Origin of the sequence: Sphaerisporangium sp. NPDC005288 (assembly GCF_040607475.1) — a bacterium.
Classification (GTDB): domain Bacteria; phylum Actinomycetota; class Actinomycetes; order Streptosporangiales; family Streptosporangiaceae; genus Sphaerisporangium; species Sphaerisporangium rhizosphaerae.
Map to the genome: position 1 here is coordinate 173,257 of NZ_JBEXGT010000009.1, position 41,672 is coordinate 214,928.

At 70.3% G+C, this 41,672-nt stretch carries 36 protein-coding genes and 2 pseudogenes; 20 read left to right on the forward strand and 18 right to left on the reverse strand.

The window, feature by feature from the left end:
• Positions 1 to 271 precede the first annotated feature (271 nt).
• Entirely contained in the window at positions 272 to 598 is a 327-nt protein-coding gene (locus tag ABZU32_RS11645; RefSeq protein ID WP_354920514.1) for a hypothetical protein, read from the forward strand.
• Here the strand turns inward: ABZU32_RS11645 and ABZU32_RS11650 are convergent.
• From ABZU32_RS11650 to ABZU32_RS11660, 3 genes are all read right to left on the reverse strand, one after another.
• The gene (locus tag ABZU32_RS11650; RefSeq protein WP_354920517.1) at positions 588 to 2,591 is read right to left on the reverse strand and encodes a hypothetical protein; all 2,004 of its coding nucleotides are present in this window, start codon (positions 2,589 to 2,591) and stop codon (positions 588 to 590) included. The genes ABZU32_RS11645 and ABZU32_RS11650 overlap by 11 nt on opposite strands.
• A gap of 160 nt (positions 2,592 to 2,751) precedes the next feature.
• Positions 2,752 to 4,842, reverse strand: coding sequence for an ABC transporter ATP-binding protein (locus tag ABZU32_RS11655; protein ID WP_354834351.1), 2,091 nt, complete (start codon positions 4,840 to 4,842; stop codon positions 2,752 to 2,754).
• 32 nt (positions 4,843 to 4,874) lie between these two features.
• Positions 4,875 to 6,608, reverse strand: coding sequence for an ABC transporter ATP-binding protein (locus tag ABZU32_RS11660; RefSeq protein WP_354834354.1), 1,734 nt, complete (start codon positions 6,606 to 6,608; stop codon positions 4,875 to 4,877).
• A 453-nt stretch (positions 6,609 to 7,061) separates the two neighbouring features.
• Here ABZU32_RS11660 and ABZU32_RS11665 point away from each other — a divergent pair, with 453 nt between their 5' ends.
• Positions 7,062 to 8,285 (forward strand): cellulose binding domain-containing protein, encoded by a 1,224-nt coding sequence (locus ABZU32_RS11665; protein ID WP_354920520.1) that lies wholly within the window; start codon positions 7,062 to 7,064, stop codon positions 8,283 to 8,285.
• Positions 8,286 to 8,548: 263 nt separating this feature from the next.
• Positions 8,549 to 9,751 (forward strand): cellulose binding domain-containing protein, encoded by a 1,203-nt coding sequence (locus ABZU32_RS11670; RefSeq protein WP_354920523.1) that lies wholly within the window; start codon positions 8,549 to 8,551, stop codon positions 9,749 to 9,751.
• 54 nt (positions 9,752 to 9,805) lie between these two features.
• Here ABZU32_RS11670 and ABZU32_RS11675 read toward each other — a convergent pair whose 3' ends face one another.
• Complete coding sequence (locus ABZU32_RS11675; protein ID WP_354920526.1) at positions 9,806 to 10,546, reverse strand: SDR family oxidoreductase; 741 nt, start codon at positions 10,544 to 10,546, stop codon at positions 9,806 to 9,808.
• A 101-nt stretch (positions 10,547 to 10,647) separates the two neighbouring features.
• Here ABZU32_RS11675 and ABZU32_RS11680 point away from each other — a divergent pair, with 101 nt between their 5' ends.
• Positions 10,648 to 11,286: a TetR/AcrR family transcriptional regulator gene (locus ABZU32_RS11680; RefSeq protein ID WP_354920529.1), complete on the forward strand. Its 639-nt coding sequence runs from the start codon at positions 10,648 to 10,650 to the stop codon at positions 11,284 to 11,286.
• 90 nt (positions 11,287 to 11,376) lie between these two features.
• Here the strand turns inward: ABZU32_RS11680 and ABZU32_RS11685 are convergent, their stop codons facing one another.
• Positions 11,377 to 12,495 carry a serine hydrolase domain-containing protein gene (locus tag ABZU32_RS11685; RefSeq protein WP_354920532.1) on the reverse strand — a complete coding sequence of 373 codons (1,119 nt, stop codon included), beginning with the start codon at positions 12,493 to 12,495 and terminating at the stop codon, positions 11,377 to 11,379.
• 71 nt (positions 12,496 to 12,566) lie between these two features.
• Between ABZU32_RS11685 and ABZU32_RS11690 the strand changes: the two genes are divergently transcribed.
• Positions 12,567 to 13,244 (forward strand): TetR/AcrR family transcriptional regulator, encoded by a 678-nt coding sequence (locus ABZU32_RS11690; protein WP_354920535.1) that lies wholly within the window; start codon positions 12,567 to 12,569, stop codon positions 13,242 to 13,244.
• A gap of 171 nt (positions 13,245 to 13,415) precedes the next feature.
• Here ABZU32_RS11690 and ABZU32_RS11695 read toward each other — a convergent pair whose 3' ends face one another.
• A complete protein-coding gene (locus tag ABZU32_RS11695) occupies positions 13,416 to 14,369 on the reverse strand; it encodes a helix-turn-helix domain-containing protein (RefSeq protein WP_354920538.1) in 954 nt (317 codons plus the stop codon).
• A 187-nt stretch (positions 14,370 to 14,556) separates the two neighbouring features.
• On the opposite strand from ABZU32_RS11695, the gene ABZU32_RS11700 reads away from it, so the two are divergent.
• Both ABZU32_RS11700 and ABZU32_RS11705 read left to right on the forward strand, forming a co-directional pair.
• Complete coding sequence (locus ABZU32_RS11700; RefSeq protein WP_354920541.1) at positions 14,557 to 14,877, forward strand: hypothetical protein; 321 nt, start codon at positions 14,557 to 14,559, stop codon at positions 14,875 to 14,877.
• Between the two features lie 499 nt (positions 14,878 to 15,376).
• Complete coding sequence (locus tag ABZU32_RS11705; RefSeq protein ID WP_354920544.1) at positions 15,377 to 15,895, forward strand: CGNR zinc finger domain-containing protein; 519 nt, start codon at positions 15,377 to 15,379, stop codon at positions 15,893 to 15,895.
• 18 nt (positions 15,896 to 15,913) lie between these two features.
• Here the strand turns inward: ABZU32_RS11705 and ABZU32_RS11710 are convergent, their stop codons facing one another.
• The gene (locus tag ABZU32_RS11710; RefSeq protein WP_354920547.1) at positions 15,914 to 18,094 is read right to left on the reverse strand and encodes a hypothetical protein; all 2,181 of its coding nucleotides are present in this window, start codon (positions 18,092 to 18,094) and stop codon (positions 15,914 to 15,916) included.
• Positions 18,095 to 18,565: 471 nt separating this feature from the next.
• Positions 18,566 to 19,186 (reverse strand): VOC family protein, encoded by a 621-nt coding sequence (locus ABZU32_RS11715; RefSeq protein WP_354920550.1) that lies wholly within the window; start codon positions 19,184 to 19,186, stop codon positions 18,566 to 18,568.
• A gap of 368 nt (positions 19,187 to 19,554) precedes the next feature.
• Between ABZU32_RS11715 and ABZU32_RS11720 the strand changes: the two genes are divergently transcribed.
• A complete protein-coding gene (locus tag ABZU32_RS11720; protein ID WP_354920553.1) occupies positions 19,555 to 19,890 on the forward strand; it encodes an antibiotic biosynthesis monooxygenase family protein in 336 nt (111 codons plus the stop codon).
• Positions 19,887 to 20,381, forward strand: a complete 495-nt coding sequence (locus tag ABZU32_RS11725) for a group II truncated hemoglobin (RefSeq protein ID WP_354920556.1) — start codon at positions 19,887 to 19,889, stop codon at positions 20,379 to 20,381. The genes ABZU32_RS11720 and ABZU32_RS11725 overlap by 4 nt, the downstream gene beginning before the upstream one ends.
• 318 nt (positions 20,382 to 20,699) lie before the next feature.
• Here the strand turns inward: ABZU32_RS11725 and ABZU32_RS11730 are convergent, their stop codons facing one another.
• On the reverse strand, positions 20,700 to 21,410 hold the full coding sequence (locus ABZU32_RS11730) for an N-acyl homoserine lactonase family protein (protein ID WP_354920558.1): 711 nt from the start codon (positions 21,408 to 21,410) through the stop codon (positions 20,700 to 20,702).
• A 179-nt stretch (positions 21,411 to 21,589) separates the two neighbouring features.
• Positions 21,590 to 22,501, reverse strand: a complete 912-nt coding sequence (locus tag ABZU32_RS11735; protein ID WP_354920561.1) for a phosphorothioated DNA-binding restriction endonuclease — start codon at positions 22,499 to 22,501, stop codon at positions 21,590 to 21,592.
• 283 nt (positions 22,502 to 22,784) lie between these two features.
• On the opposite strand from ABZU32_RS11735, the pseudogene ABZU32_RS11740 reads away from it, so the two are divergent.
• Positions 22,785 to 22,989: pseudogene (locus ABZU32_RS11740) on the forward strand (transposase family protein); the annotation flags it as partial.
• Between the two features lie 167 nt (positions 22,990 to 23,156).
• On the opposite strand, the gene ABZU32_RS11745 reads toward ABZU32_RS11740, so the two are convergent.
• Positions 23,157 to 23,606 (reverse strand): hypothetical protein, encoded by a 450-nt coding sequence (locus ABZU32_RS11745; RefSeq protein ID WP_354920564.1) that lies wholly within the window; start codon positions 23,604 to 23,606, stop codon positions 23,157 to 23,159.
• Positions 23,607 to 23,845: 239 nt separating this feature from the next.
• On the opposite strand from ABZU32_RS11745, the gene ABZU32_RS11750 reads away from it, so the two are divergent.
• Positions 23,846 to 24,028, forward strand: a complete 183-nt coding sequence (locus ABZU32_RS11750) for a hypothetical protein (protein WP_354920567.1) — start codon at positions 23,846 to 23,848, stop codon at positions 24,026 to 24,028.
• A 531-nt stretch (positions 24,029 to 24,559) separates the two neighbouring features.
• On the opposite strand, the pseudogene ABZU32_RS11755 reads toward ABZU32_RS11750, so the two are convergent.
• From ABZU32_RS11755 to ABZU32_RS11765, 3 genes and pseudogenes are all read right to left on the reverse strand, one after another.
• A pseudogene (locus ABZU32_RS11755) lies at positions 24,560 to 24,959 on the reverse strand (transposase family protein); the annotation flags it as partial.
• 357 nt (positions 24,960 to 25,316) lie between these two features.
• Positions 25,317 to 26,180, reverse strand: coding sequence for a haloalkane dehalogenase (locus ABZU32_RS11760; protein ID WP_354920570.1), 864 nt, complete (start codon positions 26,178 to 26,180; stop codon positions 25,317 to 25,319).
• 188 nt (positions 26,181 to 26,368) lie between these two features.
• Positions 26,369 to 27,193, reverse strand: a complete 825-nt coding sequence (locus ABZU32_RS11765) for an NAD(P)H-binding protein (protein WP_354920573.1) — start codon at positions 27,191 to 27,193, stop codon at positions 26,369 to 26,371.
• A gap of 84 nt (positions 27,194 to 27,277) precedes the next feature.
• Between ABZU32_RS11765 and ABZU32_RS11770 the strand changes: the two genes are divergently transcribed.
• The 9 genes from ABZU32_RS11770 to ABZU32_RS11810 all read left to right on the forward strand — a co-directional run bounded on the left by ABZU32_RS11770 (position 27,278) and on the right by ABZU32_RS11810 (position 36,299).
• Positions 27,278 to 27,856: a TetR/AcrR family transcriptional regulator gene (locus tag ABZU32_RS11770; protein ID WP_354920576.1), complete on the forward strand. Its 579-nt coding sequence runs from the start codon at positions 27,278 to 27,280 to the stop codon at positions 27,854 to 27,856.
• Positions 27,857 to 27,967: 111 nt separating this feature from the next.
• On the forward strand, positions 27,968 to 28,546 hold the full coding sequence (locus tag ABZU32_RS11775) for a hypothetical protein (RefSeq protein ID WP_354920578.1): 579 nt from the start codon (positions 27,968 to 27,970) through the stop codon (positions 28,544 to 28,546).
• 324 nt (positions 28,547 to 28,870) lie between these two features.
• Positions 28,871 to 29,581 carry an alpha/beta hydrolase family protein gene (locus ABZU32_RS11780; RefSeq protein ID WP_354920581.1) on the forward strand — a complete coding sequence of 237 codons (711 nt, stop codon included), beginning with the start codon at positions 28,871 to 28,873 and terminating at the stop codon, positions 29,579 to 29,581.
• 230 nt (positions 29,582 to 29,811) lie between these two features.
• A complete protein-coding gene (locus tag ABZU32_RS11785) occupies positions 29,812 to 32,256 on the forward strand; it encodes a molybdopterin oxidoreductase family protein (protein ID WP_354920584.1) in 2,445 nt (814 codons plus the stop codon).
• A gap of 11 nt (positions 32,257 to 32,267) precedes the next feature.
• The gene (gene nirB, locus ABZU32_RS11790; RefSeq protein ID WP_354920587.1) at positions 32,268 to 34,721 is read left to right on the forward strand and encodes a nitrite reductase large subunit NirB; all 2,454 of its coding nucleotides are present in this window, start codon (positions 32,268 to 32,270) and stop codon (positions 34,719 to 34,721) included.
• The gene (locus tag ABZU32_RS11795; RefSeq protein ID WP_354920590.1) at positions 34,718 to 35,041 is read left to right on the forward strand and encodes a Rieske (2Fe-2S) protein; all 324 of its coding nucleotides are present in this window, start codon (positions 34,718 to 34,720) and stop codon (positions 35,039 to 35,041) included. The genes nirB and ABZU32_RS11795 overlap by 4 nt, the downstream gene beginning before the upstream one ends.
• A 286-nt stretch (positions 35,042 to 35,327) precedes the next feature.
• Positions 35,328 to 35,531, forward strand: a complete 204-nt coding sequence (locus ABZU32_RS11800) for a cold-shock protein (protein WP_350929493.1) — start codon at positions 35,328 to 35,330, stop codon at positions 35,529 to 35,531.
• A 175-nt stretch (positions 35,532 to 35,706) separates the two neighbouring features.
• The gene (locus ABZU32_RS11805; protein ID WP_354920593.1) at positions 35,707 to 35,991 is read left to right on the forward strand and encodes a hypothetical protein; all 285 of its coding nucleotides are present in this window, start codon (positions 35,707 to 35,709) and stop codon (positions 35,989 to 35,991) included.
• Positions 35,988 to 36,299: a hypothetical protein gene (locus ABZU32_RS11810; RefSeq protein ID WP_354920595.1), complete on the forward strand. Its 312-nt coding sequence runs from the start codon at positions 35,988 to 35,990 to the stop codon at positions 36,297 to 36,299. The genes ABZU32_RS11805 and ABZU32_RS11810 overlap by 4 nt, the downstream gene beginning before the upstream one ends.
• 36 nt (positions 36,300 to 36,335) lie before the next feature.
• Here the strand turns inward: ABZU32_RS11810 and ABZU32_RS11815 are convergent, their stop codons facing one another.
• The 4 genes from ABZU32_RS11815 to ABZU32_RS11830 all read right to left on the reverse strand — a co-directional run bounded on the left by ABZU32_RS11815 (position 36,336) and on the right by ABZU32_RS11830 (position 41,490).
• Positions 36,336 to 37,154 carry a carbohydrate ABC transporter permease gene (locus ABZU32_RS11815; protein ID WP_354920598.1) on the reverse strand — a complete coding sequence of 273 codons (819 nt, stop codon included), beginning with the start codon at positions 37,152 to 37,154 and terminating at the stop codon, positions 36,336 to 36,338.
• Entirely contained in the window at positions 37,151 to 38,134 is a 984-nt protein-coding gene (locus ABZU32_RS11820) for a sugar ABC transporter permease (RefSeq protein ID WP_354920601.1), read from the reverse strand. The genes ABZU32_RS11815 and ABZU32_RS11820 overlap by 4 nt, the downstream gene beginning before the upstream one ends.
• A gap of 268 nt (positions 38,135 to 38,402) precedes the next feature.
• The gene (locus tag ABZU32_RS11825; RefSeq protein ID WP_354920604.1) at positions 38,403 to 39,677 is read right to left on the reverse strand and encodes a sugar ABC transporter substrate-binding protein; all 1,275 of its coding nucleotides are present in this window, start codon (positions 39,675 to 39,677) and stop codon (positions 38,403 to 38,405) included.
• A gap of 91 nt (positions 39,678 to 39,768) precedes the next feature.
• A complete protein-coding gene (locus tag ABZU32_RS11830; protein WP_354920607.1) occupies positions 39,769 to 41,490 on the reverse strand; it encodes a CBM35 domain-containing protein in 1,722 nt (573 codons plus the stop codon).
• Between the last annotated feature and the right edge of the window lie 182 nt (positions 41,491 to 41,672).

The following is a 41,672-nucleotide window of genomic DNA, read 5'->3' on the forward strand; positions in this document are numbered from 1 at the left end:
CACCGACAGCGGCTCCCCACTCCCGCCATGTGCTGGACGTGATGGGCGCCGGGTCGGCGGGTCGTGGTACGGCGATGCCGGCGCCTGCTACGGCGCCCGAGCCGGTGCACGTTCGTGGAAGCGCATCAGGGCGGCTCAGTCATGCGATCACGACGCCGAGCACAGCTTGACCGATGCCCGGCGAGGGCGGCGGGGGCTTGAGACGGTTGTGAGACTTCACCGCCGGCACGGGCTGTTAGGTTCCGGGCACAAGCCCACGAAGGAGGTCATCATGTCCATCGTCCGAGGGTTCAGCAACGGGGCGGCCGCCGCCCTGATCGGCGCCGCGGCCGTCGTCGCGACCACGGCCGCACCGGCGGCTGCCGCCGTCGACCCGGCGAGCTGCGTCTACGGCTACAACCTCTCCATCCCGCAGATCTCGGCCACCTGCAACAACCCGACCCCGACCGGCTGGTATCTGCGGGTCGCGTGCGAGACGCCCCGCGGCACCGTCGTGTACGTCAACGGCACCATGGCCTACGGCCCGGGGCGCGACACGTCGCTGGCGCGGTGCCCGCACAACACCGAGCTCGGCCCCTCCACGCTGGTCAACGCGTAGCGGCGCGCAGGGCCTCGGTCAGGCGGCGGACGCCGTGGTCCAGGCGGCGGAAGTAGGTCGCCCTGCTCAGGTGCAGGCGGTGGGCGGCCGCCTCGTGCGCGATGCCGCCACGAAGGTAGTACAGGCTGAGCACACGCCCGGCCTCCTGGTCCACGGGTGAGCCGGAGTTCGCCAGCGCCTCCACCTGCCGTCGGACGAAGGCCGCGATCGCCTCGGGCGACCCCAGCGCGGGCATCGCGGCCGGCGGGCCCTCGGCCGGCCGGCGCGGGTCGCCCAGCCGGGCGAGGGCGGCGCGCACCGCCTCCGCCAGCGCGTCGTCCTCGGCGGGGACGGCGCCCCGTTCGAGCTGCCGCAGCCAGCCGGGCAGGTTGCGCGGGGTGAACGTGCGCGCGAAGACGCCGCTCCTGCGTCCGCAGCGGAACAGGTCGTCGCGGGTCTCCCCCATCCGGACCAGGCCCATGCGCTCTGACAGCCGCTGGTACGGCGCCCACGGCGTGGAGACGACCACCCTGCCGCTCGCCATGGCGGTGGCCAGGATGTGCCGCAGCATGACGGCGCGCGCCGCCGGGCGGCGGGGCGCGGTGACCAGCATCCCCAGGACGACGCCGGCGGAGCCGTCGCCGCCGGGCGAGGGGGCCGGCGGCGGCGCGTGCTGCTGGAGCAGCGCCTCCAGCAGCGGCGCGGCCCCGGCGCCGATGCCCGTCATGTTCGTCATGCCCAAGGGCCGGTCGTCGCCGTCGACGACCAGGTCGAACAGGCTGCCGGGGGTGGTCATCCACAGCTCCAGCATCCGGTCGGCGCGGCGCGGGTCGAGCGCCTCCATGCCGGCCCACTGGCGGGTCAGCCGGACGATGTCGTCCTCGTCCGCCGCCTCCGCCGCCCTGACGCGCAGCGGCCCCGGCACGGGCGGGAAGAAGATCGGGCGGACCTGGGGATGGGCGGACATGTGCAGCACCTGGTCGGCCAGTTTGGCGCGCACGCCCGGGTCACCGGTGCGGGTGATCTGACGCCGCCGGTGCGCGGAGCCCTTGTCCAGAAGCGTGCGGGCCGTGACCGGGTGCCGCCACCGGTAGGCCAGCTCGAAGATCGTGCGGAAGGGCTCGACCACGACCAGCCCGTGCGCCTCCGGCCGTACGACGCTCAAGGCTCTGAGCCGGTCGAAGTCGGCGGGTGTCCCCTGCACGAGCGCGGCCAGCAGGTCGGCGTCCGCACCGCCCACGGTGGCCACGACCGGCAGCGCGCCGGGCGGAGGGCCCGCGGTCTCGACGGCGAGCCGCCGCAGCAGCTCCCCCGCCACGACGTCCGCCAGACCTCCCAGAACGTCCGCCGGACCTCCCAGAACGTCAGCGTGCCCGCCCCCGGCGAGCGCGCACAGGAGCCGGTCGGCGATGAGCGGGATGCCGCCGGACAGGTCGGCGACCAGGTCGAGCCGGGCCGGGTCGCGCACACCGCGCGAGCGCGCGAACCTGCGCACGGCCGTCCGGCTCCACGGGGACAGCGGCACCGTCTCGACCGGCAGGCCGGACCAGCCGGGCCGGGACACCAGCGGCCTGCGCCCGACGACCAGCACGCACGTGCCCGGCGCCACGCCGGCGAGCAGTTCGCGGACGGCCTCGGCGTGCGCGTCGTGGTCGACCCCGTCGACCACGAGCGGACCGGCGGCGCCGCCATCGGCCACCAGCGGCACGGCGCCGGTCCGCGCGTCCACCAGCGGCACGGCGCCGGTCCGTATGTCCACCAGCGGCACGGTGCCCGTCCGATCGGCCGGCAGCGGCAGGCCACCCGTCCGATCGGCCACCAGAGGGGCGGTGGCCGTCCGGGGGGCCGGCATCGGCCCGGCCGCCGGAGTCAGCACCGTACCGCCCAGCGCCGCGGCCAGCCGGCTCTTGCCCACGCCGACCGGCCCGCAGAGGTTGACGACGACCGGTCCGCCGGGCCGGGCGCCCCGTACCAGGGCGCTCAGCCGCCGGCGCGCGTCGGTGTAGGCGACCACCGGTAAACGGTAGCAATCACGGCGTCACCGAGGAATCGGTGAAGTCCGCGACAGACCTGCGACCGATGGCCCATCGCCGCCCGGTGGCTCACCCGCCAAGCGCGGCCCACCGCCGACCCGGTGGCCCACCGCCGAGCGTGGTCCACCGCTGGAGGTGGAATCACCCGGCCATGTCGCCATCGGCCGCCACCAGGGCGCCGCTGAACTGCGCCGAGTACAGGCGGTGGTAGGCGCCGCGGGCGGTGAGCAGCTCGTCGTGGGTGCCGTGCTCGACGATGCTCCCGGCCTCCATCACCAGGATCAGGTCGGCGTCGCGGATCGTGGACAGCCGGTGGGCGATGACGAAGCTGGTGCGGTCGCTGCGCAGCGCGGCCATCGCGTGCTGCACCAGCACCTCGGTGCGGGTGTCCACCGAGCTGGTCGCCTCGTCCAGGATGAGCAGGGACGGGTCGGCCAGGAACGCCCGCGCGATGGTGAGCAGCTGCTTCTCGCCGGCGCTGACGTTGCTCCCCTCCTCGTCGATCACGGTGTCGTAGCCGTCGGGCAGCGTGCGGACGAACCGGTCGACGTAGGTCGCCCGCGCCGCGGCCTGGATCTGCTCCTCGGTGGCCCGCGGGTTGCCGTAGGCGATGTTGTCGCGGATGGTGCCGCCGAACAGCCAGGTGTCCTGGAGCACCATGCCGATCTGGGAGCGCAGGTCGTCGCGGCGCATCGCGGTGATGTCGACACCGTCCAGGGTGATGCGGCCCGCGTCCAGCTCGTAGAAGCGCATGATGAGGTTGACCAGGGTGGTCTTCCCCGCGCCGGTCGGGCCGACGATCGCGATGGTGTGACCGGGCTCTGCCACCAGCGAGAGGTCCTCGATGAGCGGCTGGTCGGCGTTGTAGCGGAACGACACGTGCTCGAACTCGACCCGGCCGCGCCGGTCGGCGGGCGGCGCCGCGTCGGCGGGGTCGGGGGCCTGCTCCTCGGCGTCCAGCAGCTCGAAGACCCGCTCCGCCGAGGCCACCCCCGACTGCAGCAGGTTGGCCATCGAGGCGACCTGCGTCAGCGGCTGGGTGAACTGCCGGGAGTACTGGATGAACGCCTGGACGTCGCCGAGGCTCATCGCCCCGGTGGCGACGCGCAGGGCCCCGACGACGGCGATGGCGACGTAGTTCAGGTTCCCGATGAACATCATGACCGGCATGATGATCCCGGAGATGAACTGGGCGCCGAAGCTCGCCTTGTACAGGTCCTCGTTGCGCTCGCGGAACACCTCCTCGACCTCCGGGCCGCGCCCGAACACCTTGACCAGCTCGTGGCCGGTGAACGCCTCCTCGATGTGGGCGTTGAGGGTGCCGGTGTGCGCCCACTGGGCGACGAAGAGCTTCTGCGAGCGCTTGGCCACCTGGCCGGTGACGACCATCGACACCGGGATGGTGACCAGGGCGATGACCGCGAGCAGCGGCGAGATCACGAACATCATCACCAGCACGCCGATGACGGTCAGCAGCGAGGTGAGAAGCTGGCTCAACGTCTGCTGGAGGGTCTGCGACACGTTGTCGATGTCGTTGGTGACCCGGCTGAGCAGCTCGCCGCGCGGCTGGCCGTCGAAGAACTTCAGCGGCAGCCGGTTGATCTTGTCTTCGACGTCGGACCGCAGCCGGAAGATGGTGCGCTGGGTCGCGTCGTTGAGCAGGTAGTTCTGCAGCCAGCTGAAGACCGAGGCCGCGACGTACAGCACCAGGGCCCAGGTCAGCACCGTGGCGAGCGCGCCGAAGTCGATGCCGTGGCCGGGCACCAGGTCCATGCGCGCGAGCATGTCGGCGAGGTTGCCGTTGCCCGAGGCACGGACGCCCTGGACGGCCTGCTCCTTGGTCGTCCCCGCGGGAAGATGCCGGCCGACCACGCCGCTGAAGATGATGTCGGTGGCGCGGCCGAGGATCTTCGGCCCGATGACGGCGAACGCGACGCTGACCACGGCCAGCGCGATGACGGCCAGGATGCGGGGGCGTTCGGGGTCCAGCCGCCGGATCAGCCGGCGGGCGGAGGGGCCGAAGTTCATCGACTTCTCCGCGGGCATCCCTCCCCCGCCGAAGGGCCCCCTGCCGAACGGTCCACCTCCGGCGGGCGGGCGCACCGGAGCCGCGAGCGGCCTGCCCCCCGCCGCGGCACCCGGTCCACCCCCGGCCTGCGTCCCCTGGCCGTCCTGGGCCGGTCCCCCGGCGGGCGTGGCCTGGTCTGCCGGTGCGGTGGGACGCTCGCTCACGCCGCCCTCCTGACGGTCGGCCGGAACCCGGCTCATACTGCGCTCCCCGCGGTCACCTGGGACTCCACGATCTCGACATAGGTCGGACAGGAGGCCAGCAGTTCGTCATGGGTCCCGATGCCGGCGATCACGCCGTCGTCCAGGACGATGATCTGGTCGGCGTCGGCGATGGTGGAGACCCGCTGGCCGACGATGACGACGGCGGCCTCGGCGGTGCGCGGACGCAACGCGGCGCGCAGGCGCGCGTCGGTGGCCAGGTCCAGAGCCGAGAACGAGTCGTCGAACAGGTAGATCTCGGGCTTGCTGACCAGCGCCCGCGCGATCGAGAGCCGCTGCCGCTGCCCGCCGGACACGTTCGTGCCGCCCTGCGTGATCGGCGCCTGGAGCCCCTCGGGCATCGCCTCGACGAAGTCGCGCGCCTGGGCGACCTCCAGGGCCTCCCACAGCTCCTCGTCGGTGGCGTTCGGGTTGCCGTACCGCAGGTTGCTCGCGACGGTGCCGGTGAACAGGTACGGCTTCTGCGGCACCAGGCCGATGCGCGTCCACAGCAGCTGCGGGTCCAGGTCGCGGACGTCGACGCCGTCGACCGACACGGTGCCGGAGGTGGCGTCGAACAGCCGCGGCACCAGCGACACCAGGGTCGTCTTGCCCGACCCGGTGCTGCCGATGACCGCGGTGGTCTGCCCCGCGACGGCGCGGAAGGAGATCCCCGACAGCACGGGCGCCGCCGCGCCCGGGTAGCGGAACTCCACGTCCCGCATCACCAGCTCGGCCCGCCTGCCCGCGTCGCGCACCGGCTCGTCCGGCGGGCGCACCGACGACTCGGTGTCCAGCACCTCGCCGATGCGCTCGGCGCAGACGGCGGCCCGCGGGATCATGATCGAGATGAAGGTGGCCATCATCACCGACATCAGGATCTGCATCAGGTACATGAGGAAGGCGGTCAGCGCGCCGACCTGGATCTCGCCGCTGTCCACCCGCGCCGCGCCGAACCACAGCACCGCCACGCTGGAGGCGTTGAGGATGAGCATGACGACGGGGAAGATCAGCGCGGTCAGCCGGCCGACGCGCAGCGCGGTGTCGGTCAGCGCCTGGTTGGCGTCGGCGAACCGGCGCGTCTCCTCGCGCTCCCTGACGAAGGCCCGCACCACGCGGATGCCCGACAGCTGCTCCCTGAGCACCCGGTTGACCTCGTCGATGCGGGTCTGCATCGCGCGGAACTGCGGCACCATGCGGAAGACGATCAGGCCGATCGAGACGAGCAGCGCTGGGACGCAGACCAGCATCAACCAGGACAGGCCGATGTCCTGCCGCAGCGCCATGATGATGCCGCCGACGCACATGATCGGCGCGGCGACCAGCATGGTGCACGTCATCACGACGAGCATCTGCACCTGCTGCACGTCGTTGGTGCTGCGCGTGATCAGCGAAGGCGCCCCGAACTGGGTGACCTCGCGGGTGGAGAACCCCACCACGCGGTGGAAGACCGCGCCCCGTACGTCGCGCCCGAACCCGGCCGCGACCTTGGCCCCGTAGTACACCGCCGCGATCGAGCAGGCGATCTGCACCAGCGACACCGTCAGCATCCAGCCACCGGTGCCGAGGATGTAGCCGGTGTCCCCGGTGGCGACCCCCTTGTCGATGATGTCGGCGTTCAGGCTCGGCAGGTACAGAGACGCGATGGTCCCCACGAGCTGCAACGCGACCACCGCTACCAGTGCCGTCGAATAGGGCCGCAGATGGACCCGCAACAACCGGCTCAACATGTCCGCGCCCCGGTCAGCGCGGCAGAACCCACCGTGGTAATCACTTGGGTCACGCTATAGGAGGAGTTGACCCATTCTCCCCTGTTTTTCGCCTGGCGAAACCGCCCGCGAAGACCGGGCATGTCCTGCGCGTCCGGCTGAAACTTTCAGCTCCGCGTGACCGCCGCCCCGCCTGTGACCTGTCATGGGAGACCGCCGGTCACGACGAGGGGTGGACCGGGTCTCGCCCGCGGCGCACGATCGAGGATGGACGGCGCGTGTCGCCGTCCCGCTCGGGGGAGCCGATGCGACGAACCGGTCGCGAGCGCGTCTGACGGGGGGCGCTCCAGATCTGAGGGCCGGTGGCATGCAGGCGTCGCCCGCGCGTCCGTGCAGCACCAGCACCAGCTCTGACCCTGCACCCAGCGGGCGGGCCCGTCCGGAGGTCTGTCCGCTCGACGAGAGAGGCTTCTCATGCCCTTTCCACGTTCACGGGGGACCGCGTCGCGTGGCCTTCTGATCGCGGGTTGTACGGCCACCGTCACGGCCGCCGTCACGGCCGTCATGCTCGGCGGCGGCCTGATGCCCGCCTCCGGCGCCGTCGCGGGCCCGGCTTCCGTCGCGCGGCAGGTGCCCGCCGTGGGCGCCGTCGGCGCCGCCTACGACGCGGCCCAGACCGCCGCCGACACCACCCCGCCCAGCGAACCCACCGGGCTCACCCCGCGCACCGTCTACCGCAACGGGGTGGCCGGCCTCACCTGGACGCAGTCGACCGATGACGTCGGGGTCACCGGGTACGACATCTACGCCTGGTCCTACGGTTCAGAAATATCATTCAGCCGCGTTCAGGCGGACTTCACCCACACGGCCACCACGGTGAACGCCGACGTGTTCTACCTCACGCCCGATCGCTCCTACGTGTTCTACGTCGTGGCGATCGACGCCGCGGGAAACCGGAGCGTGCCGAGCCTTCTGGCGATGAACAGGGCCATGTCGGAGCCGCCGACCGCGTCGTCCCCCGGCCCGTCGACGCTGCCCCAGCCCTGGGACCTGCGCGTGTACGCCGGGCCCGAACCCGGCTACGTGGCAGCGCAGTGGTCGACCAGCGGTGACACGCCAGAGACGCACTGGCCGGTGTTCGTCCGCTCCTCCGCCCAATGGTGGCGCGGGGACGACAGCCCGCTTCCGCGCACCCTGGTGGTGCCGATCGGCGGCGAGGCGTCCTACACCTTCCAGGTGGTGGCGCGGGACAACGCAGGCAATCTGAGCAACCCGTCCAACGCCGTCACCTACATCAACCCCTATCCGTCGCCCTCCCCCACCCCGCCCACGACCCCGACGCCGCCCACGACCCCCTCGGCGACCCCTTCCGCGCCCCGCACGTGCGCGGTCACCTACGTGGCCAAGAGCTGGGCGACCGGCTTCACCTCCGACGTCACGATCAAGAACACCGGCGCCACCCCGATCTCGGGATGGCGGCTGGCGTTCGCCTTCCCCCTCACCACCCAGCACCTGACCTCGGGCTGGTCGGCCACCTGGACCCAGACGGGCACGGCCGTCTCCGCGGTCAACACCGCCTGGAACAAGACCATCAGACCCGGCCAGTCCCTGAAGATCGGCTTCAACGGCACCTCCTCCGGCGCCAACCCCTCCCCCACCGCCTTCACCCTCAACGACGCCCCCTGCACCTCGGGCTGACCTTCCACCGCCGGACCCACGTCCGGCGGCACCCCACATCTGCCCCGCACCCCGCACCTGACCGGCGCGCTCGTACCCGACCGGCACCCTCACACTCGACCCGCACCCCACACCCGACCGGCGCGCTCGTACCCGACCGGCACCCTCACACCTGACCGGCACCCTCACACATGACCGGCACGCCGCGGCCGCAGGCCCGCCCGGGGTCTCGTCCGCCCGTCGAGAGGCTCCCCATGCCCTTCACCCGTCCCCGTGGAGCCGCCTTGCGTGGCCTCCTGCTCGGATGCTGCGCGGCCACCGCCACCGCGGCCGTTCTCGCCGCCGGCCCGCTGCCCGCCTCAGGCGCCTCCCTCGGCGCGGGTCCGCGGGCCGCGTCGGGCGCCGTCCTCGGCTCCGGCCGGCTCCCCGCCTCGGAGGCCGTCCTCGGCTCGGCGCGGACCGGCGCGGTCGCCGCCGACACGACACCGCCCAGCGAGCCCGGCGCGCCCTCCCCCCGTAACGTGTACCTGAACGGGGTGGCGGGCCTGACCTGGGCGCCGTCGAGCGACGACGTCGGGGTCACCGGGTACCAGGTGTACGCCTGGGCGTACGGCACCCCCGCGAACGTCCCCTTCACCCTGGCCCATGCGCGCATCACCACCGCCTCCTCGACCACTCCGGTCTACGCCGAGGTGTCCGACCTCATCCCGGGCCGGGACTACCTGTTCTACGTGGTCGCCGTGGACGCCGCCGGCAACAGGAGCGTGCCGAGCCTGCTGACCAAGGCCACGGCCATGGTCGAGCCGCCGACCCCCGGCCCGTCCCCCGCGCCGGCGATCCCGCACGCGCCCACGAACCTGCGCATCGGGTCCGGGCTCGGCACGGGCAACGTCTCGCTGTCGTGGTCCACCGAGGACGCCGGCAACTCGGTGGTCTTCATCGCCTTCCGCCGCTCCTCCGCCGAGTGGAGCTACTCCATCGACAGCTCGATTCCGCGAACCCTGGCGAGCATCGGCGCCGAGCCCTCGTACACCTTCCAGGTGATCGCCCGCAACACGGCCGGCACCCTGCTGAGCCCTCCGTCCGACCCGGCCACCTACACCGCCCCCTCACCCACACCGTCCGCGACCCCCACCGTGACGCCGACCGCGACACCGACGCCCTCCGTGGCGTGCGCGGTCACCTACGACGCCACAACGTGGGCGACCGGCTTCCTCGCCGTGGTCAACGTCAAGAACACCGGCAGCACGCCGATCGACGGATGGCGGCTGGCGTTCGACTTCCCCCTCACCACCCAGCGCCTGACCTCGGGCTGGTCCGCCGTCTGGGCCCAGTCCGGCACGACCGTCTCCGCGACCGACCAGTCCTGGAGCAAGATCATTCAACCCGGCCAGGTCTTGTGGCTCGGCTTCAACGGCGTCTACTCCGGCAGCAACCCCTCCCCCACCGCCTTCACCCTGAACGGCGCCACCTGCGCCTCAGGCTGACCGTCCGGGGGCGGCCGCGCGTCCGGGCGGCGGACTCGGGGACGGAGCCCCGGGTCAGGCGGCGAAGCCTCCGTCGACGCTGATGGCGGACCCGGTGATGTAGCGGCCTCCCTCGCCGGCCAGGTGCGCGACGGTGGAGGCGATGTCGTCGACGGCGCCGTAGCGGCCCAGCGCGGTCGCGCCGCTGAATCCGGCCGCCTGCGGCCCGCCGGCCGGATTCGCGTGGGTGTCGATCGGGCCGGGATGGACCAGGACGGCGGTGATGCCCCGCGGACCGAGATCGCGGGCCAGCCCCTTGGTGAGGCCCGCGAGCGCGGACTTGCTCATCGCGAACAGGGTCATTCCCGGCCCCGGGACGCGTTCGGTCACACAGGTGCCGACGTTGATGAGGCGGCCGTCCGCGCCCATGTGCCGGGCCGCCGCCTGGCAGGCCAGGAAGACCGACCGCACGTTCACCGCCAGGACTCGGTCGACCTCCTGAGGCGTGATCTGTCCCAGCTCCGCGGCGACGAACGCCGCCGCGTTGTTGACCAGGACGTCGATCCGGCCCCACTCCTTCGCGGTCCGCTCGACCGCCGCGACGGCCGCGTCCGGGTCGGCGAAGTCCGCCTCGATCACCAGTGCCCGGCCGCCGCCGGTCTCGATGCGCCGGGCCACCGCCTCGGCCTCCTCGGCGGCGTGGGCGTAGGTGATGGCCACGTCCATCCCGTCCTGCGCCAGTCGCAGGGCGATCGCCGCGCCGATGCCGCGGCCGCCCCCCGTCACCAACGCCACCTTGCCGGTCAGTTCGGTCACGTCTCCCCATTTCTTTGTCGATCAGCAAAGAAATAGGTACCAGGATGCGCGCGAGCCGGTCAAGGGATATATTTGTCAATCGACAAAGAAAGGTGGCGGGCGTGGCGGAACGCGGCAGACCGCGTGGCTTCGATCGAGACCTGGCGCTCCGCCAGGCGATGCTGACGTTCTGGGAGCACGGGTACGAGAGCACCTCGATGGCCGACCTCACCGCCGCCATGGGCATCGCCTCCGCCAGCATCTATGCCTGCTTCGGGTCGAAGGAGCACCTGTTCCGGGAGGCCGTCGAGCTGTACGGGGCGACACAGGGCGCCGAGCCGCTGCGGTGCCTGGAGGCCTCGGCGACCGCCCGGGAGGGCATCGCGCGCGCCCTTCGGGTCAACGCCGACAGGTTCGCCGATCCGGCCACGCCGCCGGGCTGCATGGTGGTGCTGTCGGCTCTGACCGGCACGACCGCGAACGCCGGGCTGCGCGACTTCCTCGCCGAACGCCGCGCGCTCGTGCCGTGGTCCTTCCGGCGGCGGCTGGAACGGGGAATCGAGGAGGGCGACGTCACCCCCGGCACGGACATCGACGCCGTCGCCGCCTTCTACGCCACCGTCCTGCAAGGCATGGCCGTCCAATCCCGCGACGGAGCCGGCCGGACACGCCTGGAGACGATCATCGACTGCGCGCTGGCCGCGTGGACCACCCTCACCTCCCCCCGAACCGCCTCGTCGGCGACCGCGCCGCAGGAGTAGGTGACGGTGAAGTCCCTCCGGAGTGCGTCGAAGCCTCACGTTGCGGACGGGGCGCCGGTCGGCCAGGAGGGACACACCACGCACATGTGATCACCAGGACATCGCCACCCGGTAGAACCCCGCGAGCGCGCCGTCGATGGGATGGGGCCGCGGCTTCCCCGAGGAGTCGAGTTCGTTCCACCTCTGCAGGTTGACCGCGACCGACATCCGCCGCCCGCCGTCGGCACGGGTCATGGACATCGCTCCGCCGCCCCAGACCGTGCCGCCATGGCCCCAGAAGGTGCCGCCGCCGGGGACCTCCATCGGGTGCAGGCCGAGGCCGTAGTCGATCACCTTCCCCTCCTGGGAGACGACCGGGACGGTGCGGCGCATCTGCGCCAGTGACGACCGATCCACGATCTCCCCGGCGAGCAGCATGCCGAAGAAGCGGTTGAGATCCGCGACGGTCGAGATCAGCGAGGCCGCCGGCCCGACCCACGACATGTCGTACACGCTGTAGTCGCGCGGCGGTTCGATCATGCCGAACCACGCCTCGTACATGCGCGAGTGCGGCCCGTCGACCTGCGGTCCGGCCGGAAAACCGGTGCCGGTGAGCCCGGCGCGCTCGATGACATCCTGGGTGACGCACCTCTCCGCCGTGGTGCCGCTCACCTGTTCCAGCAGCCTGCCGAGGAGCAGGTAGTTGGTGTTGGAGTACACCCCCGGAGTGCCGCCCGGCGCACCGAGGGCGGGCGCCCCGACTCCCATCGCGATGAGATCGGCCGGGTCGAACCGCGTGAGCCGGTTGTCGTCCAGGCTGTCGGGCCTGGTGTCGGCCACGGAGGGGAACGCCTTGAGGGACGGGTAGGCGTGAGGGAGGTACTCGGCGAGGCCGCTGGTGTGGTTGAGCAGCATCCGGACGGTGATGGCGTCACCGCGGTCTCCAGGGACCAGGCGCGGCAGGTAGTGGCCGATCGACGTGTCGAGCCCGATCCGACCGCTCTCCACCTGCCGCATCACCGCGGCGGCGGTGAAGGTCTTGGTGATGCTGCCGACGCGGTGCCGCATCCCGGCCGTGACGGGACGGCCGGTGGCGACATCGGCGACCCCGGCGGCGCCACGCCAGACGTGGCCGCCGTCGCACACCTCGGCGAACACTCCGGGCACCCCTGCGCGGTGGACCTTCTCCATGGCGGCTTCGAGCGCCGCGACATCCAGTGGGTTCTCCATGCCTCCATTATGCACGCGGTGCGTGCAACAGTGAGTGCATAGATAGGGTTGGATCTGGCGAGAGGGGTGACATGGCAGGCCGCAGGCGTTGGTCGACCGAGGAGATACTGGACACGGCGGAGCGGCTGCTGCGCACGAGCGACGCCGACTCCTTCAGCGTGCGCCGGCTGGCCGCGGCGCTCGGCACCGACTCCTCCAGCCTCTACCGGCACTTCCGGAACAAGACCGAGCTGTTGCGCGCGGTCACCGACCGCATCCTCATCGCCGCCATGGACGGCTACCGTCCCGAGGGCGACTGGAAACAGTGCATCACCACCGTCGCCATGCGGGTGAAAGAGGCCTTCGGCCGGCATCCCCAGGTCGCGGCGATCTGGGGACGCTACGCGTCAGGCGGCGCCGGCTCCCGGCTGGTCATAGAGGAGGTGCTGCGGGCCCTACGGGCATCGGGACTGCCCGACGAGGAGATCCCGGCGCACTACCACCGGCTCGCGATCCTCTTCGCCGCGTTGATCTCCTCCGAGGGGGCGGCGGAGAGCGCCACTCCCGAAGAGCGCGAACAGGGCCTGGAGTCGTTCCGCGTCGCGGTGCTGGGCGCCGACCCCGAACGCTTCCCCGCGCTGGCCCACTTCGGCCGCGACATCCGCCCTCTGCACGAGAACCGCCACGCCGTGTTCGAAGCGATCCTCGCCGCCCAGCTCACCCAGATCGAGGCCCGGATCCCCCGGCCCGCCCCTCTGGCGGGCGACTGAAGTCGCCAAAGGGCGGACCGGTCCACCGGTACGACTCGGCGCGACCAGCCGAGCACGCCGGGACGCCTTCCGCGCAGGGCATGGCCGGGCGCGGACCAAGCGGTCGGCGGCACAGGTCCGACCAGCGGCACAGGTGCGACCGGCGGCACAGGTTCAACCGGCGGCACAGGTTCAACCGGCGGAGTCGCCGGTGAGCAGGGCCGCGCCCAGCGGGGTCAAGGTGTGCAGGACGGCGCTGCCCATCCGGGTGGTCGAGAGCAGGCCCGCGTCGCGCAGCACGGTGGCGTGTTCACTGGCGGAGGCCCGCGAGATCGCGAGCCGGTCGGCGAGCGCACTGGTCGTGGCCGGGTGCCGCAACGCGGCCAGCACGGCGGCCCGGGTGCGGCCGAGCAGCGGGCCGAGCGCGTCCGCCGCGGCGGCCGGCCGGCCCCCGGCGTGCATCGGGTACACCAGCACGGTGGCACGGCCGGGCCGGTACATCATCATCGGGCCGGAGGCGAAGTACGACGGGACCAGCAGCAGGCCGTTCCCGCCCAACTGGACGTCGTACTCGCCCGCGACCTGGACGTGTAGCACCGGTGGCTCCCACCGGCAGCGGACGCTCAACGTCGCGAGCAGGGCGTCGGTGCCGCCGCGCAGCAGCGTCTCGGCGCGCAGCGCGCGGTCCGCGGCGGCCGTGTCGCGGATCCTCGGCCACAAGGGCGCCAGCGAGGAGGAGAAGTAGTCGTACAGGTCGCCGGTGAGCGTCCGCCACGCGACGGTGTCGCCTTCGGCCAGTTCGCGCCGCCACGACCCGCCCACGGCCGGGGGAAGCTGGCTCAGGTCGGCCATGACCTGCTCCGTCGGAGTGTTCTTCGCCAGTTCCACCGCCGCGGCCAGGTCGTCGGCCTCCGGCTGGAGCAGCAGGTCCGGCATGAAGCTCTGTTCGGGCACCATGTCCGCCAGCACTCCCGCGCGGTCGATCGAACCGTCGCCCACCGAGCGGCGCCACTCCCTGACCTCGGGGCGCGACCAGGTGGCGCAGGATGGCCGGCGGACGCTCAGAGCGCTCTCCAGCAGCGCGTTCGGGGCCGGCGCGAAGGTGATGAGACGAAGGTCGGCGGCGGTGAAGTGCAGACGCATCATTCGCACGATCTTCCCGCACCTGCGATCTTCACTCGACCGGCCCCCCGTAAGGGCACGGCGGGAACGGTGTTTCGGCGAGGACCGAAAGGCTTTGTGGATTCCTCCGAGCCTCGACAGGCTCGTGACCAAGGTCGACTTCGGTCGTCCGGAACCACGGTCCGGTCATCGCAACCACAGGAGGAATGCCATGCGCACCGCTACTCGCCGACGGCTCACGGGAGCGGCCGCCGCCGCGGCGGCTCTCACGGCCACCGCTCTGTTCGTCGCGCCCACGCCGGTGTCGGCCTCCACCGCGTCGGCGGCGCGGACGAGCTCGGCGGCCCGGATCCTGGCCAACTCGTGCAACCTGCCGACCTCCGCCCGGCCGAACAGCACCTTCATTCAATCCTTCTGGGACTGCAACGACTGCAAAAAGACCGCGGCGTACGACCACAACACGTTCGGCGGCACCTTCTACTGCACCTACAACCCCAGTAACCGCGCGACCGACGAGCACCGCCAGTACTGACCTTCCCTTCGCGCCCAGCCCGGCTCCCACTGATGGGAGCCGGGCCCGGCCACGCTCTTCTCCACTGGCGGGAGCCGGGCTCGGCCCCGCTCTTCCAGGCCATCGCGGCCGTCTGTGGAAAGCGCCGTGTGTCCGGTGCGCCGGGTGTGCTACTCCGGCAACACACTGGGCTCACCGCCGTTGGCGACGATGACGATGCCGTTGATGTAGCCGCTCGCGGCATCGATGAGGAACAGCACGACCGAGGCGATCTCAGCCGGCGTTCCGGCGCCCCTACATGCCGTTTCGACGTTCTGACGTGCTGTTCCGCCGTTCCTGATGGAAGACTGGCCACCCAGCCGCCTCCGTCAGGGGTGGTGATGGCCTGGCGACGACGCGCCACAGCCCGCAGTGGCAGAACTGGTAGTACACCGAGCCTTCGCTGGTGTGGTGATGAGAACGGGTCCGCCAAGTGTGCTCGCCATGGTCGTTCATGGGACCAGCGTGATGTAATGGCATTGTGCATCTCAACCCTTACGGGCAGGACGCCGTGTGCCTCATGGCCGACCTGGCCAACCTCCCGCCCGGCTCCCTCGACGAACTGGTCGAACGGTGCCTGGAGGCCGGACTCGTAGTGGACATGCCGACGGACGAGAAAGACCTCACCCGCACGCTGGACCTCATCGAGGGGTGGACGGAGATCGTCGACGCCGTCGACGACCGGCGGCGAGCGCAGCTGGTGAACCGCCTGCTCGCGACGGCGACCGCGCACCCCCGCCTGACCGACCACGGCGGGAGCGGCTGGCACCTGCACTACCGCGACAACGGCCTGCCGCTCGGAGAAGTGCTCCAAGCCCTGGTCGCCGTGGGGACCGCCCTCCACCTGACCGGCCGGGGAATGTCCAGGCTCGGCCGCTGCGCCCGGGAAGGCTGCGACCGGGTGTACGTGGACGTGTCCAGAGGCGGCGCTCAGCGTTACTGCTCACCCCGCTGCTCCAACCGCGACGCCGTCCGCTGCCACCGAGCCCGCCGATCCTGAGACGGACGCCGCGATCGGTCACAGGCCGCAGCGCGGGCGATCGCAGGTGAGGATGTCGTACTCGCCCGCCGCGCCCCAGACGATGCGCGGCAGCCGGTCGGGCCCGATCGCGAGTTCCAGCGAGCCAGGCTTCGCTGCCCGCAGGAACGAAGCCTCGCGTCTGTCGTCACATGTCTCGTCCGCGCACGCGAGAAGGGTGACCCGGTCGTCGCCGCGGGAGTAGCCGGCGATCAGCGGCCGGTCGCGGTCGTCCAGCGCGAACCCGAACCCCCGCAGCGGCGCCAGGCGGCGCAGTTCCGTGACCTGCGGCGTCCCGGCACAGGTCACCGTCACGCAGGTGAGTATCCGCGCCGCGCCGGTCCCCGGGTCGTTGTAGGCGAGCACCGGCCGGCCGTCACGCCTGACGGCGAGAGCCAGCCGGACGAAGTCGCTTGAACCGGCCCAATCGCCGGGCAGCGGCCCGAGCGTCCGGACCGTGTGACTCTCGCAGGACACCGACTCGCAGGCCGCCACGGTGATCAGCCGGCGTTCCCTGTCGAGATGAGCGACCACGGCCGAGCCGGTGTTTCCCACCGCCACGGCAAGCGGACGGTCCTGGTAGACGATGTCGGGGCCCGCCCGGAACATGCCGACCGTTCGCGGGGAAGCGCATGCCGGGCTCTCACACAAGGTGAGCTGCACCGCCGACGAGCGGTCCTTGGGCACGACGCGTGACAGAAATATGTCGTCGCGGCTCCCGTCGTCCGAGGGGACACGTTCGTCCAGAGTCGCGCCGAGGGACGGCCGTGGAGCGGCCCGTCGCGCACCGCGAGCCCGGTCACCGCTCCGGGACGGGGACGGGGACGCGGACGGGGACGGGGACGGGGACTCGGCCGGGAACGGGGAGCTGAGCGCCTTGAACAACTTCTCAATATCGCGCAACTGGTCCCCTGCCGCCCCGGACCGGACCACTGACGCGATCACCGGCGCGGGAGCACCGGCGGCCACGGCGCTGTAGGCGGACAGACCTTCATACGACGCCGAGGCCAGGCGCCGGCCCTTGAGAAGATCGTCGCAACGGTGGCGAGGGCAGGAGACCAGCCGGAGGCTCATCTCCGCGCCTTCGCCCACCCACGGGAGGATGCGGATGGTGCCGTCGTTCCCCGGCACCACGTTGGTGCCGCGCAGGTCCACGAGCCGCAGCGGCTCGTCGATCTCGACCGTACGCCAGGCCGCGCATCGCACGTCCTCACAGGCCAGCGGCTCGACACCGGCGATGATCGGGGCGCCATGCGCGCCGAAGACGACGTGCGGCGGCACCGTCTCCCCCCGCCCGGCCGGCGCGGCGACGAGTGTGGCCGTCGGGAGGCCCAGTGGATCGCCGAACAGGAGGGCACCGTAGATCGCGCCCAGCACCAGCGCCCCCAGCGCCGTCACGGCGGCGACCGGCCTGCCGAGCCGGCGCGGCGGCGCCTGCTCGGGCACCGGCGCCTGCAACGCTTCCTGACCGGCACGCCGGCACAGGTGGGTGTAGCAGCCCGCGAGCAACGCCGTCTGCACGGGTGCCAGCAGCATTCCGAGGACGACGGCCGCCACGTTGCCCGCGATCACCGCCGGACCACCGGCGAACAGCGATCGGGCCGTCCAGGACGGCAGCCACGCCGGCGCCGACACCACCGCCACCATCCCCAGATGCAGGACCGTCGCGAGGTGATCTCCGCGGGCCAGCCGCACCGCCCGCACCGTGGCCGCCACCGCCCCGACCGGGCGCGCCCCGAGGACGGGGATCGCGAGCAGCACCCGGCACACCAGCAGGAACGGCCCGATCGCCACCAGCACACCTACGGCGGTACCGGCGTACCCCCCTGTCACCGCGAAAGGGACCACGACGACCGCCATCGCCACGAACAGGATCGCCGACAGAAGCAGCAGCGCGCCGGCCCGGCGGACCACCCCGCGCAGTGCCCACGCGGCCGACACCGGTTGCCCTTCGAGCCCCGCCACCACCAGGCGACAGCCCGCGATCATGGACGCCACCCCGGCGACCATCGTCCCGACGACGGCCGACCCCAGCAGCACCCGCGTCGCGACCGAGCCACCGCCGGGGACGGGCACCCCGTTGACCACCGATCCGCCCGGCACGGTGACCCACGCCAGCACGGCCATGTCCACGAGCCCGGCCAGGCCCACGGTGACCACCGAGACGAACAGCAAAGGCACGTACAACCGCCCCGCCATCCGGCACGCCCGCCACACGCCGCCCCCCACCCCCGGCGGCACTCCGGCGGGCTGACCTTCCCCACTCTCGGACGCGGACGGCACGCCCGTCTCACCTCATCTCCGGACCTCTGGGTCGATCACCCGCCGAATGGCATCATGCGACCGCCCACGCTCTCAGCGACCCGCCGCCGATTCTCGCGGAAGCCACGCCCCCCGGCGCCCCTTACCGGGCGACCGGTGCACTCGCCTTACCGTGTCGCCCCGTACCTGACCTCTGTGGTCAGTACAGTCAGCCGGTGCACTCCCCTCACCGGTGGGCCGGCGCACTCCTATTACCGGTGGACCGGTGTACTCCCCGAACCGTACGGTCCGTGACCGGGGCGCCCTGCGTCCGGCGACCGGCGCGAACAGAACCGTGATGCCGTGAACGGACGAGTGGCGGCACGGCGAGCCGCCCGCCGATCGACCCGGTCAGTGCAGAGCGAAGGCTCGATCGTCCGCACCGATCTCTGCCAGCAGCGCCGGACGCTCGCCTGCCCGAATGGTGACGGCCGCCCCCAGTGCGGTCAGCGTCGGCCGGATCGTCTCTGGTGCGGGATGGATGATCGCCAGCGACCTCAGCGGCACGACAGGCAGACCGACGGAGGGATGGGCGGTGGTCCCCCAATCGATGAGGAAGGGCAACGGCCCGCTCCGCAGCGGGATGAGCCGCCAGGCGAGCAGGGTGCCGTCCGGCCTGCACCGCGACATGGCGGCAGGCTCGCCCGGGTCGTACCCCGCCCGCCTCGCCTTCGCCACCCGCTCGTCCAGTCCCCCGGGCTCGACCGCGAGGGCCCACCCGGCCAGCGCCGGTGCGGTCAACTCGTCGATCCCGAACGGCCGAGGCCCTTCGGGAGCCGGCCGGTCGGGATCGGGACCGATGATCTCCAGGTAGGCCCGGCCGCCGAGCCCGAGCAGGAAGTTGCGCGTGCCGAGTCCCGGATGCGGCCCACCCTCGACCGGCCGCACCCCCGTCACCTCCGCGACCCGCGCCACCGCCGCCGCGAGATCCGGACCCGCATAAACAAGATGATCCAGAGCCGGATCAATCATCACGGATTCTCCCCACCCACCCTGAGCCACCCGCTACCCGACACGACGGGTCCTCGGCACGACTTCCGTGGAGACTGGAGATACGTGTCGTCCCCCACTCTCAGCGACCACCACGCCGGTGTCACCCCCTTGATCACCCACTGCCCGCCGATCCACCTGTATCAGTCGACGGTCCGGGCCAAGCCATTCTCCGGTTCACCACTTACCCGCAGGAAGCTTGCGAAGACTCTTGCTTACATGATTACATCGCGGTGCCCCTCGCCCTGCGAGAGGTACGAGCCCGCCGGTCTCACGAGCGGTCACCCCGATGACTATCGGCAGGCGGACAAGCGTCTCCGCCCTTCCGGGAGCCCAGGGAGAGTGCCAGCATGACCACGACCGTGGAGTACATCCGGTACCGCATCCCCTCAGACGGCCGGAAGGATTTCGAGGACGCCTACCGCCGGGCCGCCGAATCGCTGGCCGCGGCGCCCGAGTGCATCGACTACGAACTGGCGCACTGCCAGGAGGAACCCGACCGGTACATCCTGCGGATCCGCTGGACGTCGGTCGAGGACCACCTGGAGGGCTTCGGCCGCGGCGAGCACTTCCCCGCCTTCCTCAGCGCGATCCGCCCGTACGTGAAGGCGATCGAGGAGATGCAGCACTACGTCCTCACCGACGTCGCCGGCCCCGGCAAGGCCGCGGGACAGGAGCAGCCGTGACCGAGCAGCACGTGAACGAGCCCGCGCCCGGCGTGCCCACCATCTACCAATGGATGGGCGGCGAGGAGGCCCTGAACCGCCTCACCGAGGTCTTCTACGGCCACGTCATGAAGGACCCGCTCCTCGCCCCCGTCTTCGCCGGCATGGACGAGCGCCACCCGCGGCACGTCGCCATGTGGCTCGCCGAGGTCTTCGGCGGCCCCTCGACCTACTCCGCCGAGCGCGGCGGCCACCCGCACATGGCGCGCATGCACCTGGGCCGCGGCATCACCGAGGCACAGCGCCGCCGCTGGGTCGACCTCCTGCAGGACTCCGCCGACGAGGTCGGCCTGCCGACCGACCCGGAGTTCCGCGCGGTGTTCACCTACTACATCGAGTGGGGCACGCGCATGGCACTGATCTATTCAGGCGACAACCCGCCTCCCGTGAACGCGGCCGACGTACCCCGCTGGCACTGGGGCCAGACCCCACCCTGGCAACCGAACAACTGAACCCCCGCCTGCCAAGCTCCGGCTCAAATGACCCGCGCCAGCCTACGCCGAAGCCTGCGACACACTTCGGATCGCCCGCACCACCCGGCTCTCGAACCGGCCGGCCGTCTGCTCCATGGTGTCCGCGCTTCCGCGACGACCACATGCGGATCACCCAAGCCGCCGTGACGGAGCAGGGCACGACTTTCTCGTACGCCACGTTATCGGTGAGACCGTGCCCGTACCGATGACCCGCATGCGATCGCGTCGGGTTGTGCCAGCGACCGCGCGTGGCCAGGATGATCAACTCGTCCCCGACCTTGTGAGGGCGGCTAGGCGCTAGAAATCGATGTGCGCGGGTTCCCAGATCGAGCAGTCGTGGGCGAAGAGTACGCGGCGCGGGTCGAAGTCGGCGAGGCGTTCCAGCCAGGACCGATACGAAGGCAGCGGGTCCGCCGCACCGTGGAGTGCCGCCTGGCGGGCCAGGTGGTCGGAGGCGAAATGGGACGCGAAGTCGTGGGCCTGACCGGCGAGGACCACGCTGCCGTCGCGGCGCCGGAGGACCAGCGACTGGTGGCCCTCGGTGTGCCCGGGGGTAGGGACGATCCAGACGCCGGGCCAGACCTCGGTCTCACCCGCGAGTTCCTCGTAGGTCGCGCCGGGGAAGTCGACGAGCGCGTCCACGGTGTAGCCGCCGCGGCGGGCCGTGGCCAGTTCGGAGTCCTGCACCAGGATGGGCGTACCGCTCAGCATGGGGTTGCCGCCGCAGTGGTCGAAGTGCAGATGACAGTTCGCGACCAGCGCGATGTCATCGGCGCTCACCCCGGCGTCCCCCAGCGCATCCCGCAACGGACGCCGCCGCGGGCGATAGTGCGCCTCGGTCCCGGCGTCCGCCGCGCCGATGCCGGTGTCGAACAGGATCACCCCGTTGTCGTGGCGCACCAGATAGGCGAGCACCGGCTCCACCCGCGGCCCGGTTCCCCCGGTCTCCGACTCGGGCCGGATGAAGTACCCCAGGTCGAGCCGCCGCACGCTGATCTCCCCGCTCATCCCGTCATCGTGCCAGGCCAGGACGCCCCCCGCAGCCGGTCCGCCCGTAGCGGAACAGCACGCCGTTCCCGAACGGCGTGACCCGGGGTAACGAGATCTGCCTTCGGCCCACCCCTCGGTGGTGTCCTTTCATCAACCGAACGCCGCGATCACTCCGGCCGGACGTCCGTCTGACCGGCTCAGGCCGAAGCCGGGTGCGACCGGCGGGCGGGGGTGCGGAAGACCTGGCGATGGTGCCACTCGATGTTGGCCGGCTCCACGGGAGCAAGACCCGGCTGCGGGGGGCGGACGGGACGCTCCGCGAGGTCGAGGACCATGGCCTTCGCGGTCGGTGACCTGCCGGCGAACTTGGCCGAGACGGTGATCCTCCGGTCGGCGGTGAGCCCGAGGACGCCCTTGTCGAAAAGCTTGTGGTGGATGGCGCACAGGCACAGCCCGTTGGCCACATCGTCCGGCCCTTCGAAAGCCCACCAGCGGACGTGCGCGGCATCGAGGCCGACCACGGCGCCGTCCAGCCATCCGTCGTACTCACAGAACGCGCAGCAGTACTCGTAGGCCATGAGGACCTCCTGCCGGAACAGTCCGGCGCGGCGGGGCTTCGTACGCCCAGGTACCTGTGTGAGGTGGCCGGAGCCGTCGCCTTCGAGCCGGAGCCCGGTCAGCCGGCAGATGTCGGGGTGCAGGGAGGGCTCGAAGTTGGCGTCCAGGAGATGCCGGGCGAGACGGACCACCAGGTGGGAGTCGTCGGACAGGGCGCGCAGCAGGTCAGGGTGGAGCCGACCGGCCGCCTGGGTGCCCCGCAGGCGGCCCAGCTCGGGGCCTGGACTGCCCGGACCGTCCACGGTGTGGACGATCCACACGCCGTCGCTGGTCAGATGGTGGAAAGGGTAGCCCGGGCTCGTGTCACGCGGCGGCCCGAACTCTTTGAGCAGGCGTTTCAGATCGTCCTCGGCGGCGCTGAAAACAATGGGCTCTGCGCCTTCTCGCTGGAACCGGCCGAGGGCGTAGAGCAGCAAGAGCGGTTTGTGCGGGGCCCGCTCCCCATTCCGCGCCCACCGCCGAATGCCCGCGACCCGCTCGACCCAGTCCATGACCGACCAATTTAGACCTGGCCGGGTCCATTCGGGACTGGTCGGCAGCCGACGAAAAAGACCAGAGCCTCGCCTGATGGACGAGGCCCACGTCCCTCCATCGAAATGGCTGGGACGACTGAGTCAAGTGAGCCTTTTCCATCGTGATCGTGCTGGTCATGGTGATGGGGTTAGGGCCAGATGTGCGGTGGGATGAGCCTCGCGGCAAGACAGCAGTCGACCAAGATCCAAGGCTCCGACCGGGTCGCTGTCCTACCCTGCCGCGATTCCGCTGTCGAACCGCATACTCGTCCGTCCGGCCGATCTCACCGCGTTCAATGCGTCCAACGCCGATGCAAGAGGCGGCGCCTGGATCCAGGTCGGCAAGCCTTACTCGTGCTGGCCCGTCTGCGCAACGGCGACACCTACGCCCACCTGGCCGCCGGTTCGCCATCGGCACCACGACAGCCTGGCGCTACGTGCGGAAATCGGTCGATCTGCTCGCCGCTCCGCCGACGACGTATACGTCGGCGCCGTCCGGACTTCTTGTCTTACTTATGCCATTCTCGACTGCACGCTGATCGCGATCGATGGGCCGCACGTCAGTACGGGTCCGGCGGCCGGGAGTGCCCCTCCCGGCCACCCGACCACGGCTTTCGGTGCGAAAGCTGTCGGGTCAGCAGGCCTTGGTCGGGACGTTGCCGTATGGGAAAGTCACGTTGGCGCTGTACACCCACCCCTCGATGGTGTAGTACCAGAGGTTGCCGGCAGAGTTGACGTAGCGGCAATGCGTATTGGCCCATTTTACGCTGGTCGTCTTGTAGCCGTCGCAACTGGCATAGGGTCCGCCGCGCAACCATGTGCCCGCCTTGACGTAAGCCGGGCCCGTTAAATCATCAATGCCACCATCGGGATACCAGTCGCACTTTGCGGCTGAGACTCCCAGTCCGGATGCGAGCTCGATTTTGGGCTGGAGAGCTGCAACGGCGGGTTCGGTCAGACCTGTGACGAGGACAGCAGCGGCCACGGCTGGCCATAGCATGAGCAGCGTTCGATTTTTCACGACTTGTCCATTCGAATTGGTGGGTTCCGGTAAGAGCATCACATGAAATGCAATCACCTCCATGTCATCTCGCCGTTACACGGAATACCGTAAAACCCATTTCTTTTCTTGTCGGCGATGGTTCCGCCTACGACGCTTGGCGTGGATCGCTTGGCGTTGATGTCGCACAGATTGACGCACAGGTGTGGCGTCGATGCAGCTTGGCCGGGTGTTGGTCGGGGTGTTTTCGCTGGTGAGGGTCTTGCGGCATGCTTTTCGGACCGGTTCGGTCCGAAGGGTGATGGCGGTGTGCGGAGGTGGGAATGGGTGAGGCGGAGCTGACGCCGAAGCGGTTGTTCGCTGTGCGGCTGACCGAGCTGCTGGAATTGACCGTCAAAGTAGTACGACCTCTGCTCCGCGACACCGTCGATCGCGATCAGCGTGCGGTGGAGGATGGCATAGACCAGTGGAGAAGCCCGATTGAGGATCGAGTGGCACCGGCGTAGAGCTTCTGTACTGAGCTTCGCGGACTCTGCTTCAATCCAATTGTCCACATCTTCGGCGGAGAGCTCGACCGGCTTTCACGCCCGAGTGCCGGGATGATGTGGTACTTGACCAGTGAGGTGTAGGTCCTGATGCTGCTTGCGGACTTGTCGCTCAAACCGTAGTCAAGCCAGTACGCCAGGGCGTTCTTGACGCTATATCTCCTGGAAAACGCAGTAGCGCAGTAAAGTGCCGAACGACTCACTGTCGACGGGACCTGTGACGTCGACGGGCCCACCATGGAAGCTCGCTGATGTAGTCAGGGGTTCGACCGGCCAATCGGCATAAACACTCACTGGGGGCATGAACAGGTAGCGATTGGCGAGAGGGCAAGGGCGCGTGTAACGCTCAACACGTTCCGGGGTACGTAGCCAGAGGCGTCGATCACCGCGTCCCACGGGTCGGCTTGCACCAGTCGCGCGACGTCCTCTGGAGCGCAGCGGTCACCGCGAATGGTGGTCACTCCACTCACGTCTTCACCAGAATGAGTCTTTTCATCCTGAGTAGCGGTCGGCTTGGGTGGCTTGGAGGACAAGGATGGCCTGGACGATCGCGGTGGCACGGTGAGGGCAGCAGCGCAGCTCCGCCAGGATCTTCCAGGCTTTGAGGGTGGCGACGGCGCGTTCACCCGGGGCGCGGATCTGCGCGTGGGCTCGGTTGACGTCCTTTTGGGCTCGTGACAGCCGGTGCCGGTGGCGCTTGAACGGGGTGCGAACGATACCGCTCGCGCCTCGGTAACCCTTGTCGGCGAACGTGGTGACATCGCCGTGGGTGAGAGCGTCGATCAGGCCGACCATTGCGAGCGGCGATCAGGTCATGGGTCCTGCCTGGCAGTGCGGGTGAGACCCACACCAGGCGACCGGCCGGATCGGATAGGACCTGCACGTTCACGCCGGGCGATGGCTGCGGATGAGGTCGGCCAGGTGGGCGAGTGTGCGGTTCGACAGGAGAATCGCGGCAGGGTAAGACAGCATCGAGGCTCCCGGTTGGGGCATCGGATCTTGGTCGACTGCTGTCTTACCGGGAGCCTCATCTCACCGAACATGTGGGCCCTACCCCACAACCGTGACCAGCATGATCACGATGGAAAGGGCTCAGTAGATCGGCCCTGAGGGGCTGTCAATTCACTCTGTGCGATCTCGATGGATACCAGGTGGCACGTCAGCCCGCCACGGCATGGACGGCGGACAACACTGAGCAAAACGTCCTGCTCGAGCAGACGCCATGGACGGCTGATCCTGACATCGGGAATCAGCGGAGTCCGTGCTTGTCGGCCCAGTCGGCGATGGCGGCGGCGATCAGGTGAGGGTGGTCTTCCGGGGTGTGGTGCCCGGCGATCACGTCGTGATGCCGGATCTCCAGGCCGGCCATGTTGGCCGCGCACCAGTCGTACATCGCCGGGGTCATCATGTGGCCGGGGCCGGGGTTGAAGGTGAGCAGCAGCTTGGGCACGTCGGGGCTGGTCGCCAGCCACCGGTCGTAGGCCTCGACCCTCGCCACGACGTCGGCGGGTTCTCCGCCGAGCGGCATCGACCGCGCCCATCGCAGCAGCGGCAGGCGGCTCTCCCGCGTGGGATAGGGCCCGCGGTAGGCGTCGAGGTCCTCCTGGGCGAGGGTGGTGGCGACGCTGCCCGGCAGCCCCTGCTCGAGGAAGAGGTTGTCGTCGAGCATCATCGCCTCGCCCACGCCGCTGGTCTTGATCGCCCGGAACAGTTCACGGCCCCCTTCGGGGAACTCCTCCCAGGACATCGGCTTGACGATCGCCTCGGTGAAGGCGATGCCGCGGACGCGCCCTGGGTGGCGGGCGGCCCAGTCGAAGGCGAGGAAACTGCCCCAGTCATGGCCGATCAGCACCACGTCGTCGAGACCGAGGGCGTCGAACCAAGTGTCCAGGTAGCGGACGTGGTCGGCGAAGGTGTAGTCGATGGGCGGTTTGCCGGACCTGCCCATGCCGATCAGGTCGGGAGCCAGGCGGCGGCCGGGCTCGCCGACGGCCGGGAGGACGTGCCGCCACAGGTGGGAGGAGGTCGGGTTGCCGTGCAGGAAGACCATCGGGGTGCCGGCGCCGAGGTGCGCGTAGTACATCGTCGAGTCGAGTACGGGCTGGATGGGCATGGTGTGTCCTTCGAGAAGTGGAATTGCATCATTTGGTCGACCGCGACCCGCCCGGGCGGGTCGGGCGGCGCGAACCAGCGCGTTCGGCGTATTGGCGTGCCACTACCGGGGAGAGGGCCGGGACGAGGAGCTCACCGTGAAGCCGCCGCCCGAGGTCCTCGCGTTCCGGAAGGTCGCCGTTGGCTTGGTCATCGGAAGGCCGCGATGTTGCGTGCCGCCCAGTCGGCGAAGGTGCGCGGTGCGCGGCCGAGGATCCGCTCGACGTCGGGGCTCACCTGCTGCTCGTCGCCCGACGGCTCGCCCAGGATGGCGAGGGTGCCGTCGACGACCGGCTCGGGCATGAACCGCAGCATCTGCGCGCGGGCTTCCTCGCGGGTCTGCTCGACGAACCGGACGGGAGTACCCAGCGCCCCACCGATCGCCGCGACCCGTTCCCGCGGGGTGACCGGCTCCGGGCCGGTGAGCTCGTACGCGCGACCGGTGTGGCCATCCTGGGTCAGGGTCGCGGCCGCGACCTCGGCGATGTCCGCCGGGTCGATGGCCGGCAGCCCGACGTCGCCGAACGGCGCGGCGGCCGTCCGCTGCGACCGGATCTGATCGGCCCAGGCATAGGCGTTGGAGTCGAAGCCGCCGGGCCGCAGGATCGTCCAGGCCAGACCGGAGCCTCGCACGGCTTCCTCGAACGCGGCGGGATGGCGGTAGACCTCAGGTCGCGTCCTGGCTCCCTGAGAGGAGAGCAGCACCACCCGCTGGATTCCGGCCGCCTTGGCCAGGTCCAGGATGCCCTGCGGGTCGTCACCGGCGACGAGCAGGAACAGCGTGTCGGCCCCCTCCAGTGCGGGCTTCAGGCTGACGGGCTCGGCGAGGTCGCCCCGGATGTGCCGTACCCCGGGCGGCAGCTGCGAGGGCTGCACAGGCTGCCGGGAAACCGCCGTCACCTGCTCGCCGGCCGCGGCGAGGATCCGCACGACGTTCCGTCCGACGTTCCCGGTCGCACCCGTTACTACGATCACGCAAACCATCTCCTGAGTGAGTTAGCTGGCTAACTGACTCAGCACCATAGTCGATCAGATCACCACGCGTCTATAGTTAGTCAGGTGACTGACTCTACGAAGGTGCGGCAGAAGCCGGGCAAGCGGGAGCGGCTGGCCACCGCCGCGGCCCGCGTACTGCACGAACAGGGTGTCGAGAAGACGACGCTCGCCGACATCGCCCGAGCGGCCGACGTGCCGGTGGGCAACGTCTACTACTACTTCAAGACCAAGGACCAGCTCGTCGAGGCCGCGATCGACGCGCACGGGCAGAACCTGCAGACGATCATCGCCGCGCTCGACGCCCTGCCCACCCCCCAGGATCGGCTGAAGGCGCTCGTGGGCGGGTGGGTCGATCAGCGCGAGCTCGCGGCCCGGTACGGCTGCCCCACCGGAACGCTGGCCTCAGAACTCGACAAACGCGAAGACGGCCTGGACCGCCAGATCGCCAAGATCATGCAAGTCCTGATCGACTGGACCGAGCAGCAGTTCCAGGCGATGGGCCGGCCCGACTCCCGCGAGCTCGCCGTGGCCTTGATCGCCGCCTACCAGGGGATCTCGCTGCTGACCAACACCTTCCGCGACCCCCAACTCATGGCCACCGAAGGCCGCCGCCTGGAACGCTGGATCGACTCCCTGACCTGACCAGAGACGGCGACGGCGCCGCCGCCAATGCCGGTGAGACCGGTCACGACCTGCCTGGAGCCCGAGCCGGTCGCGCTCGACGTCTCTGGGACGGGTTTCTAGAGTGTGGGGGTGGGCCGGGTATTGGCGATGTTCCTCGTCCTGGGCGCCCTTCTGTCCGGCTGCGGCTCGGAGGGGGTGCTCAGTCAGGCCGTCATCGACCGAGCTCACGCGCAGGGTGTGGCCCCGGACCTGATCTACGTCGTGGATCTGCCCGGTTACGAACTCGCCGAGCAGTCGGTCGGCGGGGTCGGGGAAGAGGGCTTCGGCGCCTTCTACGTCTCCCCCGACGGCAGGCGGGTCGAACTACGCGTTGATCGCGGTGACTTCAGCGACGGCCAGTGTGCCGACACCCCCATCAGCGGCGCCGACCCGCCCACCGCCCCAGTACGGTGTGACCGCGACGAGGTGGGCTGGTACCGGCAAGGCGGCGGCCGCCACGAGTACACCGCGGTTCGCGGCGACCACTACATCCGCCTCGCCGGACGGCTTGCGGACGTGGACCGGGCCGCCCTGAAGGCGGCCGTCGCCGGGGCACGACCTGCGACCGGGACCGGCACACCTTCCCCACCACCAAGTCCCGTCGAGCGCGGTGACCTGCCCACCAGTGGCGACGGCGCCCCCGACAACGAGGTGGGCCCCGGCGGCTGACCGAACCCGCGACTGGTCAATAACGAGGTAGGCCCCGGCAACCTGAACGGACATGCGACTGAGCAACCTTGGTGGCCGGCCATGAGGTACCTCATCGTGACCGACGAGAGCCGGTGCCTGCCCCCGGCCCCGTCCCCTCCCGCTCGGTCCGCCGAGGATTTGAGGGCGGGCCTGACGGAAATCCGCGTCCGCTCGGTTTCACATGGTGATCTGGTAACACTGCGTCCATGCGAGGTCCTCAGCCGCGCGGAGCCTCCGACCGGACCGCATGTCACCAGGAAAGTGTTCCTCGATGTCAGCCGGCGTGAGAGAGAAGGAGAAAGCATGGCGACGTTCGTGCTCGTGCCCGGGGGGTGGCACGGCTCTTGGGCGTTCGAGGCGGTGGCTCCGCTGCTGGAGCGTGCCGGTCATACCGTTCACGCCCTGACCCTGACCGGTCTGCGGCCGGACGACGACGACGCGACGGTCGCGGCCGCCAACCTCGACACCCATGCCGACGACGTGTTGCGGCTCCTCGACCGCGCCCACATCACCGGTGCGACGCTGGTCGGCCACAGCTACGGCGGGATGGTGATCACCGCGGCCGCCGATCGCGCCGGCGGCCGGGTCTCGCGACTGGTGCATCTGGACGCCTACGTACCGCGCGACGGCGAGTCGTGCTGGTCGTCGACGACCGAGCGCTACCGGGAGGCGTTCGCCGCCGGCGCCGCGACCACCGGCTACGCCGTCCGGCCGCCGGACGGCGTGGATCCCCGCTGCCGTCCCCATCCCCTCGCCTCGTTCGTGCAGGCGATCCGGCTCACAGGCGCGCTCGCGCCTGCCCCCCGCCGGGAGTTCATCTACTGCTCGGGGTGGGAGGACCGGACGCCGTTCGCCGAACTCCGCAGCCGGCTCCACGCCGATCCCGGCTGGCAGGTCCACGACGTTCCAACCGGCCACGACGCGCTGCATGAAGCCCCTGAGGCGGTCGCCGCGTTACTGCTCGGTGAATGCGGCGCGAAGGCGTCGACGCGCCGGCAGCGGGCTTGCCGTTGAGGACCATGCGAGCCCGGGTCACCACCGGCCACTGAAGCAGGCCGCTGCACCGCGTCTTCGGCTGAGGCCGGCGACGACGTCGCCAAGGTGCTTCCTGGGCTTCGCCGCCGAGCCTGGGAATGGCCACGACCCGAGACATTGATCCGGGGCCCGTGAGGAGGGGTTAACGGGGGCTACACCTTGTGCGCATGCCGGTGTAATCGCCGGGGCTGAGCCTTGTGGTCGTGGGGATGCCGAGTACGACGACCCATTGCCCGTACTGCTCGTTGCAGTGTGGGATCTCGCTGCAGGTCAGGGGCAGTGAGGTTTCGCTGGCGCCTGCCGACTTTCCGACCAATCGCGGTGGGCTCTGCGTGAAGGGGTGGACGGCGGCCGAGCTGCTGGACCACCCGGATCGGTTGCTCACGCCGCTGGTCAGGACGGTTCCCGGCGACCGCCGCAGCCCGTTTCGCGCGGCGGGCTGGGACGAGGCCCTCGATCGCACCGTGCAGGCGATCACTACGAGCCAGGAGCGGTACGGCAGGGACAGTGTCGGGTGCTTCGGGGGCGGCGGGCTCACCAACGAGAAGGCCTATCTGCTGGGGAAGTTCGCGCGGGTCGCGCTGCGGACGGCCTCGATCGACTACAACGGCCGGTTCTGCATGTCGTCGGCGGCGACCGCGGCCAACCGGGCGTTCGGCGTGGACCGGGGGCTGCCGTTTCCGCTGGCCGATGTGGCGCGGACCCAGGTCCTGCTCCTGGCCGGCAGCAATCTCGCCGACACGATGCCACCGGCGATGCAGTACCTGAACGAACGCGGGGGCGGCCTGGTCGTCGTCGATCCCCGCACGTCGGCGACGGCGAGGGCGGCGACGGTCCACCTGCGTCCGGTGCCCGGGACCGACCTCGTGCTGGCCAACGGCCTGCTCCATCTGGTGCTGCGGGCCGGTCGCGCCGACCTTGAGTACATCGCCGCGCGCACCACGGGGTTCGACGAGGTGCGGGCGGGCCTGACGGCGTACTGGCCGGACCGGGTCGAGCGCGTCACCGGGGTCCCGGTGGAGGACCTGGAACGGGTTGCGGAGATGCTCGGCACCGCCGCCTCCGCGATGATCCTGACGGCCCGGGGGGCCGAACAGCACAGCCAGGGCAGCGACACGGCGCAGGCCTTCGTCAACCTGGCGCTGGCGCTCGGGCTTCCCGGCCGGTCCGACAGCGGATACGGCTCCATCACGGGACAGGGCAACGGCCAGGGGGGACGGGAACACGGCCAGAAGGCCGACCAGCTGCCCGGATACCGGCGGATCGACGACCCGGCCGCCCGGGCCCACGTGGCCGCGGTCTGGGGGGTCGCCCCGGAGGAGTTGCCCGGCGCCGGGCCGTCGGCCTACGAAATGCTCAGCGGCATGGGCCGGGACGGCGGGGTGCGCGCCCTGCTGGTGTTCGCCTCCAACGTGGTGGTGTCCGCCCCTGATCGTGACCGCGTGCTCGACCGCCTCCGCGCGCTGGACTTCCTCGCGGTCTCGGACATGTTCCTGTCGGAGACCGCGATGGAGGCCGACGTGGTGTTCCCCACCGCCCAGTGGGCGGAGGAGGAGGGCACCATGACCAACCTGGAGGGCCGGGTCGTCCGGCGCAGGCCGGTACGGGTGCCGCCCGGCCAGGCGCGCGACGATCTGCAGATCATCACCGCTCTGGCCCGGCGGCTCGGGCGCGGCGCGTACTTCAGCGCCGACGCGCGCGAGGTGTTCCAGGAGCTGCGGCGCGCCAGTTCCGGCGGCGCCGCCGACTACGGCGGAATCACCTACGAACGGATCGAGGCGGAGCAGGGGGTGTTCTGGCCGTGCCCCGAGGGCGAGACGGGGACGGCGCGGATGTTCACGGACCGGTTCCCCACCCCGGACGGCCGGGCGCGGTTCGTCCGGGTGGAGCACCGGGACGCCACCGAACGGCCCGACGCGGAGTTCCCCTACGTCCTCACCACGGGGCGTCTCATGCGCCAGTACCAGAGCGGCACCCAGACGCGCAGGATCGCGGCGCTGACGCAGGGCGATGCGGTCCCGAGCGCGGAGATGCACCCTGACCTGGCCAGGCGGCATGGCATCGGCGCGGGGGACGCCGTCGAGCTGCGCACCCGCCGGGGCAGGGCCCTCTTCGCGGCGGAGCTGGCCGACGGCATCCGTCCCGACACCGTCTTCGTCCCGTTCCACTGGGGCGGCGAATCGGGCGCGAACGCCCTCACCGATCCGTCGCTGGACCCTCTCTCGCGCATGCCCGCCTTCAAGGCCTGCGCGGTCGCCGTCAGGAAGGTCGAAGACCCACGGCCACGGCTCGACGGAAGGACTCAGATGGATTCGACACCCCGGTTCCTGCAGGGAATCTTCTCCTTCACCGGCAAGGGCATGGACGCCCCCTTCCCGCTGGCGTCGGAGCTGCGGTACGTCGTCCCCGACGGCTACGTCACCCAGCCCGTCTACCTGCGGGGCGGCAACTCCTGCGACGAGCTCGTCTGCCTTGTCCTGATGCGCGACGGAACTCCCATGCGGTACCTGCCGATCGGCGCCAAGGCGGCCGTCCACGTCTCCCTTCGCGTCGTCGAGGACCTGATGGCCGGGACCACGATCGAGGTGTACCTGGCCGCCCCGGACGGCGTCTCCGGGTCGGCCGTCGTCGATCTCGGCCTGGTCGAGGTGTGAGGAGGAACGCCATGCGGCAGCGGCTGGTCGTGATCGGGAACGGTATGGCGGGGGCGCGCACGGTGGAGGAGATCCTCGCCAGGGGCGGAGGCGAACGGTTCTCCATCACGATGTTCGGCGACGAGCCGTACGGCAACTACAACCGGATCATGCTGTCGAACGTCCTGGCCGGGACCGACGACGAGGCCGAGATCTTCCTGAACGGCCTCGCCTGGTACGAGGCCAACGGCATCACGCTGCACGCGGGAACGCGCGTCAGACGCATCGACCGCTTCGCCCGGAAGGTGTACGCGTACGACGGCACGTCCACGTCGTACGACAGGCTGATCATCGCCACCGGCAGCCGGCCGTTCGTTCCGGACATCCCCGGAGTGCGCGACGCCAAGCGGGGCTTCCACCAGGGCGTGTTCACCTTCCGGACGATCGACGACACCCGCAACATGCTCCGGTACGCCCGCGGCCACCACGGCGCGGTGGTGATCGGCGGCGGCCTGCTCGGCCTGGAAGCGGCGCGGGGGCTGCAGAGCCACGGCCTTTCCGCCACCGTGGTGCACGCGGGCGGGCACCTGATGAACCAGCAGTTGGACCCTCAGGCGGGCGCGGTGCTGAAACGCAGCGTGGAGAGGCTGGGCATCACCGTCGAGCTGAACGCCCGGACCACCGAGATCCGGGGCGCCGAGCGCGTGACCGGCATCGCACTGTCCGACGGGCGGGTCATCCCCTGCGACATGGTCGTGATCGCGGCGGGAATCCGCCCGAACACCGAGGTGGCGCAGGCGGGCGGCCTGGTCGTGGAACGCGGCGTCGTCGTCGACGACCAGATGCGGGCGATCGGCGAGCGCGGCGTCTACGCCGTCGGCGAGTGCGCTCAGCACCGCGGCCAGGTGTACGGCGTGGTGGCGCCCCTGTGGGAGCAGGCCAGGGTCCTGGCCGACCACATCACCGGAGCCGATCCCACCGCCGCCTACCACGGGTCGCGCATCGCGACCAAGCTCAAGGTGGCCGGGGTGAACGTGGCGTCCATGGGCCTGAAGGGTCCAGAGCGCGAGGACGACGAGTTCGTGGTGGTGGCCGAGCCCACGCGCGGGATGTACAAGAGCGTCGTGGTCCGCGACGGCCGGCTGGTCGGGGCGACCCTGGTGGACGACCTGAGCAAGGTCGCCTTCCTCATGCAGGCCTTCGACCGCGGGCTCCCGCTGCCCGAGGAGCGGGTCCGGCTGCTGTTCGACCTGGGCGCGCCGTCCGCCGAGACCAGCGTCGAGGAGCTCTCCGAGGACGCGCAGGTGTGCAACTGCAACGGCGTCAGCAAGGCGGACCTGGTCTCGGCGGTCAAGGACGGGGCCAGGTCCGTCACCGGGGTGATGGACGCGACCCGGGCCGGCAAGGGGTGCGGCTCCTGCCGGTCGCTGGTCACGCAGATCGTCGAGTGGGCGGCCGGCGGGGAGACCGAGGAGGACCCCTCGGCCGGCTGGTACGTGCCGGGCGTCCCGCTCGCCAAGCAGGAGCTCATGGCCGAGATCCGGGCGCGCGGCCTCCGATCGGTCTCCGCGGTCTTCGCGGAGCTCGCCCCCGCGGGCAAGGAGGACGCGAAAAGCAAGATGGGCCTGGCGTCGCTGCTCCGCACGATGTGGGCCGGCGAGTACGTCGACGAACGCGACGCTCGCTTCATCAACGACCGGGTGCACGCCAACATCCAGAAGGACGGCACGTTCTCCGTCGTGCCCCAGATGAAGGGCGGCTGCACCACCCCCGACCAGCTCCGCCGTATCGCCGACGTCGCGGACAAGTACCAGGTCCCCCTGGTCAAGGTCACCGGCGGCCAGCGCATCGACCTGCTCGGGATCCGCAAGGAGGACCTGCCGAAGGTGTGGGCCGATCTCGGCATGCCGTCCGGCCACGCGTACGGCAAGAGCTTCCGGACGGTCAAGACCTGCGTGGGCCTGGACTTCTGCAGGTACGGCCTGGGTGACTCCACCGCGCTGGGCATCGCCCTGGAGACCCGGTACCAAGGACTCGAAGCGCCCGCGAAGATGAAGCTGGCCGTCACCGGCTGCCCGCGCAACTGCGCCGAGGCCTACGTCAAAGATCTCGGCGTGGTGGCCGTGGAGGGGGGCCGCTGGGAGATCTACGTGGGCGGAGCGGCGGGGGCGCACATCCGCAAGGGCGACCTTCTGGCCACGGTGGGCACCGCCGAGGAGGTCATCACCCTGACCGGGCGCTTCCTGCAGTACTACCGGGAGAACGCCAACTGGCTCGAGCGCACCTACGCGTTCGTGCCGCGCGTCGGCATCGAGCGGATCCGGGAGGTCGTGGTCGACGACGCCGACGGCATCGCCGCCGGCCTGGACCAGGCGGTACAGGCCTCTGTGGACGCTTACCGCGATCCCTGGCAGGAGGGCAGGGAGCCCGTCACCCCCGGCCAGTTCCGCCCCGCCCTGCCGCTGCTCCCGGTGCCGAAGCGATGACCGCGACCCCGGGCGTCCGGGCGCACAGGCTCGGGCGCCTCGACGAGATCCCGGTCGGCGAGGGCCGGGCGTTCACGGTGGACGGCGAGCAGATCGCCGTGTTCCGGCTGCGGGACGGGAACGCGCGCGCCGTGTCCGCCGTGTGCACCCACGCCCAGGGCCCGCTGGCCGACGGCCAGATCGACGGCGACGTCGTCATCTGCCCGTTGCACCAGCACATGTTCGACCTCGCCACCGGCTGCTCGACCACCGGCCAGCCCCCACTCCGGTCCTACCCCCTCCACATCGACCCCGACGGCCACCTGTTCGTGCACATCTGACGCGGCCTCCCCGGACGAGCGGGGTGAGGCGAAGGGCCTGCCGAGCCGGCGTCGCTCGGCCCGGCCACCGAGATCTCGCGCTTGCGGGTTGGATGCGGACGGCCGAAGCGTGGTAGGCTGATGCCAGTTGCAGTTGTGGTAACCGTGAACTTTTTGCGCGCCTGACGGGAATTGTGACGTCGGGTGCATTTTTGTTTTACCGGTCATCTCCGGACGGGCTTATCACGGCGGCGCGGAACCGGCACAGAGCCGACTCCGGCTCAGCCCCTCATCAAAGGAGATCGACATGGCGACTGGAACCGTGAAGTGGTTCAACTCGGAAAAGGGCTTCGGCTTCATCGAGCAGGACGGTGGCGGCGCTGACGTCTTCGCCCACTACTCGAACATCGCCGCCCAGGGCTACCGTGAGCTGCAGGAAGGCCAGAAGGTCTCCTTCGACGTCACCCAGGGCCAGAAGGGCCCGCAGGCCGAGAACATCGTTCCGGTCTGACGCGTCACGCTCCACGGCCGGGGCCCGCACCTTAGAGGTGCGGGCCCCGGCTCGCGTTATGGCCGCCCCTCGCGGCATCCCGACGGTTCGACGATGGAAAGTCGTCACCGTCAGCGGTTTCGTTGCCACGCTTCGCTACGTGACCCCCGCACAGGCGACCGCCTACACTCGCGACATGGGCGAGGACGCGTTCGAAGTTCCGTTGGACGAGGCAGACGGCCACCTGCCCGATGTCATCAGCGCGGCGGCCGAACGCAACACCATCGCTTACCTCACCGACCACGGTCGCCGCGTCGCGGCCATCGTGCCCGCCGACGAGGCCTGGTACTGGACTCCCGGCTGGCAGTCCGCCGAAACCGAGGCGGACGCGGATTTCCGCGAGGGCCGCACCCGGACCTTCGACAGCATGGACGACATGTTCGCCGAAATCGACGCCGTCCGTGGTGAAGACACCCGGTGAGGTACGAACGCTCGGCGTCCTTTCTCCGGGACGCGTCACGGCTGCCTCCCGAGCACTACGCCATGTTCAAGGACGCCGTCTACAAGCATCTTCTTCCTGCTATCGAGCAGGGGGCACACACCGGCCGCGCCCCTTGGCCGGTACGGCTGCGCGTCCACAAGCTCACGGACACCGATATCTACTCTCTGACCTGGAACTTCGCCTCTCCAGACGGCCGGGCCACCTTCCGCTTCGAAATCGCTGACGACGGTGAGACCATCCTGCATTGGCGTCGAGTGGGAAATCATTCCAATTACGATCACCCCTGAAGCGCGGCCGTCTCCCATTCCGCCCGAGCCGGTCTGTCAGTCCTTGACGGCGCCGGCGGTGACTCCGGCGGCGACGTAGCGCTGGGCGATGACAAGAAGCGCGGTCGCCGGGATCGAGGCGACGACGGCGGTGGCCATGATGGCGTTCCACTGCTGGTTGTTGTTGCCGATGTAGTGGTAGATGCCGAGGGTGATCGGCTGGTGGTCGCCGCCCTGGTCCAGGGTGCTGGCGAAGATGAAGTCCGACCACGCCCACAGGAACGCGAACAGCGACACGGTGATGATCGAGTTGCGGCTGACCGGCAGCACGACCGACCAGAACGTGCGCATCGCCCCCGCCCCGTCCACCCTGGCCGCCTGCATCAGCTCCTCGGGGATTCCGGACATGAACGTGGTGAGGACCAACACCGCGAACGGCACCGCCAGCGTCGAGTCGGCCACGATCAGCCCGGGGACCGTGTTGAGCACGCCGGTGCTGAGGAAGATGGCGTAGAACCCCATCGCCATGATGATCCCGGGGATCATCTGGGCGATGAGCAGCACGAAGCTCAGCGCCCCGCCACCCTTCGGACGCAGCTTGGCCAGCGAGTACGCCGCCGGCGCCGCGATGACCAGCGTGAGCGCGACGGTGCCGAGCCCGATCACCAGGCTGGTGACCAGGTAGGGCCCCTGCTGCTCCAGCACCGCCCGGTAGCCCTCCAGTGTCCCGTTGCTCGGCCACAGGTACGGCGGGCTCTTGCGCATGTCCTGGTCGCGGGTGAGGGAGACGTTGATCATCCAGTAGACCGGGAACAGCATCAGGCCGGTCAGCACCAGCCCGAGCGCGCTTTTCGCCCAGCCGCGCGAGGCGATCATGCGAAGGCCTGCCTTCTTTGCACGTAGATGTAGAGCAGCCCGAAGAACAGGGCCATGACGATCAGCAGGTTGCCCACCGCCGCGCCGGGACCGAAGGCCGGCAGCAGGTTGCCGAAGCCCAGCCGGTAGGACCAGGTGGCCAGCGTCGTGGAGGAGTCGCTCGGCCCGCCCTTGGTCATGATCCAGATGATGTCGAACACCTTGAGCGTGTAGACCAGCCCCAGCAGCAGCGTGATCGCCGACACCGGGCGCAGCAGCGGGAAGGTGACCTTCCAGAACCGCTGCCAGCCCGTGGCGCCGTCGAGTTCGGCCGCCTCGTGGATGTGCGCCGGAATCGCCTGCAGGCCGCTGTACAGCACGACCAGGTTGAACGGGATCCCGATCCAGATGTTGGCGATGGTCACCGACCACAGTGACCAGTCGGGTGAGGTCAGCCAGTTGACCGGAGACACCCCGAAGGCGGTCAGCATCGCGTTGACCAGGCCGGAGTCGCTGTTGAACATCCACGACCAGGTCGAGGACGACACGATCAGCGGCAGCAGCCAGGGCACCAGGAACAGCGCCCGCAGGGTCGCCGCGAGCCGGAAGTGCCGGGTGAAGAACACCGCGAGGCCGAGGCCGATGGTGAACTGGAACACCAGCGACACCACGGTGAACACCACGGTGTGCCACAGCGCCGGGCCGAACGTCGGATTGGCGAAGATCTTGCCGTAGTTGTCGAACCCGGTGAACGGCGCACCCCCTTGCACGAAGGACCGCACCGTGTAGTCGCGCAGGCTCAGATCCAGGTTGCGGTAGAGGGGGTAGGCGTAGAAGACCAGCAGATAGACGACGACGGGCGCCAGGAACGCCCACGCCGTCCACTGCCCGGACCGCCGCCGCGCGGCCGCGCGCCGTCCGCCGCGGGGCGGCGGAGCCGGCGGCCGCCTCGGCCGGCCGCCCGCGATGGGCGCGGCCGGCGTCTGTGTTGCGTGTTTCATGCTGTCCTTTTCGACAGAGATCGGCAGAGATCGGCTAGTGCGCTCTCCACGAACGTTCACCGGCTCGGACGCCGTACCAGGCGCCGGCATCGCCGTACCACGACCCGCCGACCCGCCGACCCGGCGCCGATCACATCCAGCACATGGCCGGGGTGAGGAGCCGCGCCCGTGAACATATGTGGTCACCGCCCTAGAGAAGGGACGACGTCCATGACCCCGGGGCACCGACCGCGCCCCGGGGTCCTCCCCCGGACCGTGCTCGTCGCTCCTACTGGGTCGCGCTCGCCGCGGCGGCCTGGGCGGCGGCCATCGCCTCCTGCGGTTGCTGCGCTCCGCTGAGAGCGGCCTGCATCGCCTTCCACATGGGCTCGGAGATCTTCGGATACTTCGTACCGAGATCATCGCTGGTGCGGCCCTTGGCCGCCTTGACCGCCTCCACCCATACCTTGAGCTCCGGGTTCTCCGCCACCTGCTTGGCCTGCACGTTCTCGGTCGGCGCGATGTACGACAGCGTGGTGTCGGTGGTGTAGGAGTTCTCGGTGCTGGTCAGGCAGGTGACCAGCTTCTGCGACACGGCGTAACGCGCGGCGTCCTTCTGTACCGGGACGCCGACGAACTCGCCGCCGGTCGGGGCGGGCGCGGCTCCGCCGTCCTTGCCGGGGATCGGGATGATGCCGTACTCGAAGCCCGTCTTCTTGGCGTTGGCCAGTTGCCAGGTGCCGTTCTCGCTGAAGGCGAAGTCGCCGGTCGCGAACTCCTGCCAGCTCGTGGTCTGGGTGTTGTTGATCACCGAGTTGGGGGCGTATCCCTTCTTCAGCCAATCGGTCCACAGCGACAGCGACGCGACCCCCTCCGGCGAGTCCAGCTTGGTGAGCTGCGCGCCTGCGCCCCAGAACCAGGGCAGGAACTGGAAGCTGCCCTCCTCGGTGCCGATCGCGGAGAACGTGATGCCCTTCTTGCCCGCCGCCTTCACCTTCGCGAGCGCGGCCGTCAGCGACGCCCAGTCCTTGACCGACGCCGCGGCCACCCCGGCCTTCTTCAGCACGGCCTTGTTGTAGTAGAGCGCCAGCGTGTTGGCCCCGATCGGGATGCCGTAGGTCTTGCCGCCCATCTGGCCCGCCGCCAGCAGGTTCGGCGAGATGGTGGAGGTGTCGAGCTTCGTCTCGTCGGTCGAGGTCAGCACCCCCGCCTCGGCCAGCGTCGAGACCACCGGGTTGTCCACGATCAGCACGTCGGGCGAGTTGCCCTGCTGCGCCGCCAGCAGCGCCTTGTTGGTCAGGTCGGTGGTGTCGTACCCGGTGCGCTTGACCGTCACCCCGGCCTGGGTCCCGCAGGACTGCAGGAGCTTCACCCAGTCGGAGGTGTCGTCGAACTGGGGGTAGGGGTCCCAGATCGTGTAGGCGCCGCCCCCGGCCGAGGCCTTGCCGGCGTCGGTGCCGGAGGGGGAGGACGGCGCGGACGAGCACGCCGCGGCGCCGCTCGCCACTGTGACGGCGACGAGGGCCGCGCCAAGGCCCCGTCGTCCTGAACGGCGACTTTCCATAGGTCTTCCTTTCGAAGCCGGATCACCGGCTGGATCTGTCGGCCGGCCGCGCGGGTTCGCACGGTCAGGATGCGAACCCGCGCGGACACGCTCAGGTGAGCTGGATGTAGTCCAGCTCGGCATAACCGGTGCCTCCGTTGAAGCCGGGAGAGCCCTTGGCCAGGCGGATCACGTTGTAGCCGGCCTGCAGGTTGACGGTCGTGGCGGTCGTGGCGCCGAACTGGCCCCAGCCGGAGGTGGGCGGGTAGCTGATGGTGCCCCACGCGCCGCCGTTGTAGGCGATCCCCTGCGTGGCGGTCGCACCGGTGCCGTTGGCGTACCCGACGGTCATGGTGTACGAGCGCGCGGACGGCACGTTCACCACGAAATCGACGTAGCTGTCGTCGCGGTGGGTGCCGGTGTTGTTGTCGATGCGGCCGACGTAGCCGCCCTCGGACGCGCTGGAGCTCGTCAGCCGCTGGGCGCGGAAGACCGACCCGTTCTCCGCCTCGTAGCGCTGCTGGTAGGAGGGCACCCCGCTCGCCGGCTGGATGACCAGGTTGTAGGCGCTCGTGGCGGACATGTTGGGCACCGAGACGCTGATCTCTCCGTTGCTCACCGTGGAGGTGGTCGTCGAGATCGTGGTCGGCGCCGTCACGGCGGTGAAGCGGCCGTTGGCCGGCGTCGACTGGAGGGTCACCCTGACGCTGGAGCCCAGGGCGCCGATGCCGGTGACGCGGACGGTGTTGGTGCCGGACTCGTTGCCGAACACCACGTTGACGATCTTGCGGGTGCCGTCGTAGGCGGCGAAGCCGTCCAGCGCCGTCTGGTTGGCCGGGGTGGTGGTCACCATCCTGCCCGCCATGTCGCCGTACCACTTGTACAGCCACCACGTGCCGGTGGGCTGGTTGCCGTTGACGACCAGACCGTTCATCGTGCCGTACTCGTACCAGAAGGCCCGGTGCGCGGTCTCGACGCCGCCTCGCTCCAGCTTGGCCACGTAGCTGGCGACCCGGCCGGGGACGTCGACCTCGCTCGTCGCGGCGTACTCGTTGATGGAGATGCGGCGAGGGCTGATGCCGAGGGAGGACTCAAGCGCGCGGTAGTTCGCGATGTCGGCGGCGATGTTGTTGGGGCTGCCCAGCTCGTGCCAGCAGATGATGTCGGGCAGCGTCCCGCTGGCCTTGGCGCTGGTCAGGAAGGACGACAGCCAGGAGCGGTTGTAGTAGGAGATGCTCGGCCCGACGATCGGCGTGGTGGCGTCCAGCGCCCGCACGGCCCGGAAGGTGCGCGCCCAGCCGTCGTTGAAGGCACCGGCGGCCCCGGTGTTCCACGTCCAGTCCGGCTCGTTCCACAGCTCCCAGCCGACGACGTTGGTCACCGAGGTCGTGTTGAGGCGGGCACGGACCATCGTGTCCACCTTGGCCAGCCAGTCGTTCCAGCTCACCCACTGGTAGGGGAAGTTGGGATAGATGTCCGGCATCCGGATGTACTCCCCGGCGCCGACCCGGGTGGCCTGCGGGGAGACCTTCAGGGAGTCCCCGCCCGGCGGCTGGCCGTTGGGCCGCTGTCCCACGCCGGGGGCGGGCTGCGTCAGGGAGTTCACCTTGAGCGACAGCAGGGTGGAGTCGGCGGGCCTGCTGTTCTCGGCCAGGCCGTACAGTCCGCCGGTGGCGACGTGGGTGACGGGCCGGAAGGGCTGGGCGACGTTCACCGTGAGGGTGGTACCGGCCGCCTCGGCGGGCGCCAGGGGGACGAGCCCGCCGAATCCCGCGGCAAGCAGTGCCGCGGTGAGGCCGATCGCGCGTCCCGGCGTGAGTCGGGGTCTGCTCATCAGCTACCTCGCTCTTTCTGTGCTCAGTTGGGGGGCGAGCAGGAGGTGGAACGGGACCGTCCCTCCCCGAGCCGGCGGCGCACCGCGGGCGGTCCCACGCGGGGGTCGTGCCGGTGGCCGGCACCCGCGAGCTCACCGTCACCTCCCGCGGCGCCGCCGTCCTGCCCGCCCTGCTGCCCGCC

Excerpts from the sequence above, each read along its gene's own strand:
- ABZU32_RS11645 (WP_354920514.1), top strand. The coding sequence starts at position 272 with ATGTCCATCGTCCGAGGGTTCAGCAACGGGGCGGCCGCCGCCCTGATC.
- ABZU32_RS11660 (WP_354834354.1), bottom strand. The coding sequence starts at position 6,608 with ATGTTGAGCCGGTTGTTGCGGGTCCATCTGCGGCCCTATTCGACGGCA.
- ABZU32_RS11665 (WP_354920520.1), top strand. The coding sequence starts at position 7,062 with ATGCCCTTTCCACGTTCACGGGGGACCGCGTCGCGTGGCCTTCTGATC.
- ABZU32_RS11685 (WP_354920532.1), bottom strand. The coding sequence starts at position 12,495 with ATGGAGAACCCACTGGATGTCGCGGCGCTCGAAGCCGCCATGGAGAAG.
- ABZU32_RS11690 (WP_354920535.1), top strand. The coding sequence starts at position 12,567 with ATGGCAGGCCGCAGGCGTTGGTCGACCGAGGAGATACTGGACACGGCG.
- ABZU32_RS11695 (WP_354920538.1), bottom strand. The coding sequence starts at position 14,369 with ATGATGCGTCTGCACTTCACCGCCGCCGACCTTCGTCTCATCACCTTC.
- ABZU32_RS11700 (WP_354920541.1), top strand. The coding sequence starts at position 14,557 with ATGCGCACCGCTACTCGCCGACGGCTCACGGGAGCGGCCGCCGCCGCG.
- ABZU32_RS11715 (WP_354920550.1), bottom strand. The coding sequence starts at position 19,186 with ATGATTGATCCGGCTCTGGATCATCTTGTTTATGCGGGTCCGGATCTC.
- ABZU32_RS11720 (WP_354920553.1), top strand. The coding sequence starts at position 19,555 with ATGACCACGACCGTGGAGTACATCCGGTACCGCATCCCCTCAGACGGC.
- ABZU32_RS11730 (WP_354920558.1), bottom strand. The coding sequence starts at position 21,410 with ATGAGCGGGGAGATCAGCGTGCGGCGGCTCGACCTGGGGTACTTCATC.
- ABZU32_RS11735 (WP_354920561.1), bottom strand. The coding sequence starts at position 22,501 with ATGGACTGGGTCGAGCGGGTCGCGGGCATTCGGCGGTGGGCGCGGAAT.
- ABZU32_RS11745 (WP_354920564.1), bottom strand. The coding sequence starts at position 23,606 with ATGGAGGTGATTGCATTTCATGTGATGCTCTTACCGGAACCCACCAAT.
- ABZU32_RS11750 (WP_354920567.1), top strand. The coding sequence starts at position 23,846 with ATGGGTGAGGCGGAGCTGACGCCGAAGCGGTTGTTCGCTGTGCGGCTG.
- ABZU32_RS11760 (WP_354920570.1), bottom strand. The coding sequence starts at position 26,180 with ATGCCCATCCAGCCCGTACTCGACTCGACGATGTACTACGCGCACCTC.
- ABZU32_RS11780 (WP_354920581.1), top strand. The coding sequence starts at position 28,871 with ATGGCGACGTTCGTGCTCGTGCCCGGGGGGTGGCACGGCTCTTGGGCG.
- ABZU32_RS11785 (WP_354920584.1), top strand. The coding sequence starts at position 29,812 with ATGCCGAGTACGACGACCCATTGCCCGTACTGCTCGTTGCAGTGTGGG.
- nirB (WP_354920587.1), top strand. The coding sequence starts at position 32,268 with ATGCGGCAGCGGCTGGTCGTGATCGGGAACGGTATGGCGGGGGCGCGC.
- ABZU32_RS11795 (WP_354920590.1), top strand. The coding sequence starts at position 34,718 with ATGACCGCGACCCCGGGCGTCCGGGCGCACAGGCTCGGGCGCCTCGAC.
- ABZU32_RS11800 (WP_350929493.1), top strand. The coding sequence starts at position 35,328 with ATGGCGACTGGAACCGTGAAGTGGTTCAACTCGGAAAAGGGCTTCGGC.
- ABZU32_RS11805 (WP_354920593.1), top strand. The coding sequence starts at position 35,707 with ATGGGCGAGGACGCGTTCGAAGTTCCGTTGGACGAGGCAGACGGCCAC.
- ABZU32_RS11815 (WP_354920598.1), bottom strand. The coding sequence starts at position 37,154 with ATGATCGCCTCGCGCGGCTGGGCGAAAAGCGCGCTCGGGCTGGTGCTG.
- ABZU32_RS11820 (WP_354920601.1), bottom strand. The coding sequence starts at position 38,134 with ATGAAACACGCAACACAGACGCCGGCCGCGCCCATCGCGGGCGGCCGG.
- ABZU32_RS11825 (WP_354920604.1), bottom strand. The coding sequence starts at position 39,677 with ATGGAAAGTCGCCGTTCAGGACGACGGGGCCTTGGCGCGGCCCTCGTC.
- ABZU32_RS11830 (WP_354920607.1), bottom strand. The coding sequence starts at position 41,490 with ATGAGCAGACCCCGACTCACGCCGGGACGCGCGATCGGCCTCACCGCG.